48 protein-coding genes and 9 tRNA genes (1 of these 57 cut by a window edge) are annotated in these 57,154 nt (G+C 63.7%); 38 read left to right on the top strand and 19 right to left on the bottom strand.

What is annotated here, in order from left to right:
- Nucleotides 1-412: the 3' portion of a cytochrome c biogenesis protein DipZ gene (locus ACVOLL_RS14400; RefSeq protein ID WP_481513516.1), read on the top strand. Its footprint begins 1,343 nt before the window's first position; 412 of the gene's 1,755 nt are visible here — the last part of the coding sequence; the start codon falls outside the window, past its left edge; the stop codon is at nt 410-412.
- 16 nt (nt 413-428) lie between these two features.
- Complete coding sequence (msrA, locus tag ACVOLL_RS14395) at nt 429-1,163, top strand: peptide-methionine (S)-S-oxide reductase MsrA (RefSeq protein WP_481513515.1); 735 nt, start codon at nt 429-431, stop codon at nt 1,161-1,163.
- A 79-nt stretch (nt 1,164-1,242) separates the two neighbouring features.
- On the opposite strand, the gene ACVOLL_RS14390 is transcribed toward msrA, so the two are convergent.
- From ACVOLL_RS14390 to ACVOLL_RS14370, 5 genes are all read right to left on the bottom strand, one after another.
- Nucleotides 1,243-1,860, bottom strand: coding sequence for a glutathione S-transferase family protein (locus ACVOLL_RS14390; RefSeq protein ID WP_481513514.1), 618 nt, complete (start codon nt 1,858-1,860; stop codon nt 1,243-1,245).
- 103 nt (nt 1,861-1,963) lie between these two features.
- Nucleotides 1,964-2,422, bottom strand: coding sequence for a cell wall hydrolase (locus ACVOLL_RS14385; protein ID WP_057629626.1), 459 nt, complete (start codon nt 2,420-2,422; stop codon nt 1,964-1,966).
- Between the two features lie 492 nt (nt 2,423-2,914).
- Entirely contained in the window at nt 2,915-4,945 is a 2,031-nt protein-coding gene (locus ACVOLL_RS14380) for an oxidoreductase (RefSeq protein ID WP_481513513.1), read from the bottom strand.
- 102 nt (nt 4,946-5,047) lie between these two features.
- Nucleotides 5,048-5,665 (bottom strand): membrane protein YczE, encoded by a 618-nt coding sequence (gene yczE, locus ACVOLL_RS14375; RefSeq protein ID WP_481513512.1) that lies wholly within the window; start codon nt 5,663-5,665, stop codon nt 5,048-5,050.
- Between the two features lie 92 nt (nt 5,666-5,757).
- On the bottom strand, nt 5,758-6,783 hold the full coding sequence (locus tag ACVOLL_RS14370) for a zinc-binding alcohol dehydrogenase family protein (protein WP_481513511.1): 1,026 nt from the start codon (nt 6,781-6,783) through the stop codon (nt 5,758-5,760).
- A gap of 383 nt (nt 6,784-7,166) precedes the next feature.
- Here ACVOLL_RS14370 and ACVOLL_RS14365 point away from each other — a divergent pair, with 383 nt between their 5' ends.
- From ACVOLL_RS14365 to ACVOLL_RS14350, 4 genes are all read left to right on the top strand, one after another.
- Nucleotides 7,167-8,270 carry an OmpA family protein gene (locus ACVOLL_RS14365; RefSeq protein ID WP_481513510.1) on the top strand — a complete coding sequence of 368 codons (1,104 nt, stop codon included), beginning with the start codon at nt 7,167-7,169 and terminating at the stop codon, nt 8,268-8,270.
- A gap of 200 nt (nt 8,271-8,470) precedes the next feature.
- Nucleotides 8,471-8,968, top strand: a complete 498-nt coding sequence (locus tag ACVOLL_RS14360) for a hypothetical protein (RefSeq protein ID WP_481513509.1) — start codon at nt 8,471-8,473, stop codon at nt 8,966-8,968.
- Between the two features lie 26 nt (nt 8,969-8,994).
- On the top strand, nt 8,995-9,855 hold the full coding sequence (locus ACVOLL_RS14355; RefSeq protein ID WP_481513508.1) for a pseudouridine synthase: 861 nt from the start codon (nt 8,995-8,997) through the stop codon (nt 9,853-9,855).
- Nucleotides 9,856-9,935: 80 nt separating this feature from the next.
- Nucleotides 9,936-10,235, top strand: a complete 300-nt coding sequence (locus ACVOLL_RS14350) for a hypothetical protein (protein WP_481513507.1) — start codon at nt 9,936-9,938, stop codon at nt 10,233-10,235.
- A 177-nt stretch (nt 10,236-10,412) separates the two neighbouring features.
- Here the strand turns inward: ACVOLL_RS14350 and kbl are convergent, their stop codons facing one another.
- Nucleotides 10,413-11,627 carry a glycine C-acetyltransferase gene (kbl, locus tag ACVOLL_RS14345; protein ID WP_481513506.1) on the bottom strand — a complete coding sequence of 405 codons (1,215 nt, stop codon included), beginning with the start codon at nt 11,625-11,627 and terminating at the stop codon, nt 10,413-10,415.
- Nucleotides 11,628-11,788: 161 nt separating this feature from the next.
- Here kbl and ACVOLL_RS14340 point away from each other — a divergent pair, with 161 nt between their 5' ends.
- From ACVOLL_RS14340 to ACVOLL_RS14315, 6 genes are all read left to right on the top strand, one after another.
- Nucleotides 11,789-13,216, top strand: a complete 1,428-nt coding sequence (locus tag ACVOLL_RS14340) for an OprO/OprP family phosphate-selective porin (protein ID WP_481513505.1) — start codon at nt 11,789-11,791, stop codon at nt 13,214-13,216.
- Between the two features lie 12 nt (nt 13,217-13,228).
- Nucleotides 13,229-14,251 carry a sulfate ABC transporter substrate-binding protein gene (locus tag ACVOLL_RS14335; RefSeq protein WP_481513504.1) on the top strand — a complete coding sequence of 341 codons (1,023 nt, stop codon included), beginning with the start codon at nt 13,229-13,231 and terminating at the stop codon, nt 14,249-14,251.
- A 36-nt stretch (nt 14,252-14,287) separates the two neighbouring features.
- Nucleotides 14,288-15,112 (top strand): sulfate ABC transporter permease subunit CysT, encoded by an 825-nt coding sequence (gene cysT, locus ACVOLL_RS14330; protein WP_481513503.1) that lies wholly within the window; start codon nt 14,288-14,290, stop codon nt 15,110-15,112.
- A complete protein-coding gene (cysW, locus tag ACVOLL_RS14325) occupies nt 15,109-16,050 on the top strand; it encodes a sulfate ABC transporter permease subunit CysW (RefSeq protein ID WP_481513502.1) in 942 nt (313 codons plus the stop codon). The genes cysT and cysW overlap by 4 nt, the downstream gene beginning before the upstream one ends.
- Nucleotides 16,051-16,057: 7 nt before the next feature.
- Entirely contained in the window at nt 16,058-17,101 is a 1,044-nt protein-coding gene (locus ACVOLL_RS14320; protein ID WP_481513501.1) for a sulfate/molybdate ABC transporter ATP-binding protein, read from the top strand.
- 120 nt (nt 17,102-17,221) lie between these two features.
- Nucleotides 17,222-17,974 (top strand): TorF family putative porin, encoded by a 753-nt coding sequence (locus tag ACVOLL_RS14315; protein ID WP_481513500.1) that lies wholly within the window; start codon nt 17,222-17,224, stop codon nt 17,972-17,974.
- Nucleotides 17,975-18,224: 250 nt separating this feature from the next.
- Here the strand turns inward: ACVOLL_RS14315 and tdh are convergent, their stop codons facing one another.
- A complete protein-coding gene (gene tdh / locus ACVOLL_RS14310; protein ID WP_303749069.1) occupies nt 18,225-19,259 on the bottom strand; it encodes an L-threonine 3-dehydrogenase in 1,035 nt (344 codons plus the stop codon).
- Between the two features lie 135 nt (nt 19,260-19,394).
- Here tdh and ACVOLL_RS14305 point away from each other — a divergent pair, with 135 nt between their 5' ends.
- Nucleotides 19,395-21,560, top strand: coding sequence for a S46 family peptidase (locus tag ACVOLL_RS14305; RefSeq protein ID WP_481513499.1), 2,166 nt, complete (start codon nt 19,395-19,397; stop codon nt 21,558-21,560).
- 385 nt (nt 21,561-21,945) lie between these two features.
- On the opposite strand, the gene ACVOLL_RS14300 is transcribed toward ACVOLL_RS14305, so the two are convergent.
- Nucleotides 21,946-22,818, bottom strand: a complete 873-nt coding sequence (locus ACVOLL_RS14300) for a type II toxin-antitoxin system RelE/ParE family toxin (RefSeq protein WP_481513498.1) — start codon at nt 22,816-22,818, stop codon at nt 21,946-21,948.
- A gap of 298 nt (nt 22,819-23,116) precedes the next feature.
- Here ACVOLL_RS14300 and ACVOLL_RS14295 point away from each other — a divergent pair, with 298 nt between their 5' ends.
- The 7 genes from ACVOLL_RS14295 (at nt 23,117) to ACVOLL_RS14265 (ending at nt 30,505) form a co-directional block, all read left to right on the top strand.
- The gene (locus ACVOLL_RS14295; protein ID WP_481513497.1) at nt 23,117-23,761 is read left to right on the top strand and encodes a histidine phosphatase family protein; all 645 of its coding nucleotides are present in this window, start codon (nt 23,117-23,119) and stop codon (nt 23,759-23,761) included.
- A 387-nt stretch (nt 23,762-24,148) separates the two neighbouring features.
- A complete protein-coding gene (folC, locus tag ACVOLL_RS14290; RefSeq protein WP_481513496.1) occupies nt 24,149-25,423 on the top strand; it encodes a bifunctional tetrahydrofolate synthase/dihydrofolate synthase in 1,275 nt (424 codons plus the stop codon).
- Nucleotides 25,424-25,489: 66 nt separating this feature from the next.
- Complete coding sequence (locus tag ACVOLL_RS14285) at nt 25,490-26,506, top strand: SPOR domain-containing protein (protein WP_481513495.1); 1,017 nt, start codon at nt 25,490-25,492, stop codon at nt 26,504-26,506.
- A gap of 60 nt (nt 26,507-26,566) precedes the next feature.
- Nucleotides 26,567-27,301, top strand: coding sequence for a CvpA family protein (locus ACVOLL_RS14280; RefSeq protein ID WP_481513494.1), 735 nt, complete (start codon nt 26,567-26,569; stop codon nt 27,299-27,301).
- A 29-nt stretch (nt 27,302-27,330) separates the two neighbouring features.
- Complete coding sequence (gene purF, locus ACVOLL_RS14275) at nt 27,331-28,797, top strand: amidophosphoribosyltransferase (RefSeq protein ID WP_481513493.1); 1,467 nt, start codon at nt 27,331-27,333, stop codon at nt 28,795-28,797.
- Between the two features lie 212 nt (nt 28,798-29,009).
- A complete protein-coding gene (locus ACVOLL_RS14270; RefSeq protein ID WP_481513527.1) occupies nt 29,010-29,780 on the top strand; it encodes a ferritin-like domain-containing protein in 771 nt (256 codons plus the stop codon).
- A gap of 266 nt (nt 29,781-30,046) precedes the next feature.
- Nucleotides 30,047-30,505, top strand: a complete 459-nt coding sequence (locus ACVOLL_RS14265; RefSeq protein ID WP_481513492.1) for a COG3650 family protein — start codon at nt 30,047-30,049, stop codon at nt 30,503-30,505.
- A gap of 159 nt (nt 30,506-30,664) precedes the next feature.
- Here the strand turns inward: ACVOLL_RS14265 and lpxH are convergent, their stop codons facing one another.
- From lpxH to ACVOLL_RS14220, 9 genes are all read right to left on the bottom strand, one after another.
- On the bottom strand, nt 30,665-31,405 hold the full coding sequence (gene lpxH / locus ACVOLL_RS14260) for a UDP-2,3-diacylglucosamine diphosphatase (protein ID WP_481513491.1): 741 nt from the start codon (nt 31,403-31,405) through the stop codon (nt 30,665-30,667).
- 20 nt (nt 31,406-31,425) lie between these two features.
- Nucleotides 31,426-31,968: a phosphatase PAP2 family protein gene (locus tag ACVOLL_RS14255; RefSeq protein ID WP_481513490.1), complete on the bottom strand. Its 543-nt coding sequence runs from the start codon at nt 31,966-31,968 to the stop codon at nt 31,426-31,428.
- Nucleotides 31,949-33,088 (bottom strand): glycosyltransferase family 4 protein, encoded by a 1,140-nt coding sequence (locus tag ACVOLL_RS14250; RefSeq protein ID WP_481513489.1) that lies wholly within the window; start codon nt 33,086-33,088, stop codon nt 31,949-31,951. Before ACVOLL_RS14250 ends, ACVOLL_RS14255 begins: the two co-directional genes overlap by 20 nt.
- Nucleotides 33,089-33,234: 146 nt before the next feature.
- Complete coding sequence (locus tag ACVOLL_RS14245; RefSeq protein ID WP_481513488.1) at nt 33,235-36,150, bottom strand: TonB-dependent receptor domain-containing protein; 2,916 nt, start codon at nt 36,148-36,150, stop codon at nt 33,235-33,237.
- Between the two features lie 228 nt (nt 36,151-36,378).
- Nucleotides 36,379-37,905, bottom strand: a complete 1,527-nt coding sequence (gene ppx, locus ACVOLL_RS14240; RefSeq protein WP_481513487.1) for an exopolyphosphatase — start codon at nt 37,903-37,905, stop codon at nt 36,379-36,381.
- A gap of 59 nt (nt 37,906-37,964) precedes the next feature.
- Entirely contained in the window at nt 37,965-40,049 is a 2,085-nt protein-coding gene (ppk1, locus tag ACVOLL_RS14235) for a polyphosphate kinase 1 (RefSeq protein WP_481513486.1), read from the bottom strand.
- Nucleotides 40,046-41,386 carry a phosphate regulon sensor histidine kinase PhoR gene (gene phoR / locus ACVOLL_RS14230; RefSeq protein ID WP_481513485.1) on the bottom strand — a complete coding sequence of 447 codons (1,341 nt, stop codon included), beginning with the start codon at nt 41,384-41,386 and terminating at the stop codon, nt 40,046-40,048. Before phoR ends, ppk1 begins: the two co-directional genes overlap by 4 nt.
- Before the next feature lie 81 nt (nt 41,387-41,467).
- Nucleotides 41,468-42,157 carry a phosphate regulon transcriptional regulator PhoB gene (gene phoB / locus ACVOLL_RS14225; protein ID WP_282269705.1) on the bottom strand — a complete coding sequence of 230 codons (690 nt, stop codon included), beginning with the start codon at nt 42,155-42,157 and terminating at the stop codon, nt 41,468-41,470.
- A gap of 111 nt (nt 42,158-42,268) precedes the next feature.
- On the bottom strand, nt 42,269-43,933 hold the full coding sequence (locus ACVOLL_RS14220; RefSeq protein ID WP_481513484.1) for a M48 family metalloprotease: 1,665 nt from the start codon (nt 43,931-43,933) through the stop codon (nt 42,269-42,271).
- 129 nt (nt 43,934-44,062) lie between these two features.
- On the opposite strand from ACVOLL_RS14220, the gene grxC reads away from it, so the two are divergent.
- The 3 genes from grxC to ACVOLL_RS14205 all read left to right on the top strand — a co-directional run bounded on the left by grxC (nt 44,063) and on the right by ACVOLL_RS14205 (nt 45,899).
- Nucleotides 44,063-44,374: a glutaredoxin 3 gene (gene grxC, locus ACVOLL_RS14215; RefSeq protein WP_481513483.1), complete on the top strand. Its 312-nt coding sequence runs from the start codon at nt 44,063-44,065 to the stop codon at nt 44,372-44,374.
- Nucleotides 44,371-44,763: a carboxymuconolactone decarboxylase family protein gene (locus ACVOLL_RS14210; protein ID WP_481513482.1), complete on the top strand. Its 393-nt coding sequence runs from the start codon at nt 44,371-44,373 to the stop codon at nt 44,761-44,763. The genes grxC and ACVOLL_RS14210 overlap by 4 nt, the downstream gene beginning before the upstream one ends.
- Nucleotides 44,764-44,894: 131 nt before the next feature.
- Entirely contained in the window at nt 44,895-45,899 is a 1,005-nt protein-coding gene (locus ACVOLL_RS14205; protein WP_481513481.1) for an isocitrate dehydrogenase, read from the top strand.
- 179 nt (nt 45,900-46,078) lie between these two features.
- Here ACVOLL_RS14205 and ACVOLL_RS14200 read toward each other — a convergent pair whose 3' ends face one another.
- Nucleotides 46,079-46,840 (bottom strand): Bax inhibitor-1/YccA family protein, encoded by a 762-nt coding sequence (locus ACVOLL_RS14200; protein WP_481513480.1) that lies wholly within the window; start codon nt 46,838-46,840, stop codon nt 46,079-46,081.
- A gap of 140 nt (nt 46,841-46,980) precedes the next feature.
- On the opposite strand from ACVOLL_RS14200, the gene ACVOLL_RS14195 reads away from it, so the two are divergent.
- From ACVOLL_RS14195 to ACVOLL_RS14125, 15 genes are all read left to right on the top strand, one after another.
- A tRNA-Pro gene (locus tag ACVOLL_RS14195) sits at nt 46,981-47,057 on the top strand.
- Between the two features lie 44 nt (nt 47,058-47,101).
- A tRNA-Arg gene (locus ACVOLL_RS14190) sits at nt 47,102-47,178 on the top strand.
- A 35-nt stretch (nt 47,179-47,213) separates the two neighbouring features.
- Nucleotides 47,214-47,290: transfer RNA gene (locus tag ACVOLL_RS14185), tRNA-His, on the top strand.
- 78 nt (nt 47,291-47,368) lie between these two features.
- Nucleotides 47,369-47,444, top strand: a tRNA-Lys gene (locus ACVOLL_RS14180).
- Nucleotides 47,445-47,556: 112 nt separating this feature from the next.
- Nucleotides 47,557-47,632: transfer RNA gene (locus tag ACVOLL_RS14175), tRNA-Lys, on the top strand.
- Between the two features lie 158 nt (nt 47,633-47,790).
- Nucleotides 47,791-47,875, top strand: a tRNA-Leu gene (locus ACVOLL_RS14170).
- 176 nt (nt 47,876-48,051) lie between these two features.
- On the top strand, nt 48,052-49,347 hold the full coding sequence (gene tig, locus ACVOLL_RS14165) for a trigger factor (RefSeq protein WP_481513479.1): 1,296 nt from the start codon (nt 48,052-48,054) through the stop codon (nt 49,345-49,347).
- Between the two features lie 66 nt (nt 49,348-49,413).
- A complete protein-coding gene (clpP, locus tag ACVOLL_RS14160) occupies nt 49,414-50,040 on the top strand; it encodes an ATP-dependent Clp endopeptidase proteolytic subunit ClpP (RefSeq protein WP_057629317.1) in 627 nt (208 codons plus the stop codon).
- 128 nt (nt 50,041-50,168) lie between these two features.
- Nucleotides 50,169-51,458 carry an ATP-dependent Clp protease ATP-binding subunit ClpX gene (gene clpX / locus ACVOLL_RS14155; protein ID WP_481513478.1) on the top strand — a complete coding sequence of 430 codons (1,290 nt, stop codon included), beginning with the start codon at nt 50,169-50,171 and terminating at the stop codon, nt 51,456-51,458.
- A gap of 137 nt (nt 51,459-51,595) precedes the next feature.
- Entirely contained in the window at nt 51,596-54,055 is a 2,460-nt protein-coding gene (gene lon, locus ACVOLL_RS14150) for an endopeptidase La (protein WP_481513477.1), read from the top strand.
- Nucleotides 54,056-54,260: 205 nt separating this feature from the next.
- On the top strand, nt 54,261-54,533 hold the full coding sequence (locus tag ACVOLL_RS14145; RefSeq protein WP_481513476.1) for an HU family DNA-binding protein: 273 nt from the start codon (nt 54,261-54,263) through the stop codon (nt 54,531-54,533).
- A 12-nt stretch (nt 54,534-54,545) separates the two neighbouring features.
- Nucleotides 54,546-54,620, top strand: a tRNA-Val gene (locus ACVOLL_RS14140).
- A gap of 31 nt (nt 54,621-54,651) precedes the next feature.
- Nucleotides 54,652-54,728: transfer RNA gene (locus ACVOLL_RS14135), tRNA-Asp, on the top strand.
- Nucleotides 54,729-54,811: 83 nt separating this feature from the next.
- Nucleotides 54,812-54,888 (top strand) — tRNA-Asp (locus tag ACVOLL_RS14130).
- A gap of 127 nt (nt 54,889-55,015) precedes the next feature.
- The gene (locus ACVOLL_RS14125; protein ID WP_481513475.1) at nt 55,016-56,977 is read left to right on the top strand and encodes a peptidyl-prolyl cis-trans isomerase; all 1,962 of its coding nucleotides are present in this window, start codon (nt 55,016-55,018) and stop codon (nt 56,975-56,977) included.
- Here ACVOLL_RS14125 and ACVOLL_RS14120 read toward each other — a convergent pair.
- On the bottom strand, nt 56,944-57,154 hold a 211-nt coding region (locus ACVOLL_RS14120), incomplete at its 5' end, for a hypothetical protein (RefSeq protein WP_481513474.1). The genes ACVOLL_RS14125 and ACVOLL_RS14120 overlap by 34 nt on opposite strands.

Raw genomic sequence — 57,154 nt, 5'->3', positions numbered from 1 at the left:
CGAGCATTTTGCCTCGCCCGGAGGCATGCAGGCTGGGCAGGTCAGCGAGTACGCCGTGCCGATGCAGTTGCAGCTCAATCAATGGGCGCTGGGCGGCCGTTGGATCGTCGGCGAGGAAGACGCGCAGTTGGAACAGGCCGGCGGGCGTATCGCATTCCGCTTCCATGCCCGCGACCTGCATCTGGTATTGGCGCCACAGGACCCTGCGCGGCCGGTGCGCTTCCGCGTGCGTATCGATGGCCAGGCGCCGCAGGCGGCAGCTGGCAGCGACGTATCAGCGCAGGGCGAGGGTAGGGTGGACCAGAACCGCTTGTATCAATTGATCCGCCAGAACGGCGAGGTGCGCGAGCGCACATTCGAGATCGAGTTCCTCGATCCGGGCGTGCGCGCTTATGCCTTCACTTTCGGTTGATTGGAGGGAATACGTGATGAAAATCGCCACGGACAAGCTCGTTGCCGGCGGCATTGCGGCGGTGGTTGCTGGACTGCTGCTGGCTGCAGTGTTCACGCTGGATCGCACCGCGCAGGCAGCGCCGGTGTCGGTCACATTGCCAGCGCCTACTGGCGCTGCTGATCTGCATCAGAACGGCGTCAAACAGGCGCGGGTGGTGTTTGCCGGTGGCTGCTTCTGGGGCGTGCAGGGCGTGTTCCAGCACATCACCGGCGTGGACAACGCGGTTTCCGGCTACATCGGTGGCAGCGCTGCCGATGCCACGTATACGCGGGTGAGCAGTGGTGGCAGCGGCCATGCCGAGGCCGTGCAGGTCAGCTACGATCCCTCACAGGTCAGTTACGGGCAGCTGCTGCAGGTGTTCTTCTCGGTGGTGCACGACCCAACCCAGCTCAACCGGCAGGGGCCGGATCATGGCAGCCAGTACCGTTCAGCCATCTATGCCGATGATGCCGCGCAGCGTGATGCGGCGCGTGCCTATATCGCGCAGTTACAGCGCAGTGCGGTGTTTACCGCGCCGCTGGTCACCCAGGTGGACGGCGGCAAGGTGTTTCATGCGGCCGAGGGCTATCACCAGAACTACCTGACGCTGCATCCGGAGGCGGCGTACATCCGCATCAATGATCTTCCAAAGGTCGCGGCGCTGAAGCAGCAGTATCCGGCGCTGTACCGCGAGCGTCCGCGGCTGGTGATGACCTTGTCGGCGCGATAGCGGCGGGAAGGTGCCGGAAACGCAACGGGCCGCCGGTCATGCAACCGGCGGCCCGCATTTTTAACGGTTGAGCAGTAGATCAGCTCAGGCCTTCAGCCTTGAGCGCGGCCTGCACGGCCGGATCGGCCAGCATGCGCTGCTCGAAGCGGTCCAGTGCGTCCATGCCGGCCAGATCGATCTTCAGGCCACGCGCCCAGCGCAGGGTCACGTAGGTATAGGCGTCGGCGATCGAAGCGCGCGGCGTGCCGCCCAGCCAGTCAACCTCGGCCAGGCGGTCATTGATGCGCTGGTACAGGGCCGTCAGCTTCTGCCGCGAATTCTCCTGGGTACGGGCGATGACGGCCTCGTCTTCCAGGTACTTGGTCGAGCCGAAGATCGGGTAGTAGGTCGGGTGCAGGTCGGCGTTGACGAAGGACAGCCAGCGGTTGACCTCGGCGCGCGTACGCGGGTCGCTGCCGCCTTCCAGACCGGCAGCCGGGGCCTTGTCACAGATGTAGTGCAGGATGGCCGCGTTCTGGGTCAGGATCCAGCCGCCGTCTTCCAGCATCGGCACGGCGCCGGCCGGGTTCTTCTTCAGATACTCGGGCGACTTCATGGTCGCGTAGTCCACGATCTGCAGCTCGAACGGCAGGCCCGACCAGATCAGCGCGATATGGTCGGCCAGCGAACAAGCGCCGGGCTTGGTGTAGAGCTTCATCAGAGCTACCTCGGGAGTTGAAAGACCCGGGCATTATCGCCACAAGCGCGTAACGCAGTGTGTCCATGATTGGCACAGACAGTGCGTTACGCGTTCAGTCTGCTCAGGAGGCGCGCGGCTTCAGCGACTGCACCTTGTAGAAGGTGTGCCCGCCGATGGTGGCCACCTGGTAGGCGTTGCGCCAGCTCGGGCTGGCGATGGCGTGGGCGGCGAAGTGGCTGGCGCCCGGCACGATCTCCTTGCGCTGGCCGTTGGGCAGTGCCCAGTTACGCTCGGCGGCAAAGGCCACGTCCACGGCTTCGGCCCAGGCATCGTTGTTACGCAGCTGGGTGCCGGGGGCGACCAGGGTCGGGGCGAACTGCTTGCGCGCGGTCACCACCTGGCACATCGAGTCACCCCACAGACCGCTGTCCAGCCGCCGCAGGGCGACTTCGGCCACGGCCTGCTGGCCGCGAAGGGTCTGGTCGCGGGCTTCCAGATAGACGGTGGTGCTCAGGCACAGCGAATCGGCTGCTGGCTGCGGCAACATCTGCGACAACCAAAGAATCCAAGCCAGTTTCATAAATCTCCTTGCTCCGTATGGGCCGCAGCCTGCCTGTTCCCAACTGGGAACCTGACAGCAACGACTTGGCGTTATGGGGAGGCGGCCTGGCATCGGGGCCGCCCCGTGGGCAGCCCTCAATCAGATTGGGGAGGGCTGCGCCTGCTCACCAGAACTGGTGGGTGAGCGGAAGTTGGCGCAAGGTAGGGGGGCAATCCCAAACTCATCCTGAACGGCGCTTGTTGACATTCAGGTTTGTTGGTGAGGTCAAATCTGGTTCGCGGCTGCGCATTCAGCTTCGCTGCGGCGGTCTGCAAAGGCCAGAGCAAGCGATGTTGGTGCGCTGGGAAAAAGAGATCCGCATCGCGCTTTTTCCTAAATTCCGGCCTTTTTCGGAGGTTTCCCGGTCCTGTGCGCTTGCCAGCATGCTGGCAAGTCGTTCGGTGAGGCGAGCAGCCCCGGGCACATCGACAGTGCCCGGGCAGGAGCAAGCTGAATCGTTTTGCTGTTGGGTCAGAGCGCCGCGGCCAGACGACTGCCCTGGTCGATTGCGCGCTTGGCATCCAGTTCGGCAGCGACATCCGCGCCGCCGATGACATGGACGCTGCGGCCGGTGGCCTGCAGAGCGTCGGCCAGCTCGCGGCGCGGCTCCTGACCAGCGCAGATCACCACGGTGCCGACGTCCAGCAACTGCTCCTGGCCGTCGACGCGGATGCGCAGGCCGGCATCGTCCACACCAAGGTACTCGACGCCGCCGAGCATCTTCACGCCCTTGGCCTTGAGCGTGGCGCGGTGGATCCAGCCGGTGGTCTTGCCGAGCTTGGCGCCCGGCTTGCCCGGGCTGCGCTGCAGCAGCCAAGCCTTGCGTGCCGGGGCTTCCGGCTGCGGCTTGGCCAGCGCGCCACGGCTTTCAAAGCTGGCGTCCACGCCCCATTCGGCCATCCAGCGGGCCGGATCCAGGGCCGGTGACGGGCCTTCATGGACCAGGAACTCGCCGACATCGAAACCAATACCGCCGGCGCCGATGATGGCCACCTTGTCGGCGGCTTTGACCCGGGCCAACAGCACATCCAGGTAGCTGACCACCATTGGATGATCGGCGCCGGGGAAGGCCACCTTGCGCGGGCTGATGCCGGTGGCGATCACCACTTCGTCGAAGCCGCTGAGCGCGTCGGCATCGGCGCGGGTGTTCAAACGTACGTCTACCCCGGTTTCGGCCAACTGGTGGCGGAAGTAACGCAGGGTCTCGTGGAACTCTTCCTTGCCGGGGATGCGCTTAGCCACATTGAACTGGCCACCGATCTCGTCGGCCGCATCAAACAAGGTCACCTTGTGGCCGCGGCTGGCGGCAACGGTAGCGCAGGCAAGACCGGCCGGACCGGCACCGACCACGGCAACGAGCTTGGGTGCGCTGGTCGGCAGGTAGACCAGCTCGGTTTCGTGCGCGGCACGCGGGTTGACCAGGCAGCTGGCGCGCTTCTGCTGGAACACATGGTCCAGGCAGGCCTGGTTGCAGGCAATGCAGGTATTGATCGCTTCGGGCTTGCCGGCCTTGGCCTTGGCGGGCCATTCCGGGTCGGCCAGCAGCGGCCGCGCCAGCGACACCATGTCGGCACCACCACCGGCGAGGATGCCTTCGGCCACCTCCGGCATGTTGATCCGATTGGTGGCGATCAGCGGAATGCCGACAAGCGGCTTGAGCTTGGCGGTGACCCCGGCAAATGCTGCACGCGGCACCGAGGTGGCGATGGTTGGAATGCGCGCTTCGTGCCAGCCGATGCCAGAGTTGAGCAGGGTCGCACCGGCCGCTTCGATGGCCTTGGCCTGCTGCACGATCTCCTGCCAGTTGCTGCCGTCCTCTACCAAGTCTACCAGCGACAGCCGGTAGATGATGATGAAGTCCGGGCCGCAGGCCTCGCGGATACGGCGCACGATCTCCACCGCAAAGCGCATCCGCTTGGCTGGATCGCCGCCCCAGGCGTCGTTGCGGCCATTGGTGCGCGGGGCGATGAACTCGTTGATCAGATAGCCTTCCGAGCCCATCACCTCGACGCCGTCGTAACCGGCATCACGTGCGTACTTGGCGGCGCGGGCGTAGTCGGCAATATGCCGTTCGACACCACCGGCCGACAGCGCACGCGGAGTGAACGGGTTGATCGGCGCCTTGCGCTTGGATGGGGCCACCTGCAGCGGGTGATAGCCGTAGCGGCCGGCATGCAGCAGCTGCAGGCAGATCTTGGCGCCATGCGTATGCACCGCTGCAGTCACCTGGCGGTGGCGGCTGACTTCCCACGGCCAGGACAGCTTGCTGCCGAACGGCGCCAGCCAGCCAACCACGTTGGGTGCGAAGCCACCGGTGACCAGCAGCGCCGCGCCGCCAGCCGCGCGCTCACCGAAGTAGGCAGCCAGCTTGGGGAAGTCGCGCGCATGGTCTTCCAGCCCGGTATGCATCGAGCCCATCAGGATGCGATTGCGCAGCTGGGTGAAGCCCAGATCCAGCGGGGCAAACAGGTGCGGATAAGCGGTGTCGTTGGCTGGCGTCATGCTGGATACGCTTGCGTATGGAATGGCCCATTCTGACTGGCAATGCGGCTGGCCTCAATCCTTGCTGCTTTCTCCGAGCTTGCTGACTGCGCGGCGACCTTATCAAGGAGCGGGTGCAGCGGCTGTCGGTCGAGGCTGCCGGTCGAACAAGGGCAGGGTTATGCCGCAAAGTGGCCCGATCAGCAGTGCGAATGCCAGCGTGCCCCAGCCGACATTGCCGCCCAGCCACCAGCCCACTGCCAGCGCGCAGGCTTCAATCAGGGTGCGCACCTTCCAGATTGCCCAACCGGTACGGGCATGCAGGCCGGTCATCAGGCCATCGCGCGGGCCAGGTCCAAAGCGCGCACCGATATAGAGCCCGGTGGCCACCGCCAGCAACACCAGCCCTGCGGCGAACAACAGCAGCTGCCACAGCAGACCCTGCGCCGCAGGCAGCAGATTCAGGCCCAGCTGCGCACTGGGGCCGATCAACAACACGTTGAGTACGGTGCCGAGTCCCGGCTTCTGCCGTAGCGGCAGCCACATCAGCAGTACGCAGACGCCGACCAGGTTGGTGATCAGGCCGAAACCCCAGCCGCTGCGCAGCGCGATGCCCTGGCTCAACACATCCCAGGGCGCGATGCCGATGCCGGCACGGATCATCAAGGAAGAGGCGATACCAAACAGGAACAGACCCAGCAGCAGTTGCAGCAGGCGCGAGACGAGTATCAGGGAAGGCATGGTCCGGAGATCAAAGTGCTGCCTGCGGTGCAGACATATAGATAGAGGCGTTGCGCCACCTCTGCGTGGCGCAACGTGCTGTGGCGTGCAGCTCAGTCCCAGCCTTCCAGCGCCAGCTTGCCAATGGTGCTGCCAGCCTCCATCTGGCGGTGGGCCTGGCGCAGGTTTTCTGCGTTGATCGTGCCCAGGCGCTCACGGAGGGTGGTGCGCAGTTCGCCTGCGTCGATCAGGCTGGCGGCGCGGGTCAGGATGCGGTGCTGCTCGATCATGTCGGCGGTGCGGAAGCGTGCCCGGGCAAACATCAGTTCCCAGTGGATACCGATGCACTTCGCTTTATAGGGATCACCGATACGCAGTTCACCGGCAGGCTCGACGATCAGCCCGACATGGCCTTGCGGGGCCAGCAGCTCGCCCAGCTGTTGCCAGTACAGATCGGTATTGGCCAGGTTCAGTGCCGCATCCACGCTGCTGATGCCCAGCGCCTGCAGCTGTGCTGCCAATGGCTGACGATGGTCAATTACGTGGGTCGCCCCCAATTGTTCGCACCATTGCACGCTTTGCGGGCGCGAAGCGGTGGCGATCACGGTGAAACCAGCGTGGCGACCAAGCTGGATCGCCATCGAGCCCACGCCGCCAGCGCCGCCGATAATCAACAAGGTCTTGCCGACATTGCGGCGCCCGTCCAGTTGATAGGGCATACGCTGGAACAATAGTTCCCATGCAGTAAGTGTGGTCAGCGGCAATGCCGCTGCTTCGGCGAAGTCCAGAGTGGTTGGCTTGCGGCCCACCAGACGTTCGTCGACCAACTGCAGCTGCGCGTTGCAGCCCGGACGGGTGACGTCACCGGCGTAATAAACCTCATCGCCAATTCCAAACGCGGTGACCTCAGGGCCTACCGCGACCACGGTGCCTGCCGCATCAAAGCCGAGTATCCGCGGTGGATCTTCCTCGCCCGGCTTGGGGCCGCGCAGTTTTGCATCCACCGGATTAACTGAAACAGCGTGAATCTGAACAAGCAGGTCCTGGCCTAGCGGGGCAGCCGGGACTGGCAAGCTCAGGTCCAGCAGCGCGTCCGGTTCATCAATGGGGAGATAGCGGATAAGGCCGATTGCTTTCATGCGGAAAAGTTCCGTAGCGGGGGAGCGAAATCATCATACCGAGCAAACGATTCAGCTGGCGGTAACCGGCGGCGCAAGCCCCGTTAATAAAGGGTTTGTCATATGAAATCAGCTGCGCCGCAGCATTTTCCCCGGAAGCCTTGCGATAGCTGACTCTTGCGTCCTTTGATCAAGCTGTATACGTTGCGCCAAGCCGGACACGTAGAGGTCTGGTGGTCGCTCCATTTGTTACGAGCCTGTTAACATCGCCTTCACGGCCAAGCGCATAATGTGCACCGCGATGGCGTGAGGAAACGGCCGTCTCTGAACGCGACGAATGATTATCGCTGTGCTGGACCATGCCTCTACCGGTTTCATACCCCCGAAACAAGGAGCTGTATTTCATGAACAAGAAGATCCTTACTGCCGCGCTGCTCGGCGGTCTGGCTTTCGCCCAGGCCGCTTCGGCTCAGGAATTTGACGACCGCTGGTACCTGACCGGTTCGGCCGGCTTCAACTTCCAGGACAAGGACCGTGGCACCAACGATGCCCCGTTCGTTACGTTGGGCCTGGGCAAGTTCATCAGCCCGAATTGGTCGCTGGACGGTGAGCTGAACTATCAGAACCCGAACTTCGACAACAACCAGGACCAGAACTGGTCGCAGTACGGCGTTTCGCTGGACCTGCGTCGCCACTTCATCCAGGAAGGCCGTGGCTGGAACCCGTACCTGCTCGCAGGCCTGGGCTACCAGAAGTCGGAAGAAGAGTACCTGACCGGTGCCGTGCTGAACGACCGTAAGGACGGCAACCTGGCTGCCAAGGTCGGCGTTGGTCTGCAGACCACGTTCGAAAAGCGCGTCGCTGTGCGTGCTGAACTGGCTTACCGCGCTGACTTCGACGACCAGAGCATTGCTCCGAACCTGGCTGGCAACAAGAACCAGGATTGGTTCGGCGACGTGCTGGCTTCGGTTGGCGTCGTGATCCCGCTCGGCCCGGCTCCGACCGCTGCTGTCGCTCCGGCACCGGCTCCGGTTGCTCCGAGCTGCGCAGACCTGGATGACGACGGTGACGGCGTCAACAACTGCGACGACAAGTGCCCGAACTCGCAGCCTGGCCAGACCATCGGTCCGGACGGTTGCCCGGTGCCGGTCTCGATCGATCTGAAGGGTGTCAACTTCGATTTCGACAAGGCCACCCTGCGTTCGGACGCTGTTGCGATCCTGAGCGAAGCCACCGAGATCCTGAAGCGTTACCCGGATCTGCGCGTTGAAGTTGCCGGTCACACCGATTCCAAGGGTACCGACGCTTACAACCAGAAGCTGTCCGAGCGTCGCGCCAAGGCTGTGTACGACTACCTGACCACCAACGGTGTGTCGGCTGCTCGTCTGCAGGGCCCGATCGGCTACGGCGAGAGCCGTCCGATTGCTCCGAACACCAATGCTGATGGTTCGGACAACCCGGAAGGTCGCGCAAAGAACCGTCGTACCGAGCTGAACGTCCAGAACTAATCGGACGCTTCGGTTTCAGTACCGCAGTTTGAGAACAAGGCCCGGCTTCTGCCGGGCCTTGTTTATTTTGTGCCGACGACTTTTTCGGCGCGCAATTTGTGTGACGCCGGCGAGTAATCGCAGTTTGTGCGCATTTAACGGTTGAAAGCGCTGCGGGCGCTGCCTACACTCGCCGCGTTAACTTGCCGAATGGAAATTCAATGCTGCGTATCGCTCTGGCTGGTCTTGTCGCCCTGGCATTTGTGCCTGCCGCCCATGCAGCCGTGGATTGTTCGGCCAGTTCAGTGACGCCTGCACCGCTGGCGACCTCGTTGATCGCACCAGTCGCTTCGGAGCTGTATGTGCGCCCGGGCCAGCTGGGCATGCCGTCGGGCGTATTGAGCTCGGCCGGTGGTGATGAGCAGTCGCTGGATCGCGTGCTGATGCGCCTGCGGGTCGAGAGCTGCAACAACGTCGCCAACGCCATTCCGGCGCGTCCGGCAATCAATGCCAATGATCCGGCCGCGTACAAGCCGCAGACCGAGTTCGACAACACGCCGTGGCGTTTTGACATGAGCCAGAACGGCAAGCGCATGACCGCCGAAGAATTCGATGCCTGGATGAAGGCGCGCGGTGTGCGCGTGGTCAAGGCGCGTCCGGTTGCGACCGATCCGGCTGCAGCACCGGCTGCTGCGCAGCCTGCTGCCGAGGTCAAGTAAGGCGGCAACAGCCGCTCGCAGCCCCGATGTCGTCGTCCAAGCCTCCGTATTCTCCGCACGCCCGCCGCGCAACGCCCGGCGGGCGTTTGCTTTCGCGCGCGCCCAGCAATGCAGCCCGTGCTGGTAAGGCCGCCCCTAGCGGGGTTCGGCATGGTCTGGCACGGGTGCTGTCCAAGGCTGGCGTGTGCTCGCGCACCGAAGCTGCACGGCGGGTGCTGGATGGCCGCGTCAGTGTGGATGGCAAGGTGGTGCGTGACCCGGAGTTTCCGGTGATTGCCGGTCGTCAGCGGGTGCTGCTGGACGGCCTGCCACTGGCAGCACCGCGGCGCCTCTACCTGGCCTTGAACAAGCCGCGTGGTCTGGTCACCACGGTGCAGGACGAGCAGGGGCGCGACACCGTCTACCAGTGTTTTGAGGGGGCCGGGTTGCCGTGGATGGCGCCGGTAGGGCGCTTGGACAAGGCCAGTGAAGGCCTGTTGTTCTTCAGCAATGATCCGGAGTGGGCGGCGCGTCTCACCGAGCCCAGTACCGGCCCATTGAAAACCTACCGGGTACAGGTAGATGCTGTGCCCGATGCGGCCGTGCTCGAGCGCATGCAGGCGGGTATCGACGACGACGACGAACGCCTGGCGGCGCATTCGGTACAGCTGCTGCGGCATGGCGAACGCACCGCGTGGTTGGAGGTGGTGCTGGACGAAGGCCGCAATCGCCACATCCGGCGCCTGCTCAAGGCCTTGGGGCTGGAAGTGCTGCGCTTGATGCGGGTGGCGATAGGGCCGGTGCAGTTGGGCGAGCTGGGCAAGGGCCAATGGCGGGAGTTGAGCCAAGCGGAGCTGAATGCGCTGCACGCTGCCTGCAAAACAGCACATGTCAGTGTGAGTGACTAATTTCAATAAATTCAGGTAAATAGCTGTGCTAGCTAAGATGGTGGATTAGACTGTGACTCTAATTACTTGAGGTTATTGCCATGCAAGCTCTTTCCCGCGTCTCTGGCATCGTTCTCGTGGCGGCTTCGGTAGCGGTGTTGGCCGGTTGTGCTTCCTCGGGCAAGAAGGCCGCGAAGAACGACGACAAGCCGATCGAAGTGCGGGTGGAAGCACCGCTGGCCGAGAAGGACGCGCTTGGCAATTACCGTTTCATGATGCAGCAGGGCGAGCAGAAGATGAGCGCCGATCAGTTCGATGCCTGGATGAAGGCCAATGGCATCCGCGTGGCCAAGGGCGCGGCGGTGCCGGCGCCTGCAGCGCCGGCCAAAAAGAAGAACTGACTGTAGTGCCGAGCCATGCTCGGCAGAGGCGTTACAAGCAAACCCAAACGTAGCGCCGAGCCATGCTCGGCAGAGGCTTTACCGATAGAGCCCCTTGCCGAGCATGGCTCGGCACTACAGGGCAAAAAAAACAGGCGCCTCTCGGCGCCTGTTTTCATTTCAATCCAAGGCCAGCACTCAGCCCTTGATCACACCCAACTCCAGGCCAATCCGGGTGAAGGCATCGATCGCGCGGTCCAGGTGTGCGCGGCTGTGCGCGGCACTGATCTGGGTGCGGATGCGGGCCTGACCCTTGGGCACCACCGGGAAGAAGAAGCCGATCGCATAGATGCCTTCTTCCAGCAGACGCTGGGCGAACTTCTGCGCCAGAGGTGCGTCGTACAGCATCACCGGGCTGATCGGGTGCACGCCCGGCTTTACGTCGAAACCGGCGGCGGTCATCTTTTCGCGGAAGTAGGCGGTGTTCTCGCGTAGCGTTGCACGCAGGTCATCGGCGGCAGCCAACATCTCGAACGCCTTGATGCCGGCAGCAACCACATGCGGCGGCAGCGAGTTCGAGAACAGGTAGGGACGCGAACGCTGGCGCAGCAGTTCGACGACCTCGGCGCTGGCGCAGGTGAAGCCGCCCAGTGCGCCGCCCATGGCCTTGCCCAGGGTGCCGGTGATGATGTCGATCTTGTCGAGCGCGCCCTTCACTTCGGCCGAGCCGCGACCGGTCGCACCGAGGAAGCCGGTGGCGTGGCATTCGTCGATGTGCACCAGCGCGCCGTACTTCTTCGCCAGCGCGGTGATTTCATCGAGCGGGGCGATGAAGCCGTCCATCGAGAACACGCCGTCGGTGGTGATCAGCTTGGTCTTGCAGCCAGCGGCATCGGCGGCCTGCAGCTGTGCTTCCAGATCGGCCATGTCGCAGTTGGCGTAGCGGAAGCGCTTGGCCTTGCACAGGCGCACGCCATCGATGATGGAGGCGTGGTTCAGCGCGTCGGAGATGATCGCGTCGTTCTCGCCCAGCAGCGGCTCGAACAGGCCGCCATTGGCATCGAAGCAGGCGGCGTAAAGGATGGTGTCGTCCTTGCCGAAGAACTCGGCGATCTGCTTCTCCAGCTGCTTGTGTAGGTCCTGGGTGCCGCAGATGAAGCGCACCGAGGCCATGCCGAAGCCATGCGTGTCCAGCGCATCCTTGGCGGCCTGGATCAGCTCCGGGTGGTCGGCCAGGCCCAGGTAGTTGTTGGCACAGAAATTCAGCACCGTGCGGCCGTCGTCGAGGGTGATCTCGGCTGACTGCGGGCTGGTGATGATGCGTTCGGACTTGAACAGCCCCTGCGCGCGGATGGCGTCCAGTTCCTCGGCGTAGTGCCGGGTCAGCGGGGAGATGTTCGCGGTTTCGGTCATGGCGGGGTCTTGCGGTCAAGTGGAACGCCAATTTTAGCCTTCCCCGTGTCCCGGCGTTGTCGTCATGCGCAAAGGCTATAAGCGGCGCGGCCTAAGTCATTTCTCGGTAACGGGTGTGCACCCGCAGCATCGTCTGCACACCCACCCACCAGGAGACGCCGATGACCTTCACACGCCCCCCATTCACCCTGCCGACCAGGAAGCTGTTGTCCCTCAGCCTGGCCCTGGCGGCGTGTGGGGCGGGGTCATCGGCGCAGGCGCAGCAACTCACCGTGGAGCAGTTGCAGGAGCGCTTGCAGCGATTGGAACGACTGGCCGGGGTCAGTGATGGTGCGACCGAAGGTGTAGGTCTGGCTGATCTGGACCAGCGCCTGCGCATCCTCGAGCGCCGCCTTGAGCTGGCGGAAGAAGAGCGGGTTGCTACCGCCAAGAGTGCACCGAAGATCGCCATCGACCAGAAGGGCGCCTCGTTCAAATCCGGCGATGGCAACTATGAGTTGAAGCTGCGCGGTCTGCTGCAAGGTGATGCCCGCGTGTTCCTGGGCGGCGATGCCAACCAGAACGACACCTTCCTGCTGCGTACCGCGCGGCCCACGTTGGAAGGTTCGCTGGGCAAGCTGGTGGCGTACCGCTTCACTCCGGAGTTTGCAGGTGACAGCGCCAGCATCGTCGATGCCTATGCCGATCTGCGCTTCGACCCTGCGTACACCGTACGCGTTGGCAAGTTCACTTCGCCGGTCGGTCTGGAACGGCTGCAATCATCTTCGGCACTGGTCGATGTAGAGCGCGCGCTGGCCAGCGAGCTGGCGCCGAACCGTGACCTCGGCGTGCAGCTGCAGGGCGAAGTGGCCAAGGGCAAGTTCAGCTATGCGCTGGGCGTGTTCAACGGCACCGTCGATGGCCGCGATGCGGTCACCAGCAATCCGGATGACGACTTTGAATATGCAGGGCGTGTGTTCTTCGAGCCGCTCAAGGGCAGTGACAGTGCCTGGGCTGGGTTGGGCTTCGGCCTGGGCGCAAGCACGGGCGAAAAGCATGGCAGCGGCAACAACTTCCTGCCGCGTTACCGCACGCCTGGCCAGGCCACCTTCTTTGCTTACCGCAGTGCCGTGGTTGCCGATGGCGAACACCGCCGCTGGTCGCCGCAGGGTTGGTTCTACCGCAATGGGCTGGGCCTGCAGGCCGAGTACATCGCCTCGGAACAGGAGGTTGCGCGTAACGGCATCCGCAAGCGCTTGGATAACCGTGCCTGGCAGGCTACTGCCAGCTATGTGCTGACCGGTGAGGATGCGAGCTATCGCGGTGTCACGCCTTCGCGCCCGTTTGGCGCAAGCGGTGGACATGGCGCGGTGGAACTGACCGCGCGCTACGGCGAACTGCAGATCGATGATGCGGCCTTCCCGTTCTATGCCGATCCGACGCTGTCGGCCTCGCAGGTCCGCTCGTGGACGGTGGGTGCCAACTGGTACCTGACCGCCAACCTCAAGCTGGCGACCAACTATCTGCACAGCAGTTTTGATGCGGCTTCCGCTGGCGCGAAGTTGCCTGATGAAAAAGCTGTTTTCTCGCGCCTGCAAGTTTCCTTCTGACGGAGAGCCCTGATGACACATTCCTATGTTTCACGCCTTGCGACTGCAGCACTGGCGTTCGCCCTGACCTTGAGTGCCGGCGCCGCGTTCGCGCGTGATGTGCAACTGCTCAATGTTTCCTATGACCCGACGCGCGAGCTGTACCGCGATTTCAATGCCGCCTTCGCCAAGCACTGGAAGGAAACCAAGGGCGACAACGTCACCATCGAGACCTCGCACGGCGGCTCCGGCAAGCAGGCGCGCACGGTGATCGATGGCATCGAAGCCGACGTGGTGACCCTGGCCCTGGCCTATGACGTGGACGCGATCGCCGACAAGGCCAAGCTGCTGCCGGCCAACTGGGAAACCCGTCTGCCGGAAAACAGCGCGCCCCACACCTCGACGATCGTGTTCCTGGTGCGCAAGGGCAACCCCAAGGGCATCCGCGACTGGCCGGATCTGCTGCGCAGCGGCGTATCGGTGGTGACGCCGAATCCCAAGACCTCCGGCGGCGCACGTTGGAATTATCTGGCAGCCTGGGCCTACGGCGATCACATCTTCAAGGGTGACCGCGACAAGATCCTGAACTACATGCGCGCGCTGTTCCGCAATGTGCCGGTGCTTGATACCGGTGCACGCGGCGCCACGACTACCTTTGTCCAGCGCGGTATTGGTGATGTGCTGTTGGCCTGGGAAAACGAAGCCTTCCTCGCGCAGGAAGAGCTGGGCCCGGACAAGTTCGAGATCGTGGTGCCCAAGCTGTCGATCCTCGCCGAACCGTCGGTAGCGCTGCTGGATCGCAATGTCGACCGCCATGGCACCCGCGACGTGGCTCAGGCCTATCTGCAATACCTGTACTCACCGGAAGGCCAGCGCATCGCCGCACGTCATTACTACCGTCCGCGCTCGCCGCAGTACGCCGCACCGGCTGATGTTGCGCGCTTCCCGCAGGTGCAGCTGGTCACCATCCGCAGTGCCTTTGGTTCGTGGGGCAGGGCGCAGGCCGAGCACTTCGCCGATGGCGGCGTCTTCGATCAGATCCAGGCGAGCAAGTAGACCGTGTCAGCAACTGCACAAACACTGCAAACACGTGTGCGAAGCCAACGCCGGGTACTCCCCGGCTTTGGTCTTGGTATGGGCATCACCTTGTTCTGGCTGGGGCTGATCGTCCTGATTCCGCTGCTGGGCGTGTTCCTGAAAGCGGCAGGGCTGGGCCTGGGCGGCATCTGGCAGATATGGACCGAGCCGCGCGTGTTGGCCGCGCTGCGCTTGAGCTTCGGCACCGCGTTCGCGGCGGCCGCGTTCAATACGCTGATGGGCACGTGGGTGGCGTGGGTATTCGTGCGCTACAACTTCCCCGGCCGGCGCCTGTTCGATGCAATGATCGATCTGCCGTTTGCCTTGCCCACCGCCGTGGCCGGCATCGCCTTGACCGCGCTGTATGGCGGGCAGGGCTGGATAGGGCAATGGCTGGAGCCGTTGGGCATCAAGGTGGCGTACACCCCGCTCGGCATCGTGGTGGCGCTGGTGTTTGTCGGCCTGCCATTCGTGGTGCGGATCGTGCAGCCGGTACTGGCCGAAGCCGAGCGCGAGTTCGAGGAGGCCTCGGCAACGCTCGGCGCCACACGTTTCCAGACCATCGTGCGGGTAGTGCTGCCCAGCCTGTGGCCGGCGATGCTGACCGGTTCTGCGTTGGCCTTCGCGCGTGGCGTGGGTGAGTACGGCTCGGTGATCTTCATCGCCGGCAACATGCCCAGCGTCACCGAGATCGCGCCGCTGCTGATCACCATCCGTTTGGAAGAATTTGATTACGCCGGTGCCACCGCGATTGCCGGGGCGATGTTGTTGCTGTCGTTCGCGCTGCTGCTGCTGGTCAATACCTTGCAGGCACGCCTGCAGCGCAGGGGTGCGCGATGAACGAGTTGGTGTCGGAGTTGCCGGTGGCTATCGAACGTAGTGCGCGTGTGGCCAAGCCGCAGCAGGTGACCAGCGAGCCACGCTGGGTGCAGGTGTTGCTGATCCTGGGCGCGCTGGGGTTTTTGCTGTCGTTCCTGTTGTTGCCGCTGGTGCTGGTATTCGTCGAGGCACTGCGTGGTGGCGTGCTGGCGTTCTGGAACGCGATCAGTGATCCGGATGCCTTGTCGGCGATACGCCTGACGCTCCTGGTGACGGCGATCGTCGTGCCCTTGAATCTGGTCTTCGGCGTCGCCGCGGCCTGGGTGGTGAGCAAGCACAGTTTCCCGGGCAAACGCTGGTTGGTGACGCTGATCGATCTGCCATTCTCGGTATCGCCAGTGGTGGCCGGTCTGGTCTTCATCCTGTTGTTCGGCCGCGATGGTTGGTTCTGGCCGATGATCGAGGACGGGCTGCGCCTGCACCTGCCGGTGCTGGGCGAAACCTTGCTGCAGCTGCCGCGCATCGTGTTCGCGATACCCGGCATCGTGCTGGCCACGGTGTTCGTCACCTTTCCCTTCATTGCCCGCGAGCTGATGCCACTGATGGAGCAGCAGGGCAGCGACGAAGAACTGGCAGCGCTGACGCTGGGTGCCAACGCCTGGCAGATGTTCTGGAAGGTGACCTTGCCGAACATCCGTTGGGGCTTGTTGTACGGCGTGCTGTTGTGCAGCGCGCGGGCGATGGGTGAGTTTGGCGCGGTGTCGGTGGTGTCCGGGCATATTCGCGGCCGCACCAATACGCTGCCGCTGCACGTTGAAATTCTCTACAACGAATACGCCTACAGCGCCGCCTTTGCCTGCGCCTCGCTGCTGGCCGCCACCGCCTTGCTGACGCTGGTGGTGAAATCTTTCCTGGAGTGGCGCCACGGTCAGTCGCTGGCCGCCGCCCACCGTCATTGAGGTCGCAATGAACATCCGCATACACAACCTGGGCAAGCAGTACGGCACGTTCCCCGCGCTGGACGGCGTCAGTCTGGATATCCGCAGTGGCGAGCTGCTGGCGCTGCTCGGGCCATCGGGCTCCGGCAAGACCACCTTGCTGCGCGCCCTGGCCGGACTGGAGCATCCCGAGCGTGGCGAGATCCTGTTCGATGGCGAGGACGCCACCGGATTGAGCGTGCAGGCGCGTCGCGCTGGTTTCGTGTTCCAGCATTACGCCTTGTTCAAGCATCTGGACGTGCGCCGCAATATCGCCTTCGGGCTGGAAGTGCGGCGCGGTGCCGAGCGTTGGCCGAAGGCGCGCATCGACGCCAAGGTCGATGAACTGCTGGCGCTGGTGCAGCTTGATGGGCTGGGCGGACGCTACCCGGCGCAGCTGTCCGGTGGCCAACGCCAGCGGGTGGCGCTGGCCCGCGCGCTGGCGATCGAGCCGCGCGTGCTGTTGCTGGATGAACCCTTCGGTGCGTTGGACGCGCAGGTGCGCCGCGACCTGCGCCGCTGGCTGCGCGAGCTGCACGACCGCACCGGGCTGACCACGGTATTCGTCACCCACGATCAGGAGGAAGCACTGGAGCTGGCCGATCGCGTCGCCATCCTCAATCGCGGTCGCATCGAACAGGTGGGTACACCGGGCGAGGTCTATGACCAGCCGGCGTCGCCATTCGTCTACGGTTTTGTCGGTGAGGCCAATCGGCTGCCAGCACGTGCGCAGGGGCAGACGCTGGAAGTGGCTGGGGCACAGTGGCCTCGCACCAGCGCAGTGCCGGAAGGCGAGGCGTTGGAGGTGTTCGTGCGGCCCGAGGATCTGGTGGTCGCGGCCGATGGCCACTGGCAGGCCACGGTCGGGCTGGTGCAGCGCAGTGGCCCGCGGCAGCGTCTGCGCGCGCGCCTGGCTGGCGCAACTACCGAGTTGGAAGTCGAGTTGCCAGCCGATGCGCCGTCTTATGCGGCGGGGCAGTCAATCCGGCTCGGGGCCCGTCGTTACGGGGTCTTTCCAGCAGCGACAGGCTGAATAGGGCGGGGCGGGGCAGTTGGGGTGAAATAGATGTTGCATCGCAATATAATTGCGGTTAAATATTTGTGAATCGGGATTTGTCCTATCCCGGTGCCCCCACTTCCTGGAGAGATCTGCATGATGCACAACAAGCGTCTTGTCGCCGTGGCCTGCGCCGCCCTGTTGTCCGTTCCGTTTGCCGTCAGTGCCCAGGAGAGTGAGGAGTCCACCTCTCCGTTCAGCGCCAGCTTCGGCGTGACCACCGACTACGTGTTCCGCGGTGTGTCGCAGACCGACAACGGTCCGGCGTTTCAGGCCGGCGCCAACTACACCGCGCCGTTCGGTCTTTACGTGGGCGTGTGGGGCTCGAATGTCGATTTCGGTGACGGCGGCCCGAACTTCGAAGTCGACTACAACATCGGCTGGAGCAAGGACCTGAGTGACAGCTGGAATCTGGACCTGGGTGTGAACCGTTACACCTATGAAGGCGCTTCCAGCGGTTACGGCGACATCGACTACAACGAGTACCTGGCCAAGGTGACCTGGAGTGGCCCGGTGACCGTCAGCGGCCTGCTCGGCTATGCCAACGATTACAGCAACACCGGTGCCAAGCAGACCTACAGCGCGCTGGAGGCCAGCTACGACATCGGTGACAGCGGCTTCTCGATCGGTGCTTCAGCCGGTTACACCACGATCAAGGAAAAGGCCAACGAGTGGCCGCGTCGCGCGGATTACTACGATGGCTCGGTCTCGGTGTCCAAGGCCTTCGGCCCGGCAACCGCAACCCTGGGCTACTACGACACCTTTGGTTCGGATGCTGCTGACCTGCGTCGCGAATCGGACACCTACAAGCCGGGCGTCGTGTTCACCGTGTCGGTGGACGTGCCCTGATCCAAGCGTGATCGATGCAAGAGAAGAAGGCGCCTTTCGGCGCCTTTTTCCTGTCCGTTTTTTTGTGGGAGCAGCGTAAACCGCGAAGCTGATGGCCCGTCAGATGGCCAGCATGCGTGTGGTTTCATTGCGCCGAGCTTCGCGGCTTACTGCGCTCCCACAAGATCCAATCCCACAAGATTCCAATTTTGCCGGCTGCAGATACACGAAAGGCGCCTTGCGGCGCCTTTCGTTTTTCACCGATTGGAAATCAATTCCAGCTCAGCACGACCTTGCCGGCCTTGCCCTGTTCCATCAGGTCGAAACCTTCCTGGAAACGGTCTACCGGCAACTGGTGGGTCATCACCTTGCCCAGCGGGAAACCGCCCAGCACCAGCTGGGTCATCTTGTACCAGGTCTCGTACATCTTGCGGCCGTAGATGCCCTGCACGGTCAGGCCCTTGAAGATGATCTTGTCCCAGTCGCAACCGGCGCCCTTGGGCATGATGCCGAGCATGGCGATCTTGCCGCCGTGGTACATGCAATCGAGCATGTCGTTGAAGGCGCGCGGGTTGCCGCTCATTTCCAGGCCCACGTCGAAGCCTTCCATGTGCAGCTCGGCCATCACGTCCTTCAGCGACTGGTTGGCGACGTTGACCACGCGCGTGGCGCCCATGTCGGCGGCCAGCTTCAGGCGGAAATCATTGACGTCGGTGACCACCACGTTGCGTGCACCGATGTGCTTGCAGATGCCGGCGGCAATGATGCCGATCGGGCCTGCGCCGGTGATCAGCACGTCCTCGCCGATCACGTCGAACTCCAGCGCGCAATGTGCGGCGTTGCCGTAGGGGTCGAAGAACGCAGCCAGCTCGGACGGAATCTGGTCCGGGATCGGCCACAGGTTGGTGGCCGGCATCACCATGTATTCGGCGAAAGCACCGTTGACGTTGACGCCGATGCCAACGGTGTTCGGGCACAGGTGCTGGCGGCCGCCGCGGCAGTTGCGGCAATGGCCGCAGACGATGTGGCCTTCGGCCGAGACGCGCTGGCCGATTTCATAGCCCGTCACGCCCGGGCCGATCTCGGCGATGCGGCCGACGAACTCGTGGCCGATGGTCAGGCCCGGCTTGATCGTGCGCTGGCTCCACTCGTCCCACAGGTAGATGTGCAGGTCGGTGCCACAGATGGCGGTTTTTTCCAGCTTGATCAGCACCTGGTTCGGGCCCGGCGTAGGCACCGGCACCTCTTCCATCCAGATGCCCTTGGTCGCTTCGCGCTTCACCAGCGCCTTCATCGTCTGTGCCATTGCAGGGGACCGCAGTGTGAGGAAAGAGGACGATTATAAGCTTTCAGCCGTAACCGCCCCGTACTGACCGATGGCAGGGGAGGTGGACGGTTACAACGGCTACAATCGGGCCTTCCAAACTTTCGGATGTGCGTAATGCGCGTGAATTTCCTTGCGTTTTCCATCGTTGCTGGCCTTGGCCTGGCGCAGACCGCGCACGCCGCCGAAGGCATGTGGGTGCCGCAGCAGCTGCCTGAAATTGCCGGCCCGCTGAAGCAGGCGGGTCTGAAGCTGGACCCGCAGCAGCTGGCCAACCTGACCGGCGACCCGATGGGCGCGGTGGTTGCGCTGGGCGGCTGCACCGCCAGCTTCGTTTCGCCGCAGGGCCTGGTGGTGACCAATCACCACTGCGCCTACGGCTCGATCCAGCTGAACTCCACCGCCGAGAAGAACCTGATCAAGGACGGCTTCAACGCGCCGACCCTGAAGGACGAACTGAGCGCTGGCCCGAACGCCCGCATCTACGTGCTGGACGACATCACCGACGTCACCGCACAGGCCAAGGCTGCCATCGCTGGCGCCGGCAATGACCCGCTCAAGCGCACCCAGGCACTGGAAGCCTTCGAGAAGCAGGCCATCGCCGCCTGCGAAACCGACGACGCCTACAGCTGCACCCTGTACAGCTTCTCCGGCGGCAACACCTACCGCCTGTTCAAGAACATGGAAATCAAGGACGTGCGCCTGGCCTATGCGCCCCCGGGCAGCGTCGGCAAGTTCGGCGGTGACGTCGACAACTGGATGTGGCCGCGCCACACCGGCGATTTCTCGTTCTACCGCGCCTACGTCGGCAAGGACGGCAAGCCGGCCGCATTCGCCGCCGACAACGTGCCGTACCAGCCCAAGCATTGGCTGAAGCTGGCCAACCAACCGCTGGGCGAGGGTGATTTCGTGATGGTGGCCGGTTACCCGGGCCGCACCGACCGCTATGCGCTGGTCAGCGAGTTCGAGAACACCGCCACCTGGACCTACCCGTCGATCGCCAAGGCCTACAAGGACCAGATCGCGATGGTCGAAGCGGCCAGCAAGAACAACCCGGACATTGCGGTGAAGTACGCTGCCAGCATGGCCAGCTGGAACAACACCAGCAAGAACTACGACGGCCAGCTGGATGGCTTCAAGCGCAACAACGTGCTCGGCCAGAAGCAGGCTGCGGAAACCGCGGTGCTGGAATGGCTGCGCGGCCAGGGCGCTGCCGGCAAGCCGGCGCTGGATGCGTTCGCACAGTTGCAGACGCTGGGCCAGCAGTCGCGCATGAACCAGGCGCGTGACCTCAACCTGGCCATGCTCAACCGCACCAGCACCTTGGGCACCGCCGTGCGCCTGTACCGCCTGGCCATTGAAAAGGCCAAGCCGGACGCACAGCGCGAAGAGGGTTACCAGGAACGCGACCTGCCGGCCATCGAAGGCGGCCTGAAGCAGATGGACCGCCGCTACGTGCCGGCCATGGACCGTCAGTTCCAGCAGTACTGGCTGCAGCAGTACGTGCAGCTGCCGGCTGGCCAGCATCTGTCGGCGTTCGACAAGTGGATCGGCGGCGTGGATGCCAAGGCGGTTGATGCAACGGTGGCGCGTCTGGACGGCTCCAAGCTGGGCAGCCTGGACGAGCGCCTGAAGTGGTTCGGTGCTGACAAGGCGGCGTTCGAAGCGAGCAATGATCCGGCCATCCAGTACGCCGTGGCAGTGATGCCGGCGCTGCTGGAGCTGGAGCACCAGCGCAAGCTGCGCATGGGCGAGGAACTGGTTGCACGTCCGCTGTTCCTGCAGGCCATTGCCGATTACAAGAAGACCAAGGGCGAGTTCGTTTACCCGGACGCCAACCTGTCGCTGCGTATCACCTTCGGCAACGTGAAGGGCTATACCGGTCTGGACGGCAAGGTGCAGGAAGCCTTCACCGACCTGGAAGGCATCGTTGCCAAGGAAACCGGCAAGGACCCCTTCGATTCGCCGAAGGCGCTGATCGACGCGGTCAAGGCCAAGCGTTACGGCGGCTTTGAAGACAAGCGCATCGGTAGCGTGCCGGTGAACTTCCTGTCCGACCTGGACATCACCGGCGGCAACTCCGGCTCGCCGGTGCTGGACGCGCATGGCCGCCTGGTTGGCCTGGCGTTTGACGGTATCTGGGAATCGGTCGCCAGCAACTGGGTGTTCGACCCGGTGATGACCCGCATGATCTCGGTGGACGAGCGCTACATGCGCTGGATCATGCAGGAAGTGGCGCCGGCGCCGCAGCTGCTGAAGGAAATGGACGCCGCCTCGAAGTAAGTTCGGGTTACCTGGTTCAAGTAAAAGCCCGGACGGGAAACCGTCCGGGCTTTTCTTTTGCCCCCTCCCTTTGCCGTAGGCAAGGGGAGGGTTGGGGAGGGGTAAGCTTTTGGCGGGCTGATGCAGCTGCAGGCTCGCCGTTGTAGAGCCGAGCCATGCTCGGCTGAGGCTCTACCGATGAAGCCCCTGCCGAGCATGGCTCGGCCCTACGTTTCTGCCCCCTCCCTTTCGCGCAGCGAAGCGGAGGGCTGGGGAGGGGTAAGCTTCTGGCGGGCTGATGCAGCGGCAGGCTCGCCGTTGTAGAGCCGAGCCATGCTCGGCTGAGGCTCTACCGATGAAGCCTCTACCGATGAAGCCCCTGCCGAGCATGGCTCGGCACTACAGCTCAGCGGTACGGGCCGGGCCCGCGCCACAGCAGTTCGCCGTAGCGGTAGACATACATCACGATCACGAACTGGCGCGCATCGCCGATGTCCTGCAGCTCGGGCGAGCCAGCCTGCAGCATGCGGCACTTGCTGGAGCCACGGCGCAGCGCGACCTCGGCCGGGCAGACCATCAGGTAGGTGGTGCCGGGCAGCGGGATCGACAGTTCCTTCTTGCCATCCACTTCCTTGGCACCGTCCATCCATGCGCGCAGTTTTTCCTCGCTGAGCAGGTCATAGACGATCTGGTAGCCGCCGACTTCCATGGCCGGTGCTCCGGCACTGCGGTCGACGCTTCTGCCGCTGTCATTGCCCTGACCCGCGGAGCGACCGTAATCGTCCTGCGCGGTGGTCCTGTCCAGCGAGCCGGGTGGGCGCCCAGTCCAGGTCTGCGGACGACGTGGCACTGTTTCCGACTCGCTGGTCGCCGCTGCTGGCGCGGCCGGCGTCTGGGCCAGTTCCTGGGTCTTGGTTTCTTCCTGCTCCGGCTCGCTCGGCGGTTCGATATAGCGGGCTTCCGGTACCGGCTTGCGTTCCTCGCTGCGCCGCTGCGTGGTCGGTTTGGGTTGTGAGCGCGTGGTCTTGTTGGGCTTGTCCTTTGGCGGCACCTTGCTCGTCTCAGTGGACGGCGGTGCTTCGCCGACGAAATCGACCTTGGTGCGGCCGCCTCCAGAGGAGCCCTGCGGCGAGGACACAACCGGTGGATTGGAGTACAGCAGGAGCAGCAGCATCAGCACATGCAGCACCGCCGTGACCAGCACCGCGACCCAGCGGTCGCGACGTTCATGCCAGAGCTTGAAGTTGAACTGCTTGGGAGAACTTGAGGTGCTGGTCATGCCGCGTTCTGGGGCCTTGAAGGTGCTGCCCTCGTGCGGAAGTCACGCCGTGCCACCGATAGGGAACCGGCATGGTAACGCCTGCGCCCGGCACACAACCGTGCCGTCAGTGCAGTTGCCCGCTACTGCTGCGGTCTGGTCAGGCCGGAGCGGCATACCGCGGGCACAGTTGGGTCCAGTGTCGGCCCAGGATCCGTATCGAAGGTAACCGTGGGCGGTATCGGTGCACGGCCGGGCTATGATGCCCCTCCCGCCGCCGACAGCTGGCGGGGACCCCCACCACAATGGAAACAGCTGCATGCGCATCCTGCTTGCCCGTCACGGCGAAACGCCGTGGAACGCCGAAGGCCGCTATCAGGGCCAGATCGACATTCCCCTCTCGCCGGTGGGTGAGGCCCAGGCAAAAGCCTTGGGTGAGCGGTTGGCCGATGTGCAGATCACCCGCGCCGTGGCCTCGCCGCTGAGCCGTGCGCAGGCCACCGCCAAGGCCGCATTGGGCAGCGCACGCGAATCCATGTTGCTGACCGAGCCGGATCTGCAGGAAATCGCCCACGGTGAGTGGGAAGGCCTGCTCGCCAGCGAGATCGACGAGAAAGACCCGGCACGTCTGCGCGCCTGGCGCGAGGAACCCGATACCGTGCTGATGCCCGGCGGCGAATCGCTGCGCCAGGTGCTGGACCGCAGCTGGCGCGGCCTGACTGCCGCCGCCGAAGGCCTGGGCGAAGACGACACCATGCTGGTGGTCGCGCATGACGCGGTCAACCGCGTCATTCTGTGCAGGATCCTCGGCCTGCCGATCTCCAAGCTGTGGAGCTTCCGCCAGGCACCGACCACGCTGAACCTGCTGGAAGGCCCGGATGTCGAGCACCTGGAAGTGGTACGCCTGAACGACTGCGCCCACCACACCCCGTTCTTTGGTGAAGCCAAGCATCGCGCGCTGTAATCGGGACCTCGTAATCCGCTTTTCGTAGTGCCGAGCCATGCTCGGCTGAGGCTCTACCGGTGAAGCCCTTGCCGAGCATGGCTCGGCACTACACTCCCTCCCTTTGCTGGAGTTGCTCCCTCCCATTCGCGTAGAGAAGGGGAGGGCTGGGGAGGGGTTGGTTTTACCGCTTCTGATCTTGCAGTGGCTTCGCGGTTTACGCCGCTCCCACAAATTGGCTGGGGGCTGATGGCTTGCTGGTGAAGCTCCTGCCGAGCATGGCTCGGCACTACACACAGCCCCGGCCTGACATGCCGGCAAGCTTGGCGGCTGTATCATGGGCATCATTCCCGCGCGCAACGCGCAGCCGGCTTTCAGTGCCGGCCCATGATCCCGAGAGTCTTCCGCATGTCTTCCGCCCGTCCCGCCACGCTTGAACAGTGGCTCGCCCATATCGAACAGCAGCACCCGCAAGCCATTGCAATGGGTTTGGAGCGCGTGCGCGAAGTCGCTCAGCGCATGCAGCTGGGGCGGCCGGCCGAGCACTGCATCGTGGTCGGCGGCACCAATGGCAAGGGTTCGACCGTGGCCTTCATCGAGTCCATCGCCCGCGCCGCGGAGTGGAAGGTGGGGGCCTACACCTCGCCGCATCTGCTCCGCTACAACGAGCGCGTGCGCATCGATGGCAAGGATGTGGATGACGCCAGTCTGGTAGCCGGCTTCAATGCGGTCGAAGACGCCCGCGGCGACACCGCGCTGACCTATTTCGAATACGGCACGCTGTGCGCGCTGTGGCTGTTCCAGCAGGCCGGACTGGATCTGGCGGTACTGGAGGTCGGCCTCGGTGGACGGCTGGACGCAGTCAACATCATCGACGCCGATGTGGCCGTGATCACCACTGTCGATATCGACCACGCCGATTGGCTGGGCAACGATCGCGAAGTCATTGGCGAAGAGAAGGCCGGCATCATCCGCGGCTGGAAGCCGCTGATTCTTGGCGAGATCGATCCGCCCTCCAGCGTGCTGCGTCGCGCCTACGTGCTCGGTGCCAATGCGATCCGCTTCGGCAGCGACTTCTTCGCCGAGGACATTGATGGCGAACTGTGGCGCTGGCGTGATGTCTCGTTCCGCCTGGAACTGCCGCAGCCGGCATTATGGGCGCCGATCCAGCGCAACAATGCAGCCACCGCGGTCGCTGCGCTGCGCGCCCTGGACAAGCCGGTGCCGCGCACGGCGTGGGCGCAGGGCATTGCCGATGCGCATGTCGCCGGGCGCCTACAGCGCTTCCAGCGCGGTGATGTGGAGGTGTTGCTGGATGTCGGCCACAACCCGCAGGCTGCTGCTGCGCTGGCCGCGGCATTGAAGGCCGAACCGGTGCAGGGGCGCACGCTGGCCGTGTATGCCGCGCTGGCCGACAAGGACGCCGTGGGAGTGGTCGAAGCCCTGCAGCCGCAGGTCGATGGCTGGTTCCTGGCCGGGCTGGAAGGGGCGCGCGGGCAGACTGCCGCGCACCTGCGCGAACGCCTGGCGCAGACCCATGCCGCCGAGGCCGGTTTGTCCGCCAACGTCAGCGCGGCGCTGGACGCTGCATTGGCCCAGGCCAGGCCAGGCGACCGGGTGCTGGTGTTCGGCTCCTTCCATACGGTGGCCGAAGCGCTGCCGCTACTCCGTTCAGCTGACTAAGACGCTGCTGCGCGTGCCCCGCATATAATCATCGGGGCACTCCGCCGCGCCGCGCATACGCCAATTGTGGAAACTCCTTTGAAACAGCGATTGATTGGTGCCATCGTTCTGGTGGCGCTTGCCGTGATTTTCCTGCCGATGCTGGTCAAAGGACCTGCGCCAGACAGTGGCGTACAGGACGTGCCGCTCAGCGCGCCTGCGGCACCGGTCGAAGGCCAGTTCGAGACCCGTGAACTGCCGTTGGTCGCGCCCGGCGCACCTGCAGGTGGTGCCTTGGGCATGCCCGCCGCACAGCCGGAAACCGGCGTCGCCGCCGCCGTCGAGCCGCCGGCCAATGGCCTGCCGCCGTCAGCTGCCGCCGGCAATTACGCGGTCAATTTTGGTGCCTATGGCAGCGAAGCTGACGCCGACGCAGTGATTGCACACCTGAAGAAATCCAATCTGCCGGGCTTCCGCCAGGCCGATACCATCAATGGTCGCCAGGCTTGGCGTGTGCGCATCGGCCCCTATGCCGATCGTGCCCAGGCTGAACTGGTTCGGCTGGAAGCGGGCAAGGTCCGCAACGACGTGAATGCGCAGGTGGTGGTGCTCAACGCCACTGCCGAAAACGCCGTCGCCGCACCGGCCGCTGCCGCTGCACCGGCTACCAGCAGCACGCCTGTTGCTCCCGCAAACACCGCACCGGTGCGCACCGAGGCCTTGCCGCCGGAGCCGGCCAAGCCGGTCGTGGCTGCGCCAAAACCCGCAGCGCCCAAGCCGGAAGCTCCGAAGCCTGAACCGGCCAAGCCGGTAGCGGCAGCCCCGGCCAAACCTGCCGTCACCACCCCGGCCGCGCCGGCTGCCAGCGGTGTTGGTTTCGCCGTGCAGTTGGGCGCCTTTGGCCAGGCCGCCGATGCCAATGCCCTGCGTGACCGCGCGCGTGCCGCCGGTTTCAGCGCTTTTGTCGAGCAGGTGCGCACGGATAATGGCGTGCTCAACCGTGTCCGCATCGGACCGGTGGCCAGCCGCGAGCAGGCTGAACAGCTCAAGGCGCAGGTCGCGGCCAAGGTCGGCATCGCCGGCATGGTCCGCCCGCATCCTTGATGCGGCTTCGCCTCCCTCTGATCAGTCACGCCGCATCGCGCTTCACTTGCGGGGCACGCGATGATTGATCTGGTGTTGTTGGCGCTGATCGGCGTATCAGCCCTGTTCGGGCTGATGCGCGGGCTGCTGGCAACCGTGCTCGGTGTAGTGAATTGGCTGTTGGCTGGTGCCGCCGCCTTTTACTACGGCGCGCGCGCTGCCTTGCTGCTGGCCGATCAGGGCCAGCCCAGCGCTGGCGACTATGTCGGCGGCTATCTGCTGGTATTCATCGGCGTGCTGTTGGCAGCGACGCTGGTCGGGCGCCTGCTGCGCGGCGTGGTCGATGCCACGGTGCTGCTGAAATGGCCGGATCGGATGCTCGGCCTGGCCTTGGGCGCGGTACGCGGGGTGCTGCTCGCGGTGCTGGCAGTGGTGCTGCTGGGCTTCACCTCGATGGATGAGGAACCGGGCTGGCGTCAGTCCAGCGTGGTGCCGTGGCTGCAGCCGATGGCTGACTGGCTGCGCGAAAAGCTGCCGCAGCCACCTGAATCGCCGGCAATGGCACTGATGGACTTGGGTAAGTCGGTGCTGGCAGGCGATAATGGCGGACCGAACGAAGCAGATGCGGGCAGTGGCTTGCTACCGGCGCCGTTGGCAGGGACGCGTTTTGATCCCCGCCAGCGCAGCGCAGAGCAAAGCCGAGCTGACCCGGCGGGGGCGTTGCCCTCCAACATCGATCCGGCGCAGGTGCGCCCGGGTCAACTCAAGCCGATACGGGTTGAGCCTCAGGGCCAGGCACGGCCACCTTCACGTTAACGGGCATCGCCCAGCGGAGATCGCGCAACATGTGTGGCATCGTCGGAATCGTCGGCAACCAGAACGTCGCCGGGCAGCTTTATGACGGCCTGACCGTCCTCCAACACCGTGGCCAGGATGCGGCCGGTATCGCTACCGCTGACGGCACTCGCCTACGCGTGGAAAAGGCCAACGGCCTGGTCCGTGATGTATTCGACGAGCGCCGCATGGAACTGCTGCAGGGTCGCATCGGCATCGCCCATGTGCGCTACCCGACCGCAGGCTCGGAAGGCACCGACGAGGCGCAGCCGTTCTACGTCAACTCGCCTTATGGCATTGCGCTGGCGCACAACGGCAACCTGATCAATACCGAGGCGCTGCGTCGCCAGGTGTTCGAGGCCGACCGCCGCAACATCAATACCGATTCGGACAGCGAAGTGCTGTTGAACGTGTTCGCCTACGAGCTGGACGCGCAGCGCATGCTGACCCCGGAAGCGGCGATTCGTGCCGTGGCCGGCGTGCACCGTCGCTGCAAGGGCGGCTATGCGGTGGTCAGCGTGGTGCTGGGCCTGGGCCTGGTGGCCTTCCGTGACCCGCACGGCATCCGCCCGCTGGTGCTGGGCAAGCGCAACCATGCCGAAGGCGTCGAGTACGCGGTGGCGTCCGAATCGGTGGCGCTGGACGTGCTCGGTTTCGAGCGCATGCGCGACGTGGCGCCGGGCGAAGCGGTGGTCATCACCGAGCGCGGCGAACTGTTCACCGAGATCTGCGCGACCAACACCCAGCAGACCCCGTGCATCTTCGAGTACGTGTACTTCGCACGTCCCGACTCGATGATGGACAACGTGTCGGTGCACAAGGCGCGCATGCGCATGGGCCAGAAGCTGGGCGAGAAGATCCTGCGCCTGCGTCCGGACCATGACATCGACACCATCATTCCGATCCCGGACACCTCGCGCGATGCCGCGCTGGAAATGTCCAACGTGCTCGGCGTGAAGTACCGCGAAGGCTTCGTCAAGAACCGCTATGTCGGCCGTACCTTCATCATGCCGGGCCAGGGCGAGCGGGTGAAATCCGTGCGCCGCAAGCTCAACCCCATCCATCTGGAATTCCGCAACCGCGTGGTGTTGCTGGTGGATGACTCCATCGTGCGCGGCACCACCAGCCAGCAGATCGTGCAGATGGCGCGTGATGCTGGCGCACGCAAGGTCTACCTGGCCAGCGCCGCGCCGCCGGTGCGTTTCCCGAACATCTACGGCATCGACATGCCGGCGGCCGAAGAACTGGTCGCGCACAACCGCAGCGTCGAGGAAATCGAGAAGCACCTGGGCTGTGATTGGCTGGTCTACCAGGACCTGGAAGACCTGGAAGTCGCAGTGCGTGAAGGCAACCCGGAGCTGAAGGAATTCGACTCGTCCTGCTTCAACGGCGAATACGTCACCGGCATCGAGCCGGGTTACTTCGAGCGCATCCAGCAACTGCGTTCGGACGAAGCCAAGACCCAGCGCCGCGCATAAGCATTGGGAGGGCTCATAACCCTTCTCCCGCACGCAGCGCTCAAAGCCCCTCTCCCGCACGCGGGAGAGGGGTTGGGGTGAGGGCAGAACGAAGCGGCAACGTGTGAGCACCCATGAACCCGCAACAATCGCATCACTCCACAAGTAACCACGCATTCCTGCCGCCTACCGAAGCCGCAGACTTCTCCCTGCTCGACGCTGCCTGCATCTGCATGGCCGCCGCCGATCCGCTTGAGAAAGTCGCGCTCACCCAGCACTACGCCGCGCGCTACCGCGCTGGCACATTGAAACTGCCCGCAGAAGCGCCAGAGCCCGATCCCATCCGCGCGCCGGGCCGCCCGCCGCAACTGGTGCTGGTGCACCCACGCGACCTGCCACGCCGTGGCCTTGGTTCGGTGGATGGGCGCGCCGCTTTCATCCACGCCATCGCCCATATCGAACTCAATGCCATCGACCTGGCCTGGGATGCCGTCTATCGCTTCCGCGGCCTGCCAGGCAGCTTCTACGCCGATTGGGTGAGCTGTGCCGATGATGAGTCGCGCCACTTCGTATTGCTGCGTGATCGGCTATTGGCACATGGCCATGACTACGCCGATTTCCCCGCCCATAACGGCCTGTGGGAAATGTGCGAGAAGACCGCGCACGACGGCTTGGCACGCATGGCCTTGGTGCCGCGGGTACTGGAAGCGCGCGGCCTGGATGTGACCCCGGCGATGATCAGCAAGCTGCGTTCGCTGGGTGATGCAACGACCGCCGACGTGCTGGAAGTGATCCTGCGCGAAGAGGTAGCCCACGTTGCTGCTGGCACGCGCTGGTACCACTGGTATTGCGCGCGCGCAGGTGTCGAGCCACGCAAGCGTTTCAAAGAGCTGCTGGGCGAGTACGCCGGTGGCTACCTGCGCGGCCCGTTCAATCTGGAAGCGCGCTTGTTGGCCGGTTTTGACGAAGACGAACTGGACTACCTGGTTGAGCAAGCCGGTTGAATGCCGCGTGGTGGTGAGGCCGCCTGTTGCTTGATTGGCGACGACTGCTCCGGCCGATATTGCATGCAGCAACGATGAATGATTCCCGCAACTCAGGCCGTGTCTGATTGACGGCCAGCTCGCCTGCATTCCACCATCGGCGCGGTAGATATGGCTTGCCGTATCCCACGTCTTTCACGGGCTGATGCAAGGGCATGCGCCAACATCAGGTCGAGTCACATCCCAGAGTGTTCTCGATCGGCAACGATGCAATCAAGGAGCAAACGATGAAGCAGATTCTTACGCTGGCCGCACTGGTAGTGGCATTGTCGGCGTGTAACGGACCCAAGCCTGCGGCTGATTCCAGCGCCACGGCGCCGGCTCCGGCTGCGCCTGTCGCAGCGGCTGAAGCAGTGGCTGCCAAGGATGATTTCCCGGTCATCGTGCAGGCCTCCGGCACCGAGCCGTTCTGGGGTGTACGTGTGGACGGTGCCAAGCTCGATTACAGCACCCCGGAAACCCAGGCCAGCCCGCTGCATCTGGAAGGCAGCCGCGCGCTGCAGGATGGCTTGCTGGTAGTGCAGGGCGGGGAAGGGAAGGATGCCTTCCGGCTGACCGTGCAGCGTGCCGAGTGCTCGGACGGCATGTCCGACCTGAAACACCCGTTCACCGCGGAATTCGTGCTCGGCAAGGACACCTTCAAGGGCTGCGCCCGCGACCCGTCGATACCGGTCGAGGCACCCTGATCCCACGTGTTTGTAGGAGCGGCGTCAGCTGCGAAGCCACAAAAGCAAATGCCGTCAGGCAGGTCTGCAATTGCAGGCATGCCTGGCGGTTTTTTTGCGCCAGCTTCGCGGCTCACACCGCTCTCACAAAACATATGGCCGAGCCTTGTAGGAGCGGCGTCAGCCCAATGCTTCCAACCGGAACCCATCCGCATCCACACGCAACACCGAACCCTGCTCATACCAGTCACCCAGCACGATGCGGGTGAAGCTGTGCTCGCCTGCGTTCACGGTATGGATCGCCGGGCGATGGGTGTGGCCGTGGATCATCGTGTCCACGCCATAGCGCTGGAAGGTGGCGACCACCTCGGCAGGTGCGACATCGGTGACGGTTTCAAACGTCGCCTTGTCGTCCTGCTTCATTTCCGATTGATGCGCCTGGCTGGCGGCGCGGGCCTTCTGTGCGAAGGCGACGCGTGCTTCCAGCGGCTGCGACAGGAACTGGGCGATGAAGGCCGGGTTGCGGCTCTGTGCGCGGAAGGCCTGATAGGCGACGTCATCGGTGCACAACAGGTCGCCGTGCTGCAGCAGCACTGGCTTGCCGTAGAGCTGGATCACCGAGGGATCGGGCAGGATGCGCATGCCGGCGCGCGCGGCATAGTCGTTGCCGAGCAGGAAGTCGCGGTTTCCACGGATGAAGTACACCGGCACACCAGCGTCGCTTACTTCACGCAGTGCAAGCGCGACTGCATCTGCGGCGCTGGAGGGCGTGTCGTCGCCGATCCATGCTTCAAACAGGTCGCCCAGGATGTACAGCGCCTCGGCCTGCCGCGCTTCGTCGCGCAGGAAGTCGAGGAACAGCTCAGTGATGGCTGGACGGCTGGGGTCCAGGTGCAGGTCGGAGATGAACAGCGTTGTCATGCCCGCATTGTAGAGCCTGATCAGCCAGCGAGCAGCGGCAACAGCTGCAGCGAGCCCGTACCCAGCAACACACCGATGGCGGTGGCGGCCAACACATCGCTGGGGTAATGCAGGCCCAGCACCACCCGCGACAGCGCTACGCCGACGGTGAAGGGCAGCAACAGCGGGGCCAGCCAGGGGTAGTAGGCCAGCGCCACCACGGTGAAGGACACCGCATGCAGGGTGTGGCCGGACGGGAAGCTGTACTCATCCAGCGGTGCCACCCAGGCGCGGATGCGCAGGTCGGCGGCGAAGGGGCGCGGGCGCCGGGTCCAGCGCTTGAGCAGCTTGTACAGGGTCAGTGCCAGCACGCCGGTGGCGGCCATGTGCGCGGAGGCCTGCAGGCCATCCAGACCATCGGCCAAAACCAGCGCGCCCATCAACATGTACCAGAACACGCCATCACCGAGCCGGCTGAGCACCGAGAAAAGGCGGCGGATGCCGCGACGGCGGCCATAGCGGTTTGCGCGGCGGCACCAACGGGCCTCGCGTGCGGCTATTCCTTCAGGCGGCAGCAATGGCATGGCAGCGTCTCCGGGAGGCCAGTTCGCTGAGCAGTGCTTCAAATTCGGCGACCACGTGTTCCGGGTGCAGGCGTTGCATCGCGCGACTGGCGTTCGCACCAAGCGTGGTGCGCATTTCGTCATCATTGGCCAGCTGCACGGCGGCTGCGATGAAGTTCTCATCGTTGTCCACGGCAACGCCGCTGTGCCCACTGCGCAGGTGTTCGCGGGCGGCGCCGTAGTTGAAGGCCACTGTCGCAACACCGCTGGCCATGGCCTCCAGGGTGACATTGCCAAAGGTTTCGCTGCGGCTGGCGAACAGGAACAGATCACCGCTGGCGAAGTGCCTGGCCAGTGCTTCGCCGCGCTGCACACCGCAGAAGATGAAATCCGGGTTCTGCTCGGCCAGCTTCTCGCGCATCGGGCCATCACCGACCCACACGAAACGTGCCTTCGGCCGTTGTTGCTGGATGCGGCGGAATGCCTTGATTGCCAGTCCCAGGTTTTTCTCCGCCGCGATGCGACCCACATAGATCACCGCGAAGCCTTCGCCTTCGATGCCCCAGTCGGCTCGCAGGGCGGCATCGCGTTTGTTTGGGTCGAACTGACTGCCATCCACCGCGCGTGCGAGCAGCCGCGCGCGGGAAAATCCATTGTCCAGAAGAAACTGCTGCAACTCGCGGGTGGGGACCAAGGTGGCTTCTGCCTGATTGTGAAAGCGCCGCATCCAGCGCAGTGCGGTGCCCTGTAACCAGGCTGCGCCATAGTCGGGCAGGTATTCATCAAAACGCGTGTGCAGGCCCGAGGCGACCGGGATTCCCAGCCGCCGCGCGGTGCGCATTGCCGACCAGCCCAACGGGCCCTCCGTGGCCACGTAGATCGCATCCGGGCGTTGTTGTTGCCATTGCCTGGCCAGCCGCAACGGCGCCGGCAGGCCGAAGCGCAGGCCGGGGTAGCGCGGCAGGCCGGCACCGCGCACCAGCACCTCGTGGGCGGCGGCGGTGCCATCCTGTTGCTGACGCGGCCGGACCACATCGACGTCATGGCCGCGGTTGCGCAGGCCGTGTTCCAACCCCTGCACGGTCAAGGCAACGCCATTGACCTCCGGCGGATAGGTCTCGGTGACGATCGCAAAGCGCATGGCTGGCTCCCGGTTTTTGGCGAGGATGCGCGCCGGGAATGAAGCGACTGTTACTTCCAGTTGACGACTTTGTTACCGGGACAACAAAAAAAACCACGGCCCCGAAGGGCCGTGGTTCCTGTGGCTCTTTACCCGTGATGCAGGGATCAGAAGCGCTGCTGGTACTTCATGTACACGAGACGACCGATGTCGTAGCCGCCGTAGTACGAGAAGGCCGAGTTCGGCTTGCTGTACATCACCGGGCCGTACTTCTCGAACACGTTGTTGGCGCCGACCGAAACGGTGGCATCCCACGGCAGCTTGTAGCGCACCTGCACGTCGTGGAACGTCACTGCACCACGTTCGTTGTAGTTGCGAGCGCCCTTGTACCAAGGCGCGTAGACGCCAGGGTCGGAACACTCTGCCGGATACAGGGCGATGCTCGGGCACTGCTCCTTGACGCTGGAGAAGTAGCGGGCGGTCCAGCTGACACCGAAGTTGCCGCGTTCCCAGCCAGCAGTCAGATTGGAGCGGATACGGAAGCCGCTGCCGATGCCGTTGCTGGGGGTGGGGACCACATTGTTGTCGTTGGTCGAACGATAGATGTTCTCGCTGACGTAGGTGGTGGCCCAACTGGTGCTGAACTTGCCGTAGTCGGTATCCAGGCGGTAGCTCATATCCATGTCATAGCCTTCGGTCTGCAGGAAACCGGCGTTGCGGTTGCCGAAGCGAAGGGTGTTGACGATGCCGGTTACCGGATCGCGGGTGAAGCGGTTGCAGCGTGCGTCGATGCCCTGCTCATAGCAGTCGATCAGAATCTGGTTCGGGCTATCGGAGACGATGGTGTTGTCGATGCGGATCTTCCACCAGTCCAGCGACACGTTGAAGTTGCTGATGAAGCTCGGGCTCCAGACCAGACCCAAGGTCTTGCTCGTGGAGGTTTCCGGGGTGAGCGAGGGATTGGAACCGCCAACGAACGGCAGCGGCGTGGCGTCGGATGCCGTGGTCACCGGGGTCATGCCCTGCTTGAGCTGACGGAAGGTGTTGGCATTGGCGATGTCACGTGCGCAACGGGCACGTACCTCGGCACTGGTCTTGGAAGCGCCGAACACGGTATCGCAGGGGTCGCTGAAGGTTGCGAAGGTTTCCGAGCCACCGCCGAACAGGTCGTTGATGGTCGGGGCGCGGAAGCCCTCGGCCCAGGTGCCGCGCACCAGCAGCTGCTCGAACGGCTTCCACTTGAAACCGAACTTGCTGTTGACGGTGTTGCCGAAGGTGTCGTAATCGGAGTAGCGGGTGGCAGCATTGAAGCTAAGCTCGCGCGCACCCGGCAGGTCCGCCAGAACCGGGATATTGAGCTCGAGGTAGGCTTCGTTGACCTTGTAGTCGCCGCCGGTGGGGCCAGCGGCCAGGTTGGTGGTGGCGCCGGTCTGCGCCAGCGGGTCGGGGATGTACTCGCCGGCTTCCTTGCGGCTTTCAACGCCGAACGCAAAACCCAGGTCACCGGCCGGCAAGGTAACGATGTTGCCGGCGATGTTGGCGAAGAAGTTCTTGCTGGTGGTCTTGCCCTTGGTTAGCTCGGCCGGGAACAGCCAGTCCTGCAGGGTGGCGTTGGCGGTCAGGCCATTCGGATCGGTGCTGCCGAACGGAGCCAGCGGATTCCACGGGGTGCAATTGGCGACCGGTGCGCCCGGCTTGCCGCATTCGACCTTGCCGGTAGCGGCGTTGTAGAACGACGGCCCCACTGCAGCCGCAACGCGGCCCTTGTGCAGGTTGCCGGTGGCAACGGATTCCAGCTCGTTGCGACTGTACTGGTAGCCGGCTTCCCAATCGAAATAGCGCTCGCCGATGTCAAAGGAGCCATCGAACGAGGCCACCGCGCGATAGGTCTTCAGCTCGCTGTTGGTGACACGCGGGATTTCCCAGGTGCGGCGGTTCCAAGCCACGGCGGTCGGGGTTGCATAGCCGTGCTGGTTGCCAAACGGGTTGAAGTAGCTGTCGATCGACATCGGGCCGATGCCAGCGGTGCTCGACTGCAGCGGATAACCGGCGATCTGGCGGCTGGAGCTTCGCTGGTTGTAGCCCAGTTCGGTCTTGAAGTTGATGGCGTCGGTGATCTTGAAGCGGCCATCGAAATACACAGAATCCCGCTTGATCGGGTAATTCACGTGCATCTGGTTGTTGGCATTGCTGACATCACCGGTAAACGGGGTGGTGTCGGTGATGTGGTAGTTGGCCGGATTGGTCGAGTCGGCGCCGCGGTTGAGCGAGTAGTTGCAACCAGCGGTAGCGGTACAGCCCGGACGACCCTTCAGGCCAGTGATCTGGCCGTACTGGCTCAGTGTGGTCCAGTTGCTGGCATCGTTCGGATGGCGGTCACTGATGCCATAGGCGCTGAACCAGCGATCCTTGGCCCAGACACCCTTTTCTTCACTGTGTTCGGCAGACAGCGTCAGCGAGATGCGGTCGTTGCTCCAGCCACCAACCACATCAAAACGGTCACGTGCACCATCACCCTGGCTGAACTGGCCGTGGTAGACGTTGGCGGTAACACCGTTGACATTGGAGCGGGTGATGATGTTGACCACGCCAGCCATGGCGTCGGAGCCATAGATGGCCGATGCGCCGTCCTTCAGGACTTCAATGCGTTCCACTGCCGAAACAGGCAGGTTGGACACGTCCTGGTAACCGGAGGTGCTGATGCCCAGGCGCTTTCCGTTGACCAGCACCAGCGTGCGCTGGGTACCCAGGTTGCGCATGTCGATGTACGTACCGCCGGCATTTTCACCTGCAGTCAGCGCATTGGCGCGGCTGATGGTGGGGCTGCCCATTGCGGTGACGTTCTGCAGGATGTCGGCAACCGAGCTGAAGCCCTGTTGTTCGATATCGGTGCGGCTGATGGCGAACACCGGCTGTGCGGTTTCGACGTCGACCTGACGGATGCGCGAACCGGTGATCTCGATACGGTCAAGTGTGGTGGGTTTGCTTTCCTGGGCGAGCGCGGGCAGGGCGATCATGCCGACGGTGCTCGAAACCAAGGCATAGCGAATCGCCTGCCCCAGTATGCTGGAACGTGTTTGCATTGCGGGCTCTCTCTCTTTTGAAACTGACAAGTGTCAAAAAGAGATTGCGACGTAAGGCCGTCGCGATCTCCATCAAAGGCCATCGTTGCAAGTGCAAGGATGGTTTAGCGAGAGTAGCGTCGTTTGTAAAAAAAATGTTTGTTGTGACGCAATAGGTAACTAGGGTTACGCATTGAGGGTGGCACTTTCAGACGCGTCTTGAAGGCTGCGGTCTTTTGGACTGAGCGTTCAGGCTACAAATGGCCGGAAGCTGATCCCCAGCCCGGTCATGCCTTCAGCCTCGCCAACCAGATCCGCGCGCAGCAGCGGGCGGGCGTCGATGTAGTCCTTGGCCAGGATCAGCGACAAGGCATTGCCGTCGACTGACAGCTCCAACGTCGGGATCGGGTCGGACTCATGTGCGCGGTGCAGCAGTACCGCCAGTCGCAGTATTGCCGCTGTGCGCTTGGCGGGCAGCAACAGGCGCTCGGGCAGGGCCTCGAAGGCGCTCTTGGGAATACCGCGGCGGTGGGTGCGGATCAGTGCGGCCAGCATCTGCTGTTCCTGGCGCGAGAAACCAGCGATGTCCGAATGCTCGATCACGTAGCTGCCGTGGGTGTGATAACCGCTGTGCGCGATCATCAGGCCCAGCTCGTGCAGGCGCGCGGCCCAGCCGAGCATGCGGGCATCGTCGACATCCAGCTTCCAGATGTCGGACACCTGTTCGAACAGCCGCTGCGCGGTGGCTTCCACGCGCTGCGCCTGGGCTTCATCGATGGCGTAGCGTTGGGTCAGTGCTGCCACCGATTCGTCGCGCGGATCGTTGTCGTTGGCGCGGCCCATGATGTCGTAGAGGATGCCTTCGCGCATCGCCGCCTTGCTGACCAGCAGCTTCTGCAGGCCCAGCGCTTGGAAGGCGGCTTCCAGCACGAGGACGCCACCGGCGATGATCGGGCGGCGCTCGTTGGACAGCGTCGGCAACACGATCTCGTTGATGTTCTTGGCGCGCAGCAGCTCTTCGCGCAGCTGTGGCAGCGCTTCGGCGGTGATCGCGCCCTTGCTCAGCTTCATTGCCGCGCAGATCTCGCTGATCGCCTTGTGGGTGCCGGACGAGCCCAGCGCTTCCTGCCAGCCCAGCGCCTTGTATTTGTTGGCGAAGGGCTGGAATTCGGCGCCGATCTCGGTGAGTGCGTCCTTCCAGCGCTTCTTGCTCAGCTTGCCGCCGGGGAAGAACCGGCGGGTGCTGGCGATGCAGCCGGCCTGCAGGCTTTCGCGCTCCAGCGTCTGCATGCCCTGGCCGATGATGAACTCGGTGGAGCCGCCGCCGATGTCGATCACCAGCCGGTGCTGGTTGGGCTTGGGCGGCTGCGCGTGGGCAACGCCGAGATAGATCAGACGCGCTTCCTCGCGGCCGCTGACCACTTCGATGGCGTGGCCGAGCGCGGTTTCAGCCGGCATCAGGAACGACAGCGGCGAGCGCAGCTGGCGCACGGTATTGGTGGCCAGGGCGCGCACGCGGTAGGGCGGGATGTTGCGGATGCGCTGGCCGAAACGGGCCAGGCATTCCAGCGCGCGCTGGCGGGCCTCAGGCGACAGGCCGCCCTTGCCATCCAGGCCATCGGCCATGCGTACGGTTTCGCGCAGGCGGTCCACCACCCGCAGCTGCCCAAGCAGGTAGCGCGCGATGACCATGTGGAAACTGTTGGAGCCCAGATCGATGGCGGCCAGCAGGTCGCCGTCCTGCAGGGGCGGTGGGGTCAGAGAGGACTGGGGCATGGCGGAATGGTAGCCGAAGCCCGGGGGTCGGCGTCACCTTGCCCCGGCGATCTTCGCGCCTACAGACCCTCCATCAATGCCTGCTGCGCTGAATGCGGCGGCTGGCCGGGCGCGGGCTCGCACTTGATGTAGCGGCCGTCCTCCTGCAGGTCCCAGGCATTGAGGTTGTCGTCCAGGTAGTTCTGCAGCACCTCGCGGTAGATGCGACGGGCCAGATCGGTGTCCAGGATCGGGAAGCAGGTTTCCACGCGGCGCAGCAGGTTGCGCTCCAGCCAGTCGGCGCTGGCGCAGTACAGCTCGGGCGCGCCGTTGTTGCCGAACCAGTAGACGCGGCTGTGTTCGAGGAAGCGGCCGACGATCGAACGCACGCGGATGTTGTCCGATACACCTTCCACGCCCGGGCGCAGGGTGCAGGCGCCGCGCACGATCAGGTCGATCTGCACGCCGGCCTGTGAGGCCGCGTACAGGGCGCGGATCACCTGCGCCTCGTTGAGCGCGTTCATCTTGGCGATGATGCGTGCCGGCTTGCCCTCCTGGGCCAGCTTGGTCTCGCGCTCGATGCGCTTGATCAGCCCGGCATGCAGGGTGAACGGCGATTGCAGCAGGCACTTGAGCTTCATCTTCGGGGCCAGCCCCGAGAGCTGCTGGAACAGCAGGTGCACATCGTTGCCGATGTCGGCATCGGCGGTGATCAGGCTCAGGTCGGTATACGCGCGGGCGGTGCCGCTGTGGTAGTTGCCGGTGCCCAGGTGCACGTAGCGGCGCAGCTTGCGGCCTTCGCGGCGCACGATCAGCAGCATCTTGGCGTGGGTCTTGTAGCCGACCACGCCGTAGACGACCTGCACGCCGGCATCCTGCAGGCGGTCGGCCAGGCCAAGGTTGGCTTCCTCGTCGAAGCGTGCCCGCAGCTCGACCACGACAGTCACGTCCTTGCCGTTGCGCGCGGCCAGGATCAGCGCCTCGACAATGCCTGAGTCCTTGCCGGTGCGGTACAGGGTCTGCTTGATCGCCAGCACGTTGGGATCGACCGCGGCCTCGCGGATCAGCTCCAGCACGGTGCTGAAGGAATCGAACGGGTGGTGTAGCAGCACGTCGCCCTGCGCGGCGGTTTCGAAGATGCCCTCGGGCGACTTGAACACGCGCGGGGTCATCGGCGGGTACTTCAGGTCCGCGCGCTGCAGCAGGTCGTACACCTGGATGACGCGGTTGAGGTTGACCGGGCCATCAATGCGGTAAGCCGCGTTTTCGGACAGGCCGAAATTCTGCAGCAGGGTCTGCATGATCGGCTTGGGGCAGTCGTGGGCGATCTCCAGCCGCACGGCGGGGCGATAGCCGCGGTCGACCAGTTCATCGCGCAGCGCCAGCGCCAGGTTCTCCACTTCTTCCTCGTCCACCACCAGCTCGGAGTTGCGGGTGACGCGGAACTGGTAGGCGCCCTGCACATCCATGCCCGGGAACAGTTCGTCGACGAAGGCCGACAACACCGCCGACAGCAGGACGAAGTTCTGTGGGCCGCCCAGCGACTCGGGCAGCTGGATGATGCGCGGCAGCGAACGTGGTGCACGTACCAGCGCCAGATGGCCGGCGCGACCGAAGGCGTCGGTGCCCTTCAGCACGACGACGATGTTCAACGACTTGTTGAGGATCTTCGGGAACGGGTGCGACGGGTCCAGACCGAGCGGCGACAGCACCGGCATGATCTCGTTGCGGAAATAGGCGCGCAGCCAACGGCGTTGGCGCGGCGTCCAGGTCTTGTTGGCGAGGATGCCGACGCCGGCCTCGCCCAGGGCCGGACGCAGTACCTGGTTCCAGCAGCGGTACTGCTGGTCCACCAGTTCGGCGGCGCGGTCATGGATGGCGTTGAGGATGGCCTGCGGGCTCATCCCGTCCGGTGCCGGCGGCAGGCCGAATTCCTGCGCATGGCGTACCGCTGCGGCGCGGATCTCGAAGAACTCATCCAGGTTGGTGCAGGAAATGCACAGGAAGCGCAGCCGCTCCAGCAACGGCACCTGCTCATCCATCGCCTGGGCCAGCACGCGGAAATTGAAATCCAGCTGTGACAGTTCCCGGTTGATATACAGCGACGGATCACGCAGCGGATCGTTGCCGGTAGCGGGCGCGGCGGGGGGCGGGGGAGGAGTCATGCCGGAAAGTCTTCCATGGACAAAGGCGAGGGGGATGCATTGCGCGGGCGTACATGCTCGGCGTCGAAGTGGCAGGCAAAGGTGCTGCCCTGGCCGACTTCGCTGCGGATTTCCAGGCGTGCCTGGTGCAGGCCAAGAATGTGTTTGACGATGGACAGGCCCAGCCCGGTGCCGCCGCTTTCGCGCGAGCGGCTGCTGGATACGCGGTAGAAGCGTTCGGTCAATCGCGGCAGATGATTGGCCGGGATGCCGTAGCCGGTGTCGGTGACAGCCAACACCGCACCATTGCCTTCGCGGCTGAAGGTCAGGGTGATGCGGCCGCCAGCCGGCGTATAGCGCACGGCATTGGTCAGCAGATTGGAGAAGGCGCTGTGCAGTTCCTTGTTGGAACCTGCCAGATCCACGCCAGCCTGGTCTTCGACGACGATGGTGTGGCGGCCCTGGCTGTGTGCCTCGGCTTCGCGCCGCAGCGAGGCCAGCATCGAGGTCATGCCCACCGTTTCCAGCTCGGTATGTTGCTGTGATTCCAGCCGCGAAAGGGTCAGCAGGTCCTCGACCAGCTGCGCCATGCGCTGCGATTGCTTGCGCATTTCCGACAGCATCGGTCCGGTATCGGGGAAATCCTCCGGGTCCATCATGTCCAGATAGCCGTGCACCACGGTCAGCGGCGTGCGCAGCTCGTGCGAGACATTGGCGACGAAGTCGCGGCGCACCTGTTCCAGATGCAGCAGCTTGGTTACGTCACGTGCGACCAGCAGCCAATGGTGATCCGAGTAGGGGATCAAGCGCATATGCAGGCGGATGGCCGGATCGACCGGCGAGTTCGCATCCAGGATCGGTTCGGCATTGCGGCCACCGGCCAGCCAATGGGCAAGCGGCAGCGGCTGCAGACGGGGCACCAGCGCAGCCTCCATGTCGGCCGGATGCTGCAGGCCGAGCAGAGCGGTAGCGGCTTCGTTGAACCACTGCACGCGCTGGGTGTTGCGGTCGACCACCACCACCGCATCGGGCAACGCGGCGGCGGCGGCGCGATAGCTGCGCAGCATTTCGACCAGGCGGCGCTTGCGCGCCCGCATTTCCTGCTGGTTGCGTGACAGCAGGCGGTCCAGTTCGTTCCAGACGCCCACGCCTTGCGGCGTGTCCCAGCGCTGGCGGGCGGTCAGCCGCAGCAGCAGCTGGCGCAGGCGCCAGTAGTGCCAGGTCAGGATCGCCATGGCAGTGATCGCCACGCTCAGGGCGGGATGGCCCAGCAACGCCCCCAGCCCCCATGCCAGCAACAGCAACGCGGCCACGGTGGCCAGCGTCTTCAACCAGGCAGATCGGAATTGGCGGGGCATTGCACTCTCGGTGGTACGCGGTGGATCCGTCGGGGGTGTCCCGGGTTATAGCATCGCCAGCGACGGCATGGCCGCCACGGTTCAGGTAGCGGCAGAAAAGCGATAGCCGGCACCGCGCACGGTCTGCACCATGTTCTCGGCGCCAAAGGGTTCCAGCGTCTTGCGCAGGCGGCGGATATGCACGTCGATGGTGCGTTCTTCCACGTACACGCTGCCGCCCCAGACATGGTCGAGCAACTGCGAGCGGGTGTAGACGCGCTCCGGGTGGGTCATGAAGAAGTGCAGCAGGCGGTATTCGGTGGGGCCGATCGGCACCGGTACATCGCCGGCGAAGACGCGGTGGGCGGCGCCGTCGATGCGGATGTTGCCAACGCCGACGCTGCCGTCTTCGTCATCATCGCGGGTGCGGCGCATCACTGCACGGATGCGTGCCAGCAGTTCGCGTGCCGAGAACGGCTTGACCACGTAGTCGTCGACGCCGGCTTCCAGGCCACCGACGCGGTCGTTCTCTTCGCCACGCGCGGTGAGCATGATGATCGGCACGTCGCGGGTGAGGACTTCCTTGCGCCAGCGGCGGGCAAGCTCCAGCCCGCTGGTACCCGGTAGCATCCAATCCAGCAGGATCATGTCCGGTACCCGGTCGGCAATGGCGGTCTGCGCTTCGAGTGCGTCGCCGGCATGGACCGGGTCGTACTCACCCTTGCGCAGGGCGAAGGCGACCATGTCACGGATCGCGGGTTCGTCATCGACAATCAGGATACGTTTCTGCACGTGGCGCCTACCGGAATGCCCATCAATAAGGGATGTGCTCAGTAGACTACGGTTTGATGACGGGTTTGTGACATGGGAGGGCGCTAAACCCGGCAAATGTCGCGAGCAGGTTCACTTTCGTGACATTTCCGGGTCGTGCACGCCGAGCCGGCGCATTTCCAGCACGGTTGGCATGATCGACTCGATGCGGGCATCCACCCGTGCACGGCTCACGTAGTCCAGCCCGGGTTGCTTGAGCAGGGCCTGAAATTGGATCAAGGCCTGTTCCGGTCGCCCATTCAAATAGGCGGCCTCGGCATAGGCCTCGCTGGCGCGGCTGCTGTCGCCGGCCAGTTCGCTGGCGCGGGCGAAGGTGGCCTGGAACACCGGATCGTCGCTGGACCGGGCCAGCAGTGGCCGCAGCATGGCCTGCGCGCGCTGGCCGGCGACGACGCCCCCCTGCTCATTGAGTACCTGCGCATAGGTCAGGGCCACCGGGCGGCTCTGTGGCAGGCGCTTGAGCAGCGCGTCGAAGCGCTTGTTGGCGTCTTCGTGGCGACCGCTGCGCGATTCGGCTTCGCCTACGGCCAGGTTGACCCACAGGTTGTCCGGGTATTCCTGCAGCAGCTGCTGCAGTTCCGGCAGGGCCTGGGCAACGCCGCCGGCGCCGCCGTCACGCAGGCGGGCGATGGCTACGCCGTAGCGTTGCGCATCGGTCAGGCCATTCTTCTGGCTGCGCTTGAGGCCTTCGTATTCGCGTACCAGCTCCGACGGGGTAGGTGCGCTGAGCACGCGCAGGCGCTCGCGGGCCCAGTCGAACTGACCGGTGGGGCCACGCGGCAGGCTGTTGTCGGGCAGGGACAGCTGCAGGCCGGCCGGTAGCAGTGGGTTGCCGCCGCTCAGTGGGCTGCTGGTATCCGGTGCGGACGGGTTGACCCGCTCCTGCAGGACCCCGGTCGGGGTCTGGGTGGTCAGCAGGACGGTGTCCTTCTTCATCTGCTCGGCGCGGGCCTTGGCCTCGCTGATGCGGGTGATGTTGACCGGGTGGGTGCGCAGGAAGTCCGGCGTAGAATAGCCGCCTTCGTTGCCGCGCATCGCCGCCGACATGCGTTCGAAGAAGCCGGCCATCGCGTCCACGTCATAGCCGCTGCGGGACAGGGTGCGGATGCCGAGGCGGTCGGCCTCGGATTCGTTGGAGCGGGTGAAGTTGATCTGCCGCTGCTGCATCAGCCCCATGCCGGAGGTGATCGCAGCCATGGTTGCGTCACCGGAGGAGTTGCCGCCGGCCTGCTGGGCGGCGATTACCGCCGCCAGCATGCCGAGCAGGATCGGGATCTGGTCGCGCTGTGCACGTTCCACCCCGCGCAGCACATGCTGCTGGGTGACGTGCGCGATTTCATGCGACAGCACCGCGGCCACCTCGTCCTCGCGTTCAGCAGTCAGGACCAGGCCGGCGTTCATGCCGATGTAGCCGCCCAATGTGGCAAACGCATTGATCTGGCGGTCCTTCATCATGAAGAACGTGTACTTCTGCTGCGGTTGGGCACTGTTGGAGCCGAGCCGGGTGCCCATGGTCGTGAGCCAGTCGTTCACCAGCGGGTCGTCCAGCAGGTAGCCGTAGTTGCGCAGTTCGCGCAGCATCATGCCGCCGTACTCCGCCTGCCGTGCCGGGGTCAGCAGCTCGCCGGCCGACGAACCGATGTCGGGCAGTTTGCTTTCATCGGCATGGGACAGCGGGGTGGCCAGGGCCAGGGCCAAACTGGTGGCGATAGCGGTGGCAAGCAGCAGGTTGCGCAAGCGGTGACTCCGGGTAGTGGCAGGGCGGAGGATGACGGGGAAGCGGGGCGCGGGTGTGAAGCACAGGTTAACCCGCTGTGTTCTGCCGGTGGCATCGATAATCGGCGCGACCGGTACCATATATAGACAATGTTTCCACCCAGGAGTTTCGTTGTGACAACCTCATCCAGCACCGGCGCGCCGGAGATCACCATCTACTCCACCGCCGTCTGCCCGTACTGCGTAGCGGCCAAGAATTTCCTCAAGAGCAAGAACCAGTCGTGGACTGAGGTCCGGATCGACCTGGATCCGGCCGCGCGCGAGAAGATGATGACGCTGACCAAGCGCACCAGCGTGCCGCAGATCTTCGTCGGCGACGTTCATGTGGGCGGCTACGACGACATGATCGCGCTGCACCGCGAAGGCAAGCTGGAGCCGCTGCTGGCCGGGCAGGGCGCATGAGCGCGGACAGCGAAAAGGACCGCCTGGCCGAATTCACCGAATTCCGCCAGCGCATGAACCAGCGCATCCTGGCCGAGCCCAACCAGGTGGTGCGGCGCTTCTTCGCGCTCGATACCCAGACCTACCAGGCCGGCGCGCTGGATGTGAAGACCAAGGAACTGCTGGGCCTGGTGGCCTCGATGGTGCTGCGTTGCGATGACTGCATCAGCTACCACGTGGCCCAGTGCAAGGAAGCTGGGGTCAGCCGCGAGGAGTTCTTCGAGACCTTCTCGGTCGGCCTGGTGGTGGGCGGTTCCATCGTCATCCCGCACCTGCGGCGGGCGGTGGATTTCCTTGACCAGCTGGAGAGCGGGGCGGCCGCGGCACCGGCCGGGCACGAGCACAGCTGAACCCCAGACCTTCGTCCAGTTGGGGCTGGCGCGGCTGATCAGGCATAATTGACAGTTGAAACCTTTTCAATCGCGCCGGGTTCCGGGCAGCCGGATGGCGCATTCCTCCTCCCTGTTCGGAATACCTAGAAATGACGCAGACAATCACCGTCATCCGTGGCGATGGCATCGGCCCGGAAATCATGGACGCCACCTTGTTCGTGCTGGACAAGCTGGGCGCTGGCCTGAGCTATGAGTTCGCTGACGCCGGCCTGGCCGCGCTGGAAAAGCACGGTGAGCTGATCCCGGCTTCCACCCTGGAATCGATCAAGAAAAACAAGGTCGCCCTGAAGAGCCCGCTGACCACGCCGGTCGGTGGCGGTTTCAGCTCGATCAACGTTGCCCTGCGTCGCCAGTTCGACCTGTACGCCAACGTGCGCCCGGCCATCTCGTTCCCGAACACCAAGTCGCGCTACGAGAACATCAACATGATCACGGTGCGTGAGAACACCGAAGGCGCCTACCTGGCCGAAGGCCAGGAAGTGTCGGCCGACGGCGAGACCGCGTTCTCCGGCACCCGCATCACCCGCAAGGGCTCCGAGCGCATCGTGCGTTACGCTTTCGAGCTGGCCAAGAGCACCGGCCGCAAGAAGGTCACCGCCGTGCACAAGGCCAACATCATCAAGTCGACCTCGGGCCTGTTCCTGGACGTGGCGCGCGAAGTCGCCGCCAAGTACCCGGAAATCGAGTTCCAGGAAATGATCGTCGACAACGCCTGCATGCAGCTGGTGATGCGTCCGGAACAGTTCGACATCATCGTCACCACCAACCTGTTCGGCGACATCATCTCCGACCTGTGTGCGGGTCTGGTCGGCGGCCTGGGCCTGGCCCCGGGTGCCAACATCGGTGCCGATGCAGCGATCTTCGAAGCCGTGCACGGCACCGCGCCGGACATCGCCGGTCAGGGCAAGGCCAACCCGGTCGCGCTGTTGCTGGGCGCTGCACAGATGCTGGACCACGTCGGCCAGCCGGAAAACGCCGAGCGCCTGCGCAAGGCCATCGTTGCCACGATGGAAGCCAAGGATTCGCTGACCGGCGACCTGGGCGGCACCGGCACCACCATGGGCTTCGCCCAGGCCATCGCCAGCCGCGTCTGATTGCAGCTGCGGTAGTTGGTGGTAAAAAACGGAGCGCGCAAGCGCTCCGTTTTTGTTTGCGTAGTGCCGAGCCATGCTCGGCATGAGGCCTTATCGGTAATGCCATTGCCGAGCATGGCTCGGCACTACAAAACAAAGGGCGCCCAATGGGCGTCCTTCGCAAACAACCTGCAGCAACCTCAGTTGCGCGACTGCAGCTTAGACAGCAAACGCAGGAACTCGATGTACAGCCACACCAGGGTGACCATCAGCCCGAACGCGCCGTACCACTCCATGTACTTCGGTGCGCCGGCTTCGACGCCGCTTTCGATGAAGTCGAAATCCAGTACCAGGTTCAGTGCCGCGATCACCACCACGAACAGGCTGAAGCCGATGCCGATCAGGCCCGAGCCGTGGATGTAAGGGATGTTGATGTTGAATAGGCCCAGCACGATCGTCGCCAGATACACCAGGGCGATGCCGCCGGTGGCTGCAACCACGCCCAGCTTGAAGTTCTCGGTGGCCTTGATCAGCCCGCTGCGGTAAGCGAACAGCAGGGCGAACAGCGTGCCGAAGGTCAGCAGTACTGCCTGGAACACGATGCCGTTGAAGCGCACTTCGTAGACCGCCGAGATCGAGCCCAGAAACAGGCCTTCCGCCAGTGCATACAGCGGCGCGCTGACCGGTGCCCAGGTCTTCTTGAAGATGGTCACCATCGACAGGATGAAGCCGACGATCAGGCCACCCCACATGTAGAACTTTGCCGCCGGCAGCAGTTCGCCGCTGTCGCTGATGGTGCCATTCCATGCGAACGCAGCAGTCAATGCGGCCAGCAACAACAGGAAGCCGGTTTTGTTGACGGTACCGTTGATGGTCATCGCATCGGCGCCGCGTGACACCACGCTGCCGCTGCCAAGGTCGAGGAAAGTGGTATCGGAAAGGGCAGGGTTGCCGCTGCGCATGCAATGCTCCGTTGCTATGAAGTGGGCGGGAATTGGACGCCAGCATACCCAATTCAAACAAAATGAAATTTACCGTTGACAGGTAGGCGCGTTTTTCCCACAATAGCCGACCTTTCCGGGGCATTGGAAGGATTCACCGCCGGGGTATAGCGCAGTCTGGTAGCGCGCCTGCTTTGGGAGCAGGATGTCGGGGGTTCGAATCCCTCTACCCCGACCATCCAACGCACCAAGCGCGTGTTGGAGTGCGACAATCCGGTCAGAGCGCCCGTAGCTCAACTGGATAGAGCACCGGCCTTCTAAGCCGGCGGTTACAGGTTCGATTCCTGTCGGGCGCACCATTCGGTGCAAGCGGTAGGTGAGTAAGGTTTCAGTGGTGGCTGTAGCTCAGTCGGTTAGAGTACCGGATTGTGATTCCGGTGGTCGGGGGTTCGAATCCCCTCAGCCACCCCACTGTTTCAACGGCATCGGAGTGAAATCCGGGCTTGCAATAAAGGTCAGGTTGCGGCATTATTCGCCTCCTGATTTTCAGGGCTGTTAGCTCAGTTGGTAGAGCAGTTGACTCTTAATCAATAGGTCCAAGGTTCGAATCCTTGACAGCCCACCAAATCAAGAACGCCGTTGGAGCAATCCAGCGGCTTTCTCTTTTTATGTAAGCCCAGTGTTTTGGGCGGGTGCATGAAACACGCTTGTAGTGTAGAATTCACCTCGAAGTTTCAGGGCTGTTAGCTCAGTTGGTAGAGCAGTTGACTCTTAATCAATAGGTCCAAGGTTCGAATCCTTGACAGCCCACCAAATCAAAAAGCCGCTGGAGAAATCTGGCGGCTTTTTTCTTAGCCGGGGCGGCATGCCGCCCGGTCGTTGTTGAGGCGCTCATTGTTGGTGGGTTGCGCGGGCGAGGCGGCTTCCGCTTTGCTGGCGCTCCTGCAACAATGCTGCGCTGAGTCAGTATTGCGAAAGTGGCGGAATTGGTAGACGCCCTGGATTTAGGTTCCAGTGCCGCAAGGCGTGGGGGTTCGAGTCCCCCCTTTCGCACCAGTCAGTGGTGTTCTCTGCCCGCTGCGGGCCTTTTCAGACAACCTGTATGGGTCTGCCCGCTGGCGGCCACGGGCGATATCGGCCAAACTAAAGGGCTGCGGTGCATAACCGCGCCCTACAACCGTTTCATCCATCACATCGAACCGGCGCGGTTGCCGCCGGTGGCAGGAGTCAACATGCAAGCTTCGATCGAATCCACCGGCAATCTGGAACGCCGCCTGAGCTTCTCGCTGCCGGAAGAGCGTCTGCAGGGGCATATCAGCGGCCGTCTGGGCGAAATCGCGCGCACCGCGCGCATCAAGGGTTTCCGTCCGGGCAAAGTGCCGGCCAAGGTGATCGAACAGCGTTTTGGCCCGCAGGTGCGCGCCGAGGCGCTGGACGGCCTGCTGCGCGAGACCTTTGATGCCGCCCTGCGCCAGCACGAGCTGCGCATTGCCGGTAACCCGCGCATCGACAAGGCCGGCGAAGGCGAGTTCGACTTCGTTGCCACCGTTGAGCTGATCCCGGACTTCGGCGACGTCGACGTCACCAAGCTGACCGTCGTGCGCCACAGCGCCGAAATCAGCGACGCCGACATCGACCAGATGATCGAGAACCTGCGCGCCCAGCGCCGCACCTGGAAGCCGGTTGCACGCGGCGCCCAGGAAGGTGATCTGGTCGGCCTGGAAACCTGGTCGCAGGCTGGCGACGAGCGTCTGCCGGCTGAGGGTGTCGAGAAGGGCACCATCATCATCGGCCAGGGCATGATGTTCGAGCAGATCGAAAAGGGCCTGATCGGCCTGGCCAAGGGTGAAGAAAAGACCCTGGACGTCGAGTTCCCGGCTGACTGGCGCGTGCCGGCGCTGGCGGGCAAGACCGTGCAGGTCACCGTCAAGGTCGTTGAAGTGTCCGAGCAGGAAATGCCGGAAGTCGATACCGCCTTCATCAAGAGCTTCGGTGTGAAGAACGGCGACGTGGAGCAGTTCCGCGCCGACATCCGTTCCAACCTGGAGCGCGAGCTCAAGGGCGCGCTGATGAACCGCCTGCGCCGCGAAGTGGGTGAGCAGCTGATCGCCGCCTATTCCTCGGTCGAGCTGCCGCCGCGCCTGGTCGAGGGCGAAGCCCGCTCGATGCTGGCCCAGCAGATCGATGCCATTCGTCGCCAGGGCGGCAACCCGGGCGAAGTGCCGGCCGATGCCCACGAAGGCTTCAAGGACGCCGCCGCCAAGCGCGTGCTGGTCGGCCTGCTGGTCGGTGAAGTGGCCCGCAAGAACGAGCTGCGCCTGGACCCGAAGCGCCTGAACGAAACCATGCGCCTGATTGCTTCGACCTACGAAGAGCCGGAGCAGGTCATTGAGATGTACCGCAATGATCCCCAGCTTATGTCGGGTCTGCAGAACCGTGTGATGGAAGAGCAGGTGATCGACTGGATCGCCGAGCGCGCCCAGCACACCGAGCAGGCCTTGACGTTCCAGGAAGCTATCCGCCAGTAAGCTGGCGGTGTTTCATCCCCGCGCTGCGGCGCGGGGAGTTCCCTCCCAAAATAGGTGCCTCACGTAATGGACAACCGAACCAAAGCTCTGAACATGGTTCCGATGGTGGTCGAACAGACCAGCCGCGGCGAGCGCGCCTACGATATCTATTCGCGCCTGCTCAAAGAGCGCCTGATTTTCCTGGTCGGTCCGATCGACGACCACATGGCGAACGTTGTGGTCGCGCAGCTGCTGTTCCTTGAGTCGGAAAACCCGGAAAAGGAAATCAGCATCTACATCAACTCGCCGGGCGGCGTGGTCACGGCCGGCATGGCGATCTACGACACCATGCAGTACATCAAGCCGGACGTCAGCACCACCTGCATCGGCCAGGCCGCCTCGATGGGCGCACTGTTGCTGGCTGCCGGTGCGCCGGGCAAGCGCTTCGCGCTGCCGAACTCGCGCGTGATGATCCACCAGCCGCTCGGCGGCTACCAAGGCCAGGCCACGGACATCGACATCCACGCCCGTGAAATCCTGACCCTGCGTTCGCGTCTGAACGAAGTGCTGGCCAAGCACACCGGCCAGGACCTGGAGACCATCGCCCGCGACACCGAGCGTGACAACTTCAAGAGCGCGGCCGAAGCTGCGGCTTACGGTCTGGTGGACCAGGTGCTGGAGCGCCGTCCGGAAGAGAGCATCCAGGCCTCCTGATGCGTTGAACGGCCAGAAAATCGGCCTAATTTTGCAGGGTCGGAACCGGACTGGTGTCCCTCCGGCCCTGTGCTATTCTCGAAATTGAACCCCCTGTTCAGAGGGGGAAGCAACTGGGTAAGCGAAGCATGAGCGAAGACCGGCAAGGTCGTACCGGGGACAGCAGTGGCAAGATTCTGTACTGCTCGTTCTGCGGCAAGAGTCAGCACGAAGTTCGTAAGCTGATCGCAGGCCCGAGCGTGTTCATCTGTGATGAATGCGTGGAGCTGTGCAACGACATCATCCGTGAGGAACTTGAGGAAAAGGCGCAGTCCGCGCGCAGTTCGCTGCCCAAGCCGCGCGAGATCCTCGAGGTGCTCGACCAGTACGTGATTGGCCAGAACCGCGCCAAGCGCACGCTGGCGGTTGCGGTGTACAACCACTACAAGCGCATCGAGAGTCGTTCCAAGAGCGATGACGTCGAGCTGTCCAAGTCCAACATCCTGCTGGTCGGCCCGACCGGTTCGGGCAAGACGCTGCTGGCCGAAACGCTGGCGCGCCTGCTCAACGTGCCGTTCACCATGGCCGATGCGACCACCCTGACCGAAGCCGGTTACGTGGGCGAGGATGTGGAAAACATCATCCAGAAGCTGCTGCAGAAGTGCGACTACGACGTCGAGAAGGCGCAGCAGGGCATTGTCTACATCGATGAAATCGACAAGATCTCGCGCAAGAGCGAGAACCCGTCGATCACCCGCGATGTGTCCGGCGAAGGCGTACAGCAGGCCCTGCTGAAGCTGATCGAAGGCACCGTGGCCAGCGTTCCGCCGCAGGGCGGCCGCAAGCACCCGCAGCAGGAATTCCTGCAGGTCGACACCAAGAACATCCTGTTCATCTGCGGCGGCGCGTTCGCTGGCCTGGACAAGGTGATCCAGGCCCGTTCCACCGATACCAGCAGCATTGGTTTTGGTGCCAAGGTGAAGAGTGCCGAGCGCAAGCAGGAAATCGGCAAGGTGCTGGCTGAAGTCGAGCCGGAAGACCTGATCAAGTTTGGCCTGATTCCGGAATTCGTTGGCCGCCTGCCGGTGGTCGCGACCCTGGAAGAGCTGGACGAGCCGGCCCTGATCCAGATCCTGACCGAGCCCAAGAACGCCATCACCAAGCAGTTCAAGAAGCTGTTCGAGATGGAAAACGTGGAGCTGGAGTTCCGTCCCGATGCGTTGTCGGCCATCGCCAAGAAGGCGCTCAAGCGCAAGACCGGCGCCCGTGGCCTGCGCACCATCGTCGAGTCGGTGCTGCTGGACACCATGTACGAGCTGCCCTCGCAGGAAAACGTCAGCAAGGTGGTCGTGGACGAGTCGGTCATCGAGAACAAATCCGAGCCCTACATCGTCTACCAGACCCCGCCGGAACCGGCTAAAACCGCCTCTGGCGAGTAAACCCGGGCAAGCTGGGGTGAATAGGCGGTTGCGCCGCTCACGTTCAGCTTTCAACAGCTCTTGCAACACCTCGCCGATGGCCCCATAACGGGGCCATCGGCTTTTTTATTTAGCCTCCACCGAATCTCGGAGCCCCCATGGCCCAGTCCCAACTCGAAGTCCTCGACCTACCGGTCCTGCCGCTACGCGACGTGGTGGTGTTCCCGCACATGGTCATCCCCCTGTTCGTGGGCCGCGACAAGTCCATGCAGGCGCTGGAGCGCGCGATGGAGGCCGACAAGCGCATCCTGCTGCTTGCGCAGAAGTCGGCGGAAACCGACGACCCGGCGGCCGCCGACCTGTACACCGTCGGCACCCTGGCGCAGGTGCTGCAATTGCTGAAGCTGCCCGACGGCACCATCAAGGTGTTGGTCGAAGGCCTGTCGCGGGTTGCCGTGGACAAAGTTTACGAAAAGGACGGCTCGCTGCAGGGCCACGGTGTGGAAATTGAATCGGACGATTCGCGCGAGCCGCGTGAGATCGAGGCGATTGCCCGTTCGCTGATGTCGCTGTTCGAGCAGTACGTCAAGACCAACCGCAAGCTGCCGCCGGAGTTGTTGCAGACCCTGGCCGGTATCGAGGAGCCGGCGCGCCTGGCCGACACCATCGCCGCGCATATCGGCGTGCGTCTGGCCGACAAGCAGAAGCTGCTGGAAACCCTGCAGGTTGGCGACCGATTGGAAATGCTGGTTGGTCTGGTCGACGGCGAGATCGACGTGCAGCAGCTGGAAAAGCGCATCCGCGGCCGCGTTAAATCGCAGATGGAAAAGAGCCAGCGCGAGTACTACCTCAACGAGCAGATGAAGGCCATCCAAAAAGAACTGGGTGATCTGGATGAAGCGCCGGGTGAGATGGAAGAACTGGCGCGCAAGATCGCCGAAGCCGGCATGCCCAAACCGGTTGAAACCAAGGCCAAGAACGAGCTCAACAAGCTCAAGCAGATGTCGCCGATGTCGGCCGAAGCCGCGGTGGTGCGCAATTATCTGGAATGGCTGCTGGGCGTGCCTTGGAAGAAGCGCACCAAGGTTCGCAAGGATCTGAAGGTCGCGCAGGACACGCTGGATGCCGACCATTACGGCCTGGACAAGGTCAAGGATCGCATCCTTGAGTACCTTGCCGTGCAGGCGCGGGTGAAGCAGATGAAGGGCCCGATCCTGTGCCTGGTCGGTCCGCCGGGCGTTGGCAAGACCTCGTTGGGTCAGTCCATCGCCAAGGCCACCAACCGCAAGTTCGTGCGCATGAGCTTGGGCGGCGTGCGCGACGAGGCCGAGATCCGTGGCCATCGCCGCACCTACGTTGGTTCGATGCCGGGCCGCATCGTGCAGAACCTCAACAAGGTCGGCAGCAAGAACCCGCTGTTCGTGCTGGATGAGATCGACAAGATGTCGATGGATTTCCGTGGCGATCCGTCCTCGGCGCTGCTTGAGGTGCTGGACCCGGAACAGAACAACGCCTTCAACGATCACTACCTCGAGGTCGATCTGGACCTGAGCGAAGTGATGTTCGTGGCTACCTCCAACTCCTTGAACATTCCTGGCCCATTGCTGGACCGCATGGAAGTGATCCGCATCCCGGGTTACACCGAGGATGAGAAGCTCAACATCGCCATGCGCTACCTGCTCAGCAAGCAGCTCAAGGCCAATGGCCTGAAGGCGGAAGAGCTGGCGATCGAAGAAGATGCCATCCGCGGCATCGTGCGTTATTACACGCGCGAATCCGGCGTGCGTAACCTCGAACGCGAGATCGCCAAGATCTGCCGCAAGGTAGTGAAGGAAATTGCCCTGGCCGGCCCGCAGCCGGTGAAGAAGGCTGCTGCCAAGAAGTCGGCCAAGAAGCCGAAGGCGCTGGTGGTTGTGGACGCGAAGAACCTGGACAAGTACCTGGGCGTGCAGCGTTTCGACTTCGGCCGTGCCGAGGAAGAAAACGAGATCGGCCTGGTTACCGGCCTGGCCTGGACGGAAGTCGGCGGCGAGCTGCTGCAGGTCGAGTCGACGCTGATTCCGGGCAAGGGGGCGGTGACGCTCACCGGCCAGCTTGGCAACGTGATGAAGGAATCGGCCACGGCGGCCTTGTCGGTGGTGCGTGCACGTGCCGAAGCACTCGGCATCGACGTGGACTTCCTGCAGAAGCACGATGTCCACCTTCACGTGCCCGATGGCGCGACGCCGAAGGACGGCCCGAGCGCCGGCATCGCGATGGTGACTTCGCTGGTGTCCACGCTGACCAAGGTGCCGGTGAAGGCCGAAGTGGCGATGACTGGTGAGATCACCCTGCGTGGTCGCGTTACCGCCATCGGTGGTCTGAAGGAGAAGCTGCTGGCTGCGCTGCGCGGCGGCATCCGCACCGTGGTCATTCCCGAAGAGAACCGCAAGGACCTGGTGGATATTCCGGCCAATGTCACCCGCGACCTGACCATCGTGCCGGTGAAGTGGATCGACGAAGTGCTGGATATCGCGCTGGCAACACCGCTGGCGCCGAAGAAAGCAGGCAAAAGTGCGCAGCGTGTCGCAGTTCGCGGCAAGGCGAAGGCAGCTCCCACGGCCCGCGTCAAGCACTGAAATGTGAACATGAAACCCCTCAAAACCCGCGTCATTAAAGGCTTTTCAGCTTGCGCGGGTAGGGGGGCGCTGGTATAAAAGTGCGACTCACGCGGCAGTGGTTTTTTGTCGGCGTGTTTGCAGGTTCTTCGGCAGTCGTGCGTCTTGGGGACGTACGGGTGCCACTCAATAATTCCGCGGATTACCGCAAAGGGAGTTTTACAGAATGAACAAGACCGAATTGATTGATGGCGTTGCCGGTGCTGCTGACCTGACCAAGGCTGAAGCTGGCCGTGCGGTTGATGCCGTCATCGCCGAGATCACCAAGGCCCTGAAGAAGGGTGAGGCCGTGACTCTGGTGGGCTTCGGTACGTTCCAGGTTCGTGAGCGCGCTGCGCGCACCGGCCGTAACCCGAAGACCGGCGAAGAGATCAAAATCGCCGCTGCAAAAAATCCTGCCTTCAAGGCTGGTAAAGCTCTGAAAGACGCTGTAAACTAAGCGGCTCAGCTGGGGTGCTTAGCTCAGCGGTAGAGCGTCTCCCTTACACGGAGAGGGTCGGGGGTTCGAAACCCTCAGCACCCACCAAGTTAAGCATTGCAGTACAGTTTGAAAGTGTGGAGCGGTAGTTCAGTTGGTTAGAATGCTGGCCTGTCACGCCGGAGGTCGCGGGTTCGAGTCCCGTCCGCTCCGCCAGTTTCAAATTGGCCCCTGACAAAATCGGGGGCCTTGTTTTCTCAAACTCCACAAGAGGGCGGGAAAACTAAAAAATTAAATGTGGAGCGGTAGTTCAGTTGGTTAGAATGCTGGCCTGTCACGCCGGAGGTCGCGGGTTCGAGTCCCGTCCGCTCCGCCAGATGTCTCAAAGCCCTCGGCGCAAGCCGGGGGCTTTTTTTTGGCCCGCTATTGGCAGCGGCCGAGTTGGGCGCGGGGCAGGAAGCGGGTTAAACTGCCCGGCTCGCCACTCAGGCCTCGATTTGCCCATGCTGCAGAAACTTCGCGACAAGACCTCAGGCTGGATCGTTACGGTGATCATGGGCCTGTTGATGATCCCGTTCCTGTTTGTGATCGACAACAGCTACCTCGGTGGCGTCGGCGCACAGAACGTTGCCAAAGTGTCGGCCCCGCCGTCGTGGTGGACCTCGGCGCCGTCGTGGTGGCCGATGTCGTTCCTTTGGAACCACCACGAAGTCAGCGTCGAGGACTTCCGCGCCCGTTTTGAACAGGCGCGCATGCAGGCGCGCGAGCAGCAGGGCGACAACTTCGACCCGCGCGAGTTTGAAACCGCCGAGAACAAACGCCTCGTGCTCGATCAGCTGATCGACGAGCAGGTGGTGCGCCTGGCGGCCGAAGACGCGCATATCGTCATCGGCGACAAGGCCGTGCGCGACTACATCGCTGCGATTCCTGCGTTCCAGAAGGATGGCAAGTTCGATCCGGACCAGTACCGCCTGGCGCTTGCGCAGAGCATGCCGCCGCGTACGCCGGCGATGTTCGAGCAGCTGGTGCGTACCAGCCTGCAGCAGTCGATCATTCCGTCGGCGCTGGCCGGCTCGGGCTTCACCACCAAGGGTGAGAGCGAGCGTCTGCTGAAGCTGCTGGGCGAAACCCGCGATGTGGAGTTCGCACTGTTGCCGGTCGTTGCGCCTGATACCGCAGCAGTGACCGACTCCGAGATTGACCAGTGGTACAAGGCGCATCCGAAGGACTTCCGCCAGCCGGAAAGCGTCACCATCGAATACGTCGAGCTCAACGCTGCCAGCATGCCGGCAGCGACGGCGGCCAATGAGGCCACCCTGCGTCAGCGCTATGAAGACGAGAAGGCGCGTTTTGTCAGCGCCGACCAGCGTCTGGCTTCGCACATCCTTATTGCCAAGGGCAGTGATGAGAAGGCGGCCGAGGCCAAGGCGACCAAGCTGGCAGCAGAAGCCAAGCAGCCGGGTGCCGACTTCGCTGCGCTGGCCAAGGCCAACTCGGAAGATCCAGGCTCCAAGGATTCCGGTGGCGATCTGGGTTGGGTTGAGAAGGGCGTGATGGTCAAGCCATTCGAAGACGCACTGTTCGCCATGAAGGCCGGTGACGTGGTTGGCCCGGTCAAGACCGAGTTCGGCTACCACGTGCTGAAGCTGCGCGAGATCAAGGGTGGCGAAGGCCGTCCGTTCGAAGAAGTGCGTGACCAGCTGGCTGCCGAGCAGCTGCAGGCCGATACCGAGAAGGCGTTCAACGACCTGAGTGGTCGCCTGGTCGATCTGGTTTACAAGAACCCGACCGAGCTGGGTGGCGCAGCCAAGGAAGTTGGCCTGCCGGTGCAGAGCCTGGGTCCGTTCAACCGTGCCACCGCGAGCGGTATCGCCGCCAATCCGGCAGTACTGAAGGCTGTGTTCTCCGACGCACTGAAGGAAGATGGCACGGTCAGCGATCCGATCGAGCTGGCTCCGAACCACACCGTCATGGTCCGCGTCACCGCACACACCCCGGAGCAGGCGATTCCGCTTGCGCAGGCGCGTGAGCAGGTGATCGCTGCAGTGCGTTTGCACCGTGCCGAAGAGGCCTCGAAGAAGGCTGCTGACGCACTGCTGGCCAAGTTGAACGCCGGCCAGACGCTGCAGGCATTGGCTGGCAGTGAGCAACTGCAGTTGCTGCCGATGCCGGGTCTGCCGCGCACCGCGCCGATGCCGACTGCTGAAGCCAACCGTGCCGCGTTCACCGTGGCCGCTCCGGTCGGCGACAAGCCGAGCTATGGCAAGGTCGAGATGGAGCCGGGGCGCTATGCGGTGTTCGCGGTTACCAAGGTGACCCCGGGCAACCCGGCCGAAGTGCCGGAAGCGCAGCAGGCCATGCTCAAGGACCAGCTGAGCCAGATCGACGGCGCCGCTGCAGCCAAGGCCTATGTCGACGGCATGCGCAAGCGCTACAAGGTGCAGGTGCAGGAATCCCAGCTCTGAGCATCTGAGCCAGCAACAAACAAAAGCCCGGCGAAAGCCGGGCTTTTTGTTGTGTAGTGCCGAGCCATGCTCGGCAGGGGCGTTACCGCTGACCTTTCCGCTTGTGGAAGCGGCGTCAGCCGCGAAGCTGACAGCAATGAAATCATCGGCATCTGCGCAATCTGATGGATCGTCAGC

It is taken from the genome of Stenotrophomonas sp. STEN035 (assembly GCF_056759935.1).
This window is presented reverse-complemented; position numbering and strand designations above follow the sequence as displayed.

Coding starts and splice junctions, on each gene's coding strand:
- ACVOLL_RS14295 (WP_481513497.1), top strand. CDS start 23,117: ATGCGCATCCTGCTTGCCCGTCACGGCGAAACGCCGTGGAACGCCGAA.
- ppk1 (WP_481513486.1), bottom strand. CDS start 40,049: ATGACTCCTCCCCCGCCCCCCGCCGCGCCCGCTACCGGCAACGATCCG.
- folC (WP_481513496.1), top strand. CDS start 24,149: ATGTCTTCCGCCCGTCCCGCCACGCTTGAACAGTGGCTCGCCCATATC.
- tig (WP_481513479.1), top strand. CDS start 48,052: ATGCAAGCTTCGATCGAATCCACCGGCAATCTGGAACGCCGCCTGAGC.
- tdh (WP_303749069.1), bottom strand. CDS start 19,259: ATGGCACAGACGATGAAGGCGCTGGTGAAGCGCGAAGCGACCAAGGGC.
- ACVOLL_RS14265 (WP_481513492.1), top strand. CDS start 30,047: ATGAAGCAGATTCTTACGCTGGCCGCACTGGTAGTGGCATTGTCGGCG.
- ACVOLL_RS14350 (WP_481513507.1), top strand. CDS start 9,936: ATGCAAGCTCTTTCCCGCGTCTCTGGCATCGTTCTCGTGGCGGCTTCG.
- ACVOLL_RS14245 (WP_481513488.1), bottom strand. CDS start 36,150: ATGCAAACACGTTCCAGCATACTGGGGCAGGCGATTCGCTATGCCTTG.
- ACVOLL_RS14355 (WP_481513508.1), top strand. CDS start 8,995: ATGTCGTCGTCCAAGCCTCCGTATTCTCCGCACGCCCGCCGCGCAACG.
- ACVOLL_RS14300 (WP_481513498.1), bottom strand. CDS start 22,818: ATGACCAGCACCTCAAGTTCTCCCAAGCAGTTCAACTTCAAGCTCTGG.
- phoR (WP_481513485.1), bottom strand. CDS start 41,386: ATGCCCCGCCAATTCCGATCTGCCTGGTTGAAGACGCTGGCCACCGTG.
- cysW (WP_481513502.1), top strand. CDS start 15,109: ATGAACGAGTTGGTGTCGGAGTTGCCGGTGGCTATCGAACGTAGTGCG.
- lon (WP_481513477.1), top strand. CDS start 51,596: ATGGCCCAGTCCCAACTCGAAGTCCTCGACCTACCGGTCCTGCCGCTA.
- msrA (WP_481513515.1), top strand. CDS start 429: ATGAAAATCGCCACGGACAAGCTCGTTGCCGGCGGCATTGCGGCGGTG.
- ACVOLL_RS14370 (WP_481513511.1), bottom strand. CDS start 6,783: ATGAAAGCAATCGGCCTTATCCGCTATCTCCCCATTGATGAACCGGAC.
- purF (WP_481513493.1), top strand. CDS start 27,331: ATGTGTGGCATCGTCGGAATCGTCGGCAACCAGAACGTCGCCGGGCAG.
- ACVOLL_RS14270 (WP_481513527.1), top strand. CDS start 29,010: ATGGCCGCCGCCGATCCGCTTGAGAAAGTCGCGCTCACCCAGCACTAC.
- clpP (WP_057629317.1), top strand. CDS start 49,414: ATGGACAACCGAACCAAAGCTCTGAACATGGTTCCGATGGTGGTCGAA.
- ACVOLL_RS14145 (WP_481513476.1), top strand. CDS start 54,261: ATGAACAAGACCGAATTGATTGATGGCGTTGCCGGTGCTGCTGACCTG.
- ACVOLL_RS14250 (WP_481513489.1), bottom strand. CDS start 33,088: ATGCGCTTTGCGATCGTCACCGAGACCTATCCGCCGGAGGTCAATGGC.
- ACVOLL_RS14305 (WP_481513499.1), top strand. CDS start 19,395: ATGCGCGTGAATTTCCTTGCGTTTTCCATCGTTGCTGGCCTTGGCCTG.
- ACVOLL_RS14385 (WP_057629626.1), bottom strand. CDS start 2,422: ATGAAACTGGCTTGGATTCTTTGGTTGTCGCAGATGTTGCCGCAGCCA.
- ACVOLL_RS14320 (WP_481513501.1), top strand. CDS start 16,058: ATGAACATCCGCATACACAACCTGGGCAAGCAGTACGGCACGTTCCCC.
- lpxH (WP_481513491.1), bottom strand. CDS start 31,405: ATGACAACGCTGTTCATCTCCGACCTGCACCTGGACCCCAGCCGTCCA.
- ACVOLL_RS14360 (WP_481513509.1), top strand. CDS start 8,471: ATGCTGCGTATCGCTCTGGCTGGTCTTGTCGCCCTGGCATTTGTGCCT.
- ACVOLL_RS14200 (WP_481513480.1), bottom strand. CDS start 46,840: ATGCGCAGCGGCAACCCTGCCCTTTCCGATACCACTTTCCTCGACCTT.
- ACVOLL_RS14210 (WP_481513482.1), top strand. CDS start 44,371: ATGAGCGCGGACAGCGAAAAGGACCGCCTGGCCGAATTCACCGAATTC.
- ACVOLL_RS14365 (WP_481513510.1), top strand. CDS start 7,167: ATGAACAAGAAGATCCTTACTGCCGCGCTGCTCGGCGGTCTGGCTTTC.
- clpX (WP_481513478.1), top strand. CDS start 50,169: ATGAGCGAAGACCGGCAAGGTCGTACCGGGGACAGCAGTGGCAAGATT.
- ACVOLL_RS14315 (WP_481513500.1), top strand. CDS start 17,222: ATGATGCACAACAAGCGTCTTGTCGCCGTGGCCTGCGCCGCCCTGTTG.
- ACVOLL_RS14340 (WP_481513505.1), top strand. CDS start 11,789: ATGACCTTCACACGCCCCCCATTCACCCTGCCGACCAGGAAGCTGTTG.
- ACVOLL_RS14255 (WP_481513490.1), bottom strand. CDS start 31,968: ATGCCATTGCTGCCGCCTGAAGGAATAGCCGCACGCGAGGCCCGTTGG.
- grxC (WP_481513483.1), top strand. CDS start 44,063: ATGTTTCCACCCAGGAGTTTCGTTGTGACAACCTCATCCAGCACCGGC.
- ACVOLL_RS14205 (WP_481513481.1), top strand. CDS start 44,895: ATGACGCAGACAATCACCGTCATCCGTGGCGATGGCATCGGCCCGGAA.
- ACVOLL_RS14280 (WP_481513494.1), top strand. CDS start 26,567: ATGATTGATCTGGTGTTGTTGGCGCTGATCGGCGTATCAGCCCTGTTC.
- ACVOLL_RS14380 (WP_481513513.1), bottom strand. CDS start 4,945: ATGACGCCAGCCAACGACACCGCTTATCCGCACCTGTTTGCCCCGCTG.
- ACVOLL_RS14390 (WP_481513514.1), bottom strand. CDS start 1,860: ATGAAGCTCTACACCAAGCCCGGCGCTTGTTCGCTGGCCGACCATATC.
- ACVOLL_RS14125 (WP_481513475.1), top strand. CDS start 55,016: ATGCTGCAGAAACTTCGCGACAAGACCTCAGGCTGGATCGTTACGGTG.
- yczE (WP_481513512.1), bottom strand. CDS start 5,665: ATGCCTTCCCTGATACTCGTCTCGCGCCTGCTGCAACTGCTGCTGGGT.
- ppx (WP_481513487.1), bottom strand. CDS start 37,905: ATGCCCCAGTCCTCTCTGACCCCACCGCCCCTGCAGGACGGCGACCTG.
- kbl (WP_481513506.1), bottom strand. CDS start 11,627: ATGACCGAAACCGCGAACATCTCCCCGCTGACCCGGCACTACGCCGAG.
- ACVOLL_RS14335 (WP_481513504.1), top strand. CDS start 13,229: ATGACACATTCCTATGTTTCACGCCTTGCGACTGCAGCACTGGCGTTC.